At 44.1% G+C, this 50891-nt stretch carries 39 protein-coding genes and 1 tRNA gene (1 of these 40 only partly in view); 27 read left to right on the forward strand and 13 right to left on the reverse strand.

The annotated features are described in order from the left end of the window. Positions 1-270, forward strand: the 3' portion of a protein-coding gene (locus GKS34_RS21695) for a DUF4202 domain-containing protein (protein ID WP_163387094.1). The gene continues 339 nt to the left of window position 1, outside the view; 270 of the gene's 609 nt are visible here — the last part of the coding sequence; its start codon lies beyond the left edge, outside the window; the stop codon is at positions 268-270. A gap of 242 nt (positions 271-512) precedes the next feature. Here GKS34_RS21695 and GKS34_RS21700 read toward each other — a convergent pair whose 3' ends face one another. The 3 genes from GKS34_RS21700 to GKS34_RS21710 all read right to left on the reverse strand — a co-directional run bounded on the left by GKS34_RS21700 (position 513) and on the right by GKS34_RS21710 (position 3622). Further along, positions 513-1454, reverse strand: a complete 942-nt coding sequence (locus GKS34_RS21700) for a sugar phosphate isomerase/epimerase family protein (protein ID WP_163387095.1) — start codon at positions 1452-1454, stop codon at positions 513-515. 180 nt (positions 1455-1634) lie between these two features. Next, a complete protein-coding gene (locus GKS34_RS21705; protein WP_163387096.1) occupies positions 1635-1922 on the reverse strand; it encodes a hypothetical protein in 288 nt (95 codons plus the stop codon). After that, a complete protein-coding gene (locus GKS34_RS21710; RefSeq protein WP_163387097.1) occupies positions 1919-3622 on the reverse strand; it encodes a helix-hairpin-helix domain-containing protein in 1704 nt (567 codons plus the stop codon). Before GKS34_RS21710 ends, GKS34_RS21705 begins: the two co-directional genes overlap by 4 nt. A 322-nt stretch (positions 3623-3944) precedes the next feature. Here GKS34_RS21710 and GKS34_RS21715 point away from each other — a divergent pair, with 322 nt between their 5' ends. The 6 genes from GKS34_RS21715 to GKS34_RS21740 all read left to right on the forward strand — a co-directional run bounded on the left by GKS34_RS21715 (position 3945) and on the right by GKS34_RS21740 (position 11908). After that, positions 3945-5534 carry a transcriptional regulator gene (locus GKS34_RS21715; protein ID WP_240459413.1) on the forward strand — a complete coding sequence of 530 codons (1590 nt, stop codon included), beginning with the start codon at positions 3945-3947 and terminating at the stop codon, positions 5532-5534. A gap of 50 nt (positions 5535-5584) precedes the next feature. Further along, entirely contained in the window at positions 5585-6133 is a 549-nt protein-coding gene (gene pyrR / locus GKS34_RS21720) for a bifunctional pyr operon transcriptional regulator/uracil phosphoribosyltransferase PyrR (protein WP_163387098.1), read from the forward strand. A gap of 4 nt (positions 6134-6137) precedes the next feature. Continuing rightward, positions 6138-7061, forward strand: a complete 924-nt coding sequence (locus GKS34_RS21725; protein ID WP_163387099.1) for an aspartate carbamoyltransferase catalytic subunit — start codon at positions 6138-6140, stop codon at positions 7059-7061. Positions 7062-7151: 90 nt separating this feature from the next. Beyond that, positions 7152-8519 (forward strand): cystathionine beta-synthase, encoded by a 1368-nt coding sequence (locus GKS34_RS21730; RefSeq protein ID WP_163387100.1) that lies wholly within the window; start codon positions 7152-7154, stop codon positions 8517-8519. A 34-nt stretch (positions 8520-8553) separates the two neighbouring features. Continuing rightward, positions 8554-9213, forward strand: coding sequence for a DUF2189 domain-containing protein (locus GKS34_RS21735; RefSeq protein ID WP_163387101.1), 660 nt, complete (start codon positions 8554-8556; stop codon positions 9211-9213). A gap of 145 nt (positions 9214-9358) precedes the next feature. Next, on the forward strand, positions 9359-11908 hold the full coding sequence (locus tag GKS34_RS21740; RefSeq protein WP_163387102.1) for an ATP-binding protein: 2550 nt from the start codon (positions 9359-9361) through the stop codon (positions 11906-11908). Here the strand turns inward: GKS34_RS21740 and GKS34_RS21745 are convergent. Together GKS34_RS21745 and GKS34_RS21750 are read right to left on the reverse strand one after the other, a co-directional pair. Next, positions 11905-13269: a sigma-54-dependent transcriptional regulator gene (locus GKS34_RS21745; protein ID WP_163387103.1), complete on the reverse strand. Its 1365-nt coding sequence runs from the start codon at positions 13267-13269 to the stop codon at positions 11905-11907. The two genes, GKS34_RS21740 and GKS34_RS21745, sit on opposite strands and share 4 nt — an antisense overlap. Before the next feature lie 84 nt (positions 13270-13353). Next, complete coding sequence (locus GKS34_RS21750; RefSeq protein ID WP_163387104.1) at positions 13354-13731, reverse strand: hypothetical protein; 378 nt, start codon at positions 13729-13731, stop codon at positions 13354-13356. A 426-nt stretch (positions 13732-14157) separates the two neighbouring features. Between GKS34_RS21750 and murI the strand changes: the two genes are divergently transcribed. From murI to GKS34_RS21765, 3 genes are all read left to right on the forward strand, one after another. Further along, positions 14158-14973: a glutamate racemase gene (gene murI / locus GKS34_RS21755; protein ID WP_163387105.1), complete on the forward strand. Its 816-nt coding sequence runs from the start codon at positions 14158-14160 to the stop codon at positions 14971-14973. Between the two features lie 141 nt (positions 14974-15114). Further along, positions 15115-16998 carry an amidophosphoribosyltransferase gene (locus tag GKS34_RS21760; RefSeq protein ID WP_163387106.1) on the forward strand — a complete coding sequence of 628 codons (1884 nt, stop codon included), beginning with the start codon at positions 15115-15117 and terminating at the stop codon, positions 16996-16998. 17 nt (positions 16999-17015) lie between these two features. After that, positions 17016-18065, forward strand: coding sequence for a M42 family metallopeptidase (locus tag GKS34_RS21765; protein ID WP_163387107.1), 1050 nt, complete (start codon positions 17016-17018; stop codon positions 18063-18065). A 20-nt stretch (positions 18066-18085) separates the two neighbouring features. Here the strand turns inward: GKS34_RS21765 and GKS34_RS21770 are convergent, their stop codons facing one another. Together GKS34_RS21770 and GKS34_RS21775 are read right to left on the reverse strand one after the other, a co-directional pair. Beyond that, entirely contained in the window at positions 18086-18535 is a 450-nt protein-coding gene (locus tag GKS34_RS21770) for a hypothetical protein (protein WP_163387108.1), read from the reverse strand. Next, complete coding sequence (locus GKS34_RS21775) at positions 18522-19127, reverse strand: acyl carrier protein phosphodiesterase (RefSeq protein WP_163387109.1); 606 nt, start codon at positions 19125-19127, stop codon at positions 18522-18524. The genes GKS34_RS21770 and GKS34_RS21775 overlap by 14 nt, the downstream gene beginning before the upstream one ends. A gap of 75 nt (positions 19128-19202) precedes the next feature. On the opposite strand from GKS34_RS21775, the gene GKS34_RS21780 reads away from it, so the two are divergent. Next, entirely contained in the window at positions 19203-21137 is a 1935-nt protein-coding gene (locus GKS34_RS21780; protein ID WP_163387110.1) for an IGHMBP2 family helicase, read from the forward strand. Positions 21138-21145: 8 nt separating this feature from the next. On the opposite strand, the gene GKS34_RS21785 is transcribed toward GKS34_RS21780, so the two are convergent. Next, positions 21146-21676 (reverse strand): DUF4924 family protein, encoded by a 531-nt coding sequence (locus GKS34_RS21785; RefSeq protein WP_163387111.1) that lies wholly within the window; start codon positions 21674-21676, stop codon positions 21146-21148. A gap of 3 nt (positions 21677-21679) precedes the next feature. Then, entirely contained in the window at positions 21680-22369 is a 690-nt protein-coding gene (locus tag GKS34_RS21790) for a hypothetical protein (protein WP_240459415.1), read from the reverse strand. 271 nt (positions 22370-22640) lie between these two features. Between GKS34_RS21790 and lepA the strand changes: the two genes are divergently transcribed. The 10 genes from lepA (at position 22641) to lpxB (ending at position 38752) form a co-directional block, all read left to right on the forward strand. After that, entirely contained in the window at positions 22641-24434 is a 1794-nt protein-coding gene (gene lepA, locus GKS34_RS21795) for a translation elongation factor 4 (RefSeq protein WP_163387112.1), read from the forward strand. Positions 24435-24542: 108 nt separating this feature from the next. Then, the gene (locus GKS34_RS21800) at positions 24543-25442 is read left to right on the forward strand and encodes a bifunctional 5,10-methylenetetrahydrofolate dehydrogenase/5,10-methenyltetrahydrofolate cyclohydrolase (RefSeq protein ID WP_163387113.1); all 900 of its coding nucleotides are present in this window, start codon (positions 24543-24545) and stop codon (positions 25440-25442) included. Positions 25443-25503: 61 nt separating this feature from the next. Continuing rightward, positions 25504-26130 (forward strand): 7-carboxy-7-deazaguanine synthase QueE, encoded by a 627-nt coding sequence (locus GKS34_RS21805; RefSeq protein WP_163387132.1) that lies wholly within the window; start codon positions 25504-25506, stop codon positions 26128-26130. Between the two features lie 7 nt (positions 26131-26137). Then, positions 26138-28060: an OmpA family protein gene (locus GKS34_RS21810; protein ID WP_317167999.1), complete on the forward strand. Its 1923-nt coding sequence runs from the start codon at positions 26138-26140 to the stop codon at positions 28058-28060. A 156-nt stretch (positions 28061-28216) separates the two neighbouring features. After that, positions 28217-31192 carry a SusC/RagA family TonB-linked outer membrane protein gene (locus tag GKS34_RS21815; protein WP_163387114.1) on the forward strand — a complete coding sequence of 992 codons (2976 nt, stop codon included), beginning with the start codon at positions 28217-28219 and terminating at the stop codon, positions 31190-31192. A gap of 5 nt (positions 31193-31197) precedes the next feature. After that, positions 31198-32640: a RagB/SusD family nutrient uptake outer membrane protein gene (locus GKS34_RS21820; RefSeq protein WP_163387115.1), complete on the forward strand. Its 1443-nt coding sequence runs from the start codon at positions 31198-31200 to the stop codon at positions 32638-32640. Between the two features lie 3 nt (positions 32641-32643). After that, positions 32644-33462, forward strand: a complete 819-nt coding sequence (locus GKS34_RS21825) for a BT_2262 family domain-containing protein (RefSeq protein ID WP_163387116.1) — start codon at positions 32644-32646, stop codon at positions 33460-33462. 166 nt (positions 33463-33628) lie between these two features. Beyond that, positions 33629-37075: a S8 family serine peptidase gene (locus GKS34_RS21830; RefSeq protein WP_163387117.1), complete on the forward strand. Its 3447-nt coding sequence runs from the start codon at positions 33629-33631 to the stop codon at positions 37073-37075. Between the two features lie 105 nt (positions 37076-37180). Beyond that, entirely contained in the window at positions 37181-37600 is a 420-nt protein-coding gene (locus GKS34_RS21835) for a 6-pyruvoyl trahydropterin synthase family protein (protein WP_163387118.1), read from the forward strand. A gap of 30 nt (positions 37601-37630) precedes the next feature. Continuing rightward, positions 37631-38752, forward strand: coding sequence for a lipid-A-disaccharide synthase (lpxB, locus tag GKS34_RS21840; protein WP_163387119.1), 1122 nt, complete (start codon positions 37631-37633; stop codon positions 38750-38752). 119 nt (positions 38753-38871) lie between these two features. Here the strand turns inward: lpxB and clpX are convergent, their stop codons facing one another. The 4 genes from clpX to GKS34_RS21860 form a co-directional block, all read right to left on the reverse strand. Beyond that, entirely contained in the window at positions 38872-40101 is a 1230-nt protein-coding gene (gene clpX, locus GKS34_RS21845) for an ATP-dependent Clp protease ATP-binding subunit ClpX (RefSeq protein ID WP_163387120.1), read from the reverse strand. 4 nt (positions 40102-40105) lie between these two features. Beyond that, positions 40106-40780, reverse strand: coding sequence for a ClpP family protease (locus GKS34_RS21850; RefSeq protein WP_240459416.1), 675 nt, complete (start codon positions 40778-40780; stop codon positions 40106-40108). A gap of 81 nt (positions 40781-40861) precedes the next feature. Continuing rightward, positions 40862-42190 carry a trigger factor gene (gene tig, locus GKS34_RS21855; protein WP_163387121.1) on the reverse strand — a complete coding sequence of 443 codons (1329 nt, stop codon included), beginning with the start codon at positions 42188-42190 and terminating at the stop codon, positions 40862-40864. An 85-nt stretch (positions 42191-42275) separates the two neighbouring features. Beyond that, a tRNA-Leu gene (locus GKS34_RS21860) sits at positions 42276-42357 on the reverse strand. A 238-nt stretch (positions 42358-42595) separates the two neighbouring features. Between GKS34_RS21860 and GKS34_RS21865 the strand changes: the two genes are divergently transcribed. The 6 genes from GKS34_RS21865 (at position 42596) to GKS34_RS21890 (ending at position 50702) form a co-directional block, all read left to right on the forward strand. Beyond that, entirely contained in the window at positions 42596-44815 is a 2220-nt protein-coding gene (locus tag GKS34_RS21865; protein ID WP_163387122.1) for a RelA/SpoT family protein, read from the forward strand. 58 nt (positions 44816-44873) lie between these two features. Continuing rightward, positions 44874-45368 (forward strand): Fur family transcriptional regulator, encoded by a 495-nt coding sequence (locus GKS34_RS21870; RefSeq protein WP_163387123.1) that lies wholly within the window; start codon positions 44874-44876, stop codon positions 45366-45368. Between the two features lie 3 nt (positions 45369-45371). Beyond that, the gene (locus tag GKS34_RS21875) at positions 45372-45716 is read left to right on the forward strand and encodes an STAS domain-containing protein (protein ID WP_163387124.1); all 345 of its coding nucleotides are present in this window, start codon (positions 45372-45374) and stop codon (positions 45714-45716) included. Positions 45717-45832: 116 nt separating this feature from the next. After that, on the forward strand, positions 45833-47104 hold the full coding sequence (locus GKS34_RS21880; RefSeq protein ID WP_163387125.1) for an adenylosuccinate synthase: 1272 nt from the start codon (positions 45833-45835) through the stop codon (positions 47102-47104). Positions 47105-47349: 245 nt separating this feature from the next. Further along, entirely contained in the window at positions 47350-49677 is a 2328-nt protein-coding gene (locus GKS34_RS21885) for a PKD domain-containing protein (RefSeq protein ID WP_163387126.1), read from the forward strand. Next, positions 49674-50702, forward strand: coding sequence for a PorP/SprF family type IX secretion system membrane protein (locus GKS34_RS21890; protein WP_163387127.1), 1029 nt, complete (start codon positions 49674-49676; stop codon positions 50700-50702). Before GKS34_RS21885 ends, GKS34_RS21890 begins: the two co-directional genes overlap by 4 nt. Positions 50703-50891 lie beyond the last annotated feature (189 nt).

Raw genomic sequence — 50891 nt, forward strand, 5'->3', positions numbered from 1 at the left:
ATTCGCAGAGTAGACGACTATCTGAATAAAAGAAGGCTGAAAACAGACCCCGGCGTTCAGGCGCTGGAAGATGTGATCTGTCTGGTGTTTCTGAAATATTATTTTGAAGAGTTTTACCAAAAACACCAGCATGAAGAATCCAAGCTGATAGGAATTATTCAGAAAACCTGGAATAAAATGTCTGAGAAAGGCCGGCAAAAAGCCCTTACCCTGTCCCATTCCGCTGCCGCCACCAAGGTGCTTTCAAAAGCCCTGGCCGACGAAGCATAAAATTGAGCCTGCCTAAAGGATGGCAGGGAGGTATTACGAGAACGTCACACACCGGGATGAATATCAACCATGCGAGATTCTCCCGAAAAAATTCGGGACAGGCTATGTGGCCTTTGAAAAGCAAATTATAAACAGATGAAATCGAGCATGACGTACCCGTCACACATTGGGATGATTATAAGCCATGCGAGATTCCATCTGACTGCTGAAAAAAAAATATAAACAGATGAAACAATACCGGATCAAGGCATCATTTGCCGATAAGCAATTACATCTTTTTCTATAGCGGATAAAATTTCTTTTTTACCCATGGTAGGGGAAGCATCGCCGTGTTCTGCACCTCCCAGATCGTATTCTACATGGAGTATTTTAGGCAGCTTACCCGTAAACCCTTTGTGTTCCAAAAGTAGCTGGAAGTCTACTTGTCCTTTACCCAACGGTACATTGACGGGTTGGTCTTTTTTGTTTGTTGGATTACCCCAAACAAAGTCTTTGAGGTCAAAACTTCTGATTTGATCGCTAATCAGATGAAACACGTTTTCGTAAGACTGGTACCCCTCTACCTGGGAATGCCTCAAGTCAAACTGCACGCCGATGTGATCGGGATTAATACCCTCTAACAGGTGGTAAATTTCCCAGACCGACCCCCCGATTCTTTTCCCGGCGTGGTTTTGATAGTGTCCGGTCACACCATGTTTGGCATGAAGTTCTGCTAACTTCCTCATCTCCCCGTTTAGTCTTTTTAGCTCCTCTATGATATCTTTTGAGGCAAAAGAGAGGTAACCCATCCGGTAGTCTTTTATTCCTTCCCCAGCCAGGATTCGGAGAAACTCGTCCATTTGGTCCATTTGCCCTACATTCATGTCTGTAGTGAGAACAGGTCTGCTCAGCCCCAGTCTATCACTTGCTGAGACTATGGCCGGTAATTTTTTTGATAATTCATCCTTGTCAAAAAACCCGTTTTTTCTTACCGGAAGGTCTATCCCCTCAAATCCCAGGGTCTTCACGGTTTCCGGCACCTCGCTGAGAGAGAGCCATTGAAGAACTTTGGTGAACAGGTAAAACGGGCCCGGTGCCCTCATGTTGGAAATAGGCAATGAGAAAGCATTGGCATTAATTCCGGGCAAAATCAAACCAGTGCCTGCGGCTAATAGGATTTTTTTTAGAGAGGATCTTCTTTGCATGATGGGTTATTTGGCTGGAATAAATTTCAAGGTAGGATTTTGGGGGAATTACCGCAAGAATTTTTTTGTAAAAAGGCACTGCATACTTGGGTGAGCAAGTATAAATCAAAAAATCTAAAACCTGCGGTAAGTTTTTTGTTGTTCATTCCGGAGACAAAAGTCAGACTGGCCGGATTGCGATCACACTAAAACGAAAAAAAGAAAGGCGACCCCCAATACCAGAACCATTTTTTTTGCTTTTTCCTTTTGGGTGGCGTCCAGATTTCTCGCCCTCAGGACCAAAACTGCCAGGCTAATTCCTAATAACTGAAGGGCCAACCCAATCCCCGTAAAATAACTTCCGTAGGCAGTTCCGGGTAATTGCCAGGCCAGAAGTACCAAGGGCACCATACAAAAAAGAATACCAGCCAGTCCTGCTAAAAAAGAGCGGCTCAAAGATTTTTCAGCCTTGTTTGTTGATCCCATCATAACTTGTTTTTTTTGCGCTCTTGAAAGTATTGGTTCAGATCTTCAGCCGATTTGGTATTAAGGGTCATGTCTTTGGTTAAGCCACCCTTTCTTCCCACGATTACCCCGTATTTCATGTCATTGATCCCCTCATTTTCATGTGCATCCGGATTAATACTCAGGGTCACTCCCTGCTCCATCGCGTACCTGACCCAATGCCAATCTAGGTCAAGACGCCAGGGGTTGGCGTTGATCTCGATAACCACCTGATAGTGGGCACAAGCGTCGATTACTGCCCGATGATCAATCGGATACCCTTCTCTTCGAAGAAGTAATCTTCCGGTAGGGTGGCCGAGAATGGTGGTGTGAGGATTTTGAATAGCCCTTATCAATCGCTCCGTTGCCTTTTTGGAGTCCATACTTAGACCGGAATGGATGGAGGCCACGATGTAATCAAAGCTGGCCAGTACTTCTGCTGAATAATCCAGACTGCCATCTGTAAGGATGTCACTTTCTATGCCCTTAAAAATACGAAAGGGAGCGAGGGACTCGTTCAGACGGTCTATTTCTTCGTGCTGAATTCGAATCCTGTCCTCGTCCAGCCCATTGGCATAGAAGGCAGAGCGGCTATGATCGGCTATCCCCAGGTATTCGTATCCAGCCGATTTGCAATATGCTGCCAGGTCCTCCAGCTTATTCTTACCATCACTGTAGGTCGAATGGTTGTGTAGGGGGCCTTTTAAGTCCTTAAGCGTTAATAATTCGTCCAGGGAATGATCTTGAGCCCATTCCAGTTCTCCGTTTCCTTCTCGCAAGTCTGCCGGAATGTATGGCATTCCGGCACTGGTGTAGGCTTCTTCTTCCGAAGTAAAGTTTTTCCGGTAAAAATATTCCCCCAGCGTACTGGTTCCTTCTACTGGGTGTAACAAGTGGGAGGGACTGGAAGTCAGAAGAAGTTTTTTCCTGATAAATTTATCTTTTTCGGCCAAAAGCAAGATAACCTGCAGTCCCATTTCTTTCCATTCGCCCTGCCAGCGAAACGGGCTACATAGGCGGTCGTTCCGGTGAAGCTCCTCAATTTTACCGATCTTTTTGAGGGTGTCTTTTGGGTTATCTGTTCCGATTAAAAAGGTAAGATCGTCAACGATTTCAGCCATTTTACCGTAAGACCCCACAGGAGCTAAAACGTCATTCCCCAGCACCTTTTTCAATGTAGTCATTAACAAAGCTCCTTCATCATCAATGTCTGCGAACAGCCATTTACCCTTGTTGGAAGCATTAAATTCCAGTTTCTGAATAATGCTTTCCTGAGTTTTCTCACCAAATCCCTTGATTTTTGCTACCTGACCTGATTGGCATGCTTCCATCAGTTCGTGGGTTGAGGTGATTTCTAATTCTTTCCAAAGCGTTTTGATCTTCTTTGGACCCAAGCCCTTTATTTTAAGTAATTCGAGAATTCCCTGCGGTGTTTTTTCCAGTAGGCCTTCAAGAAAGGGATGCGTCCCGCTTTCCCGGATTTGGATGATGGCTTCGGCAATGCTTTTCCCAATTCCCGGTAATTCCTGCAACTGAGCTGAATCCAGTTTATCCAAGGATACACCTCCCCTTTCAATGGCGGTGATAGCCGATTGGTACCCCTTGATTTTGAAGGCGTTATCTTCATGCAATTCCATCAACTGCATGGTAAGCTGCAAGGTTTTTACGATTTCTTTGTTATTCAATGCTCGATTGGTTCAGATGGCTTCTCTACAAATGTCCACAATATTTGTTTTAAAATAAAATCAATAGTCTTAACTTAAGAGGGATTTTAATAATCCAGAGGGGAGGTGTTAGTAAGTGGAAGGTTTAATAATAAACCAGTTTCTATCCTTACCTAATTGGCTTTCTCTGGTATAACGAATCAGTTTGATCCGGCTAGAGGAAAACATCAAATTAGTGAATTCAGACGATTGGGTTTTTGTTTACCTCGGTAAATAGGTAGTTGAACCCAGAAAAAAATCACTAATCCCCGAACTTGCCGAAATGCAGAATAAACCTTCAGATATGAATACTATTTTCCTCTTTGCTTTCCTTTCTTTCCTGTCCTTGAGTACATCCACGTTGGCTCAGGTACAGTTTACCCAACGTTTGGAAGTGGAGACCGAATGGTCGGATGATGATTTCTTTGTATTGCCCAGGGAAAATGGAATGGTGGCTTTCCGGATGAAATCAGAGACCTCCTATGGGAGTAAAAATATTTTCCAATATGTGGTAGGTGACTTTCAATTACGGGCAGATTCGCCCAGGCAGATTAAACTTGACGGTTTTTATGAACTGGAAGGATTTGACCTGGATGAGGATCTTCTGTACGTTTTGTTTAATAAGGGCTCGCAATACGATTCTGAAAAAGCCATTTTCGAAATTAATTTGGAGAATCAAACGATGCAGGAATTAGAACTCAACAGTATTTTGGAAATGGAGTTGCAGGATTTTCTGGTGTTTAACAAGCATGCTGTTTTCATGGGGAAATACGACTACCGCCCGGTTATTCAAATTTTTGATATATTGAGTAAAGAGGTAATTACGGTACCGGGGCTCTTTGAAAAGGATGCGAAAATTCTACAAATGAGAAAAGACCCGGAATTAAATGTGTTTGACGTGGTCATTAGCAGCCGTGATTTTTATAAAAAGAAGATCGTATCGATAGTTACATTTGATACCAAAGGTAACAAACTCCGAGAGGTGAAAATAGACGATTTGGGAGATCCTTCTATGGAAATTGTGGAGGGATTGCTTACTTCCTCTCATCAGTACAAGCAAGCGCTGATAGGTCCCTACGGTTTAAGGAAAAAGGAAGCCTATCAGGGATTGTATTTCACCAAAATCAATGAATTTGGAGAATATGAAAACAAATTTTATACCGTTTCTGATTTTGAAAATTTTTTCAATTATTTGCCGGATAAGGCCAGGGAACGCAAACTAAGGAGAGTAGAAAGAAACTTGAATCGAGGGAAACAAATACCCATACGGAACGTGGTAGTTACCCGGGAAATTAATGCCTCGGACGGGTATTATCTGGTATACAATGACCATTTTATTTCCTCTTCTTCCAGGTACATTCCCAGAGATGGCATGTACGCCAGTAATTTTTACCGTTTAAATCCCATGATGGGAGGATATGGTGGATTATACAATCCTCTTTGGATCGATCCTCGATTTAGAAGCAGTCAGGTGAGTAACCAGTACAAATACCTTGCGGCTCAGTTTATATTATTTGATGAGGAGGGGAATATCATATGGGACAATACCCTTAATCTGGATAATGACAGCAAAACCAGGCCGGTTAAGTATGGTGAAATCAGTTTTAATGGGCGAAACCTGTTTTATATGTATTTGGATGAGGAGATGTTGATGTTAAGCCAGATAAAAGATGGTGAGGTTGTGATTGAAAATGAACCCTTTGAGTTGGAATTGATCGATGAAAATGAACGCATTGCCGATACCAAAGAGAGTACCCTGCAGTTGCTCTGGTGGTATGACGATTATTATTTACTAAGTGGTAAGCAAAGGATCCGTTATCAGGGAGAAGATGGGCAAGCAAAGAGCAGGGAAGTAAATTTTTTTACTAAAATTAAAGTGGATGATTTCATTTAAGGCGGGCATGCTCAAGCAAATAATTCCTATATTTGCTCCAAATTTCAATCATGCAAAAAAGACTCGTTCTTGACCAAACCCAGCTATCCATTACCATCAGTAGGTTTTGTCATCAATTGATAGAAAACCATGATGATTTTGAAAACACAGTGCTTCTGGGGCTTCAGCCGAGGGGAGCATTAGTGTTGGACAGAATCATACAGCGCATGCAGGAAATCCAACAGGTATCTCTGAAATTTGGTTACCTGGACGCGACTTTTCACAGGGATGACTTCAGGAGAAGGGATCTTCCATTGAAAGCTAACGAGACGAAGATCGATTTTTTAATAGAGAATAAGAAAGTAATCTTGGTAGACGATGTACTCTACAAGGGAAGATCCGTCAGAGCAGCCATGGACGCCATGATTGCCTTTGGGCGACCTCAGAAAGTAGAATTGATGGTTTTGATTGACAGGAAATATACACGGGATTTTCCCATTAAGCCCGATTATTATGGAAGGCAGGTAAATACACTTGAAAGCCAATATGTGAGTGTCGAGTGGCAGTCTCAGGGGTATCCTGAAGATGCCATTTGGATCACTGAAAAGGAACAAAAATAGCCCTATGCAGCAGCTCAGTACCAGACATTTACTAGGGATTAAAAATCTCAGCGAGGAGGATATTCAGTTGATTTTTGAAACGGCAGATAGTTTTAAAGAAGTGTTGAACCGACCTATCAAAAAAGTACCCTCACTTCGGGACATCACTATCGCCAATGTTTTTTTTGAAAATTCTACGCGTACAAAGCTATCTTTTGAACTGGCCGAAAAAAGGCTTTCTGCCGATGTGGTAAATTTTGCTTCCGGGAGTAGTTCGGTGAAAAAAGGAGAAACCCTCATTGATACCGTGAATAATATTCTGGCTATGAAAGTAGACATGGTGGTCATGCGGCACTCCAGTCCAGGGGCTCCCCATTTCTTGTCCAGGCATATTCGGGCGAATATTGTGAATGCAGGAGACGGTACACACGAGCACCCAACACAGGCTTTGTTGGATGCCTTTTCTATCCGGGAAAAATTGGGAGATGTGGCCGGAAAAAAAGTAGCTATTATCGGTGATGTTCTTCATTCCAGAGTAGCTTTGTCCAATATTTTCTGTTTGCAAAAGCTCGGGGCAGAAGTGATGGTTTGCGGCCCTGCAACCCTGCTACCGAAATACATTCGGGATCTTGGCGTTCAGGTAGAGCAGGAAGTTTTTAAAGCCCTTCAGTGGTGTGATGTGGCCAATGTTCTAAGAATTCAGTTGGAAAGACAACAAATAAAATATTTCCCTTCCTTACGAGAGTATTCGCTGTACTACGGAGTCAACAAGAAACTCCTGAATCGGCTTAACAAAGAAATAGTCATCATGCATCCCGGACCTATCAACAGGGGAGTGGAACTGAATTCCGACGTAGCAGACTCAGACCATTCCATTATCCTCCAACAGGTTGAAAATGGAGTAGCGATAAGAATGGCGGTGCTGTATCTTTTGGCAGGTCTAAAATAGCTGGTTTCATCAAATACTTATCCATTAATTACCTTTGAGCCCATATGGCTGGCTCTTTTTTATTAAATTGCTCCTAAAAAATAGAAGTGTATGATTTATAACTCCATCATAGATACTATCGGAAATACCCCCTTGATCCGTCTGAATAAACTCAATAAGGGAATAGCAGGGGAGATATTGGTAAAAGTGGAATATTTTAATCCCGGGAATTCGATGAAAGACCGGATGGCGATAAAAATGGTGGAAGATGCAGAAAAGGAAGGTATTCTGAAACCCGGGGGAACCATCATTGAAGGAACAAGTGGAAATACGGGGATGGGGCTGGCATTGGCAGGCATAGCCAAAGGATACAAATGCATTTTCACCATGGCTGATAAGCAATCCAAGGAAAAAATTGATATTTTAAGGGCAGTTGGCGCAGAGGTGATTGTTTGTCCGACCAATGTAGCTCCGGACGATCCGAGATCCTACTATGCTGTTGCCAGGAAATTGAATGAGGACATTCCCAATTCCTTTTATCCCAACCAGTACGATAACCTTTCTAACTGGAGGGCCCATTACGAAACCACCGGTCCGGAAATTTGGAAAGATACGGAAGGAAGTATCACCCATTTCGTGGCTGGAGTGGGAACGGGTGGTTCCATGTCGGGATCTTCCAAATTCCTTAAAGAACAAAACAAGGAAATGGTTTCTATTGGAATTGATACCTACGGTTCGGTTTTTAAGAAATACAAAGAGACAGGGGAGTTTGACGAAAATGAAGTTTATCCATATCTAACCGAAGGGATTGGAGAAGATATACTGCCCAAAAACGTTGATTTTTCAGTTATTGATCAATTTATTAAAGTTACAGATAAGGATGCTGCTGTAATGACCCGGCGGCTTTCCAGAGAGGAGGGCTTGTTTGTGGGCTGGTCCTGCGGATCAGCCGTTCATGGAGCCTTAGAATATGCCAAAGAGAACCTCAAAAAGGGGGATGTAATGGTGATATTGCTTCCGGATCACGGAACGCGGTATTTGGGGAAAGTCTATAATGATGACTGGATGAGGAATCATGGGTTTTTGGAGGATAAAGCCTACGGGACTGCCAGAGATATCGTGGCTGCCAGAAATGAGGCCTATCAGCTGGTGGTAGTCCGGAAAGAGGATAAAATCAGGGATGCGATTGCTCTTATGAACGAAAAAAGTGTTTCTCAGATTCCGGTAATGGAGGATGGGCAGGTAATAGGAAGCCTGACAGATAATAAATTACTCTTAAAAATTATTGAAAATCCGGAGATCAAGGATGCCTCGGTGGAACAAGTGATGGAAGATTCCATGCATTTTGTAGCCTTGGATAGCACGCTGGACGTGCTCTCTTCCATGGTGGAAAAGGAAAAGGCCGTACTGGTTAGGGATGAGGCTCACCGGGTACATATCATTACGAAACACGATATACTTGAAGCAATCACGAGATAATACCACACTAAATACCGAAGTAGGATAAAAAAAAATGGACAAAAACCACCTGGAATCAATCATCGCAAAACCTTACGAATTTGACATAAAAGAAGCTTTCATTCAGGGTTGGGAAACCTTTAAAAAAGTAAAAGTCTATTCCATCTTGTTTACTTTGCTTATTCTATCCCTTCAGTTTTTCTTCATGGTATATGCCAGTGATTTTTTATTCGTTTTTTCCTTATTTCTAGCCGGACCTCTTTTTGCGGGATTTTATTTGGTGGCGAATAAAGTTAGTTTGAATGAACCGGTGCTTTATCCGGATTTTTTCAAAGGCTTTGGGTATTATATTCCGGTAATTTTGGTCTGGATCGTTGGTCAATTTTTGACGGTGTTGGGCATATTCGCCCTTTTGGTACCTGGAGTTTACCTGATGGTAGCTTACATGTTTGGGGTATTGATCAGTATTTTTGCGGGAATGGACTTCTGGAATTCCTTGGAATACAGTAGAAAAATAATCCACAAGCAATGGACGAAATTTTTTGTTTTTGGATTGATTTTGGCAATTGGAAATATCGCTGGAGCATTTCTTTTTGGCATAGGATTAGTGGTGACGGTGCCGGTAACCTATTACGCCATTTACCATGTGTTTGAGTCTATCACGCAACAATCGGTTTCTGAGGAAGTAACGGAAGAAAACCTGATTTCTCCATAATAGGAATTAATCGGAAAAATGGAGAGAGCGTATAAAAACAACTTCATTTTCAACCTGTTAAATACAAAATTCAGCATTTTATGGTTACATTTAAGCCCTTCTGTACGACAAAGGTCATTGGTGCTTCGTTTAAATAGCCATGTCTATGAGATTTAATACAAGAATTAAAGTAATTTCCGGGTTTTTTCTGGTCTCTTTCCTGATAGTGGGAGCCGGGGTGATTACCTTTTACAGTGTTGACCAACTACTCGAATCAGTAGAATCCCTTTCTGAACCCAATCAAAAACTAAGAAACTTAAATAAATTACTGGCGGATATTTATCAATTGGATAAATCCAGAAGTGTTATTTCGGAGGAAGATTCCAGTGAAAATGTTAATTATTACCGTCAAATTCAACAGGAAATACGAAAATTGGAAGCCATGGTGGCCGATTCTGCCGAAATGAATCAGGTAAAGCGAATCGACTACAGCGTTAACGAACTCATGGTGGTTTACAAAGGGTTGGAGGATGTGAAAAACAACCTTTACAACCGGAATTTCAGTAAAGAAGCCTTGAATAACATCGAAAGAAAAATAAAGAGAAAAGAAGAGTTAAGCAGACTGCAGAGCCTTGGAAAAATCCGGATAGGTATTAATCCAGGTTCCGGGTTGAATTCCGCTGCTGCGGAAGAAAAATCGGAAAATATAGAGAAAGAGGGGATCTCTAGTGAGTCATTGGCGGCGGGTGGCAAACAGGACATGGAAAAAATACTGGCCATGTTACGTTTGAATTTGAATAGGGTAAACCCAGAAAATGCACAACCCCTTTTCGGATCGGATTCCATTATCTATACAATACGTCAGATGGTTCTCGATATCAATAATGAAGAACAGTTTCTGCGATCTAGACTAAGAGAACTGGAACAGGATCTCAATGAAAAAAACAGGGCACTTATAATCAATATTCAAGATATCATTACCTCATTACAAAACGAGGCATTGCTCAAGTCTAAAGCAGAAAATGAATCGGCATACGAACTTACCTATAACTTCTCCTTCCTTTTAGGTGTATTAATTGTAGTAGGAGTGATCGGCTCATCCGGATTTATTTTTAGCATTGTAGGGGAGATTAAGAAATCGGAAACCTATCAGGAGAAATTGACAGAGGCAAAAAAACGGTCGGATAATCTAGCCAGAACGAAACAGGATTTTTTGGCCAGCATGAGTCATGAAATACGGAATCCGTTGCATGTTATTCAGGGATACAATGACGCCATGTCCAAAACCTCGCTGGATCAACAGCAACAGGAGTATGTAAAAATGATTCATTTTGCTTCCGGAACTCTTTTGGGGATTGTCAATGATATTTTAGATTTTTCCAAACTCGAAGCGGGCAAAATTAAAATTGAAAAGGGAATCATTGAACCCCAACCTTTTTTTAAAAACTTACATTCCTTTTTTCGTCAAAAAGCATTAGAAAAAGGCCTAACACTGGACTTTTCCATTTTATTGCCAAAAGGAAAGATTTTTCTGGGCGATGAATTAAGACTCAACCAGGTCATGACGAACCTTCTGTCAAATGCCGTAAAATTTACGGAGAAAGGGAAGGTGCAGGTTCGTGTATCTTGTGATAAAAAAGGAAACCTGATAGTAGAAGTGAACGATACGGGCTTGGGTATGTCCCCTGAATTGCAACGAAACCTGTTTAGGGAGTTTAATCAAGGGGATGGAAGTATTTCGAGAAAATACGGGGGTACCGGCCTGGGCCTGGCAATAGCAAAAAAACTAGTAGATTTACAGGGAGGAAAAATTAAGGTAGTCAGTGAGCCAAACGTTGGAAGTCGTTTCATTGTTTTTCTTCCCACCACTTTACTGGATAAAAAAGAAGAGTCAGAGGTTCCGAAAATCCGGCTGGAACGAATCGAAGGACTCCGGGTTTTGTTGGTAGACGACGATCCTTTGGGTCTCCAATTAGCGGGTCTGTTGTTGAAGGAACTGGGGGCTGAAGTAATTTCTTTCCTTGGTGGAATAGAGTTCGAAAAGAACTTTAAGGAAGAAGATTTTGACCTGGCATTAGTAGATATTCAAATGCCTGAAATAGATGGTTATCAGGTATTGGCTAACCTTAAAAGTCGTGAAAGATACAGGCAAACGCCGATTTTGGCGATAACTGCAAATGTCTTTGCCAGAGAAAAAGAAGACTTGTTGAAAGAAGGATTTGATCGGATTATACTCAAGCCTTTTACGGAGAGAGAGCTGATCGAAAAAATAACGGCCAGCCTCCGACCTGCCACCAAAAAAGCTACCCTACCCGTTACAGAACCCATTCCTTCTCCTACGAATGGGCTGAAGGTGGTAGGTGATGAAACAAAAAGCTACGACCTTTCTGAAATCAAAAAGTTTTGTATGGGCGACGAGGAATTATTTAAAGATATCCTGGAAGGCTTTTACACTCAAACGGGATTAGACCTCATTCGGATTAACAAGGCATCGGATGAAAAGGACTATCAGAAAGTACAGGCGATTGCCCATCAGCTCTCTAGTAGACTGGGGCAACTAAAATTTAAAGAAAGAGGGGTAGCGAAAACCATTGAGTCCAAGCTTAAATTGGGGTTAACCGATGGGATTCAGGAATTGGTATGGGAACTGACAGAAAAAATTAACGCGCTACTTGAGGACCTGGCTGAGCGGTTCGGATATGCAATGGCCGATTAGTCTAGTCCATATTTTTCGAGCTTGTTATATAGGGTTTTCCGATCCATATTCAACACTTTAGCCGCTTTGGATTTGTTGAATTTCGTCTCTTCCAGGGTTTTTAAAATCAATGATTTTTCCTGTTCTTCGAACGATGACTTTAAATCACTGGCAGAATGAATGTCCATGGCAGGAAAAGGCTCACTTTCCAACAATTCAGAAGGGATAACGTCAGGATGAACCAATCCCTCCCCGGTTAATAGAACAGCTCTTCGAATTATATTTTTTAGCTCCCGGAGATTTCCTGGCCAGTGGTATTCCATGAATATTTTTTCTACCTCAGGACTAAATCCGGTCACGTTTTTTTCAAGACTGTCATTGCTTTTTTCCAGAAAAAGCATGGCGAAAAAATGAAGGTCTTCTTTTCTTTCCCGCAAGGGCTGTGCTCTAAGACTGAATTCGTTTAGGCGATGAAAAAGGTCTTCTCGAAACTGTCCTGATTTAGCTAATTCCTGTAAATCTTCATTCGTGGCTGCAATTATTCGGACGTCTATGGGAATATCACTATTTCCACCAATTTTCCTGATTTGCCTTTCCTGAATGGCGCGCAAGAGTTTGATTTGGATTTCGTAGCTGAGGTTTCCTATTTCATCCAGGAAAATGGTACCTCCATTGGCACTTTCAAAATGACCTGTTTTGTGATCGATGGCTCCGGTAAAGGCACCTTTCACGTGTCCAAATAATTCACTGCCGGCAAGTTCTTTTGATAAGGCACCACAATCTACTGCTACAAAAGGCCCATTTGACCGTTTTGATTTTTGGTGTATCCTTTTGGAAATGTATTCTTTGCCTGTCCCGCTTTCTCCTAAAACAATAATGCTTAAGTCTGTCGGAGCAACCAATTCAATGTGCTTTTCAATCTGCAATGCCTGGCTACTTTGACCCACTTGGTAGGACAAATCAACTGACTCTGAGCGGGGAGGACTTGATTTGGTCTGTGAAGTAATGGCGGGTTTCCGGGGATCCTTTTTTAGGGCCTGCTTTACTGTAAGCAGCAATTCATCGGGGTTGATAGGTTTGGTAATGTATTCAAATGCACCCATCTTCATGGATTTTACGGCTGTCCGGATATCCGAATAGTTAGTGATCAGTATTACAGGCGTAGTTGGGAAATGTTGAGTTACTTGATCCAATACCTCCATTCCGGTACCATCAGGTAGCCGATAGTCAGTGATGACCAGGTTGGGTTTTGTTTTTTCTAAAGACTGCAAACCCTCAGTTACTTTTGTACTACACGAAACCTCGTACCCATTCTTTTCCAAAAAGTTTTTAATAATTTTTGAATAGGTAAGATCGTCTTCTATCAGAAGTATTTTTGCCATATGTTTCCATCCAGGTATCGTTAAATATAAAATAAAAGCACCGATTTTGCAATCAGTGCTTTTTGGTAAACGTTGGCTTAGCTGTTATTCGTATGCATGTAGTTGATTGATTACGCCGCCATCTTTATTGTACATCACCAGGATATTGAAATTATCGCTATCCAGGAAACAAACATCGTAATAATCACTATTTTTCTTCGAAATCTTTTTGACTGCTGTAATCTGTAACTTATTGATAAGGCTGTCGTTTCTAATCACATCCCGAACAGACGACGGAAGGTCACCAACAGAAATGGACGCCGTATCAGCTTGTATGAGTGCGTATACGTCTTCTGTAACGTACTGGTTGTCCCCGATTCGTCTAAAATTTTCATTTAGTTGCGCTTTCATGGAAATTAAGCCAATAAGGATTAATCCCGCAAATGCCAACCATATACCCCATATGGTTAAATTCCTATTCATAGCTGGTTTTCTTCTTTCCCTGGTTAATACACGAATTGTGCCATTTCAAATTTCGACAGGGGCTCCGTAAAAAATCGCACGCAGCTGGGTAGAAAATACCCATAATGGTGAAATTCGTTGACTATTGTGGCTAAAAAAATCTTTTGTATATTTGTTCAAGTTTAATATAGTTTAACCTCTTCGCTTGCAGATCCCCGGGTGCGTGAACCCGGGGATTTATTTTCTGACAGGATGATTTTTTAAGCCTGAAAGACGGGGCTGTTTTTTTACAAGAAGTCGGGAAACCCCTTCACTAATTCTGGTGATTTTCAAAAAATCTGTTAGATTAAGAAAGCCAGGATAGCAGAAGCGGGCAGAAAGCAAGGATTTTGGTTTTATAAGTACATTTAGTTTTAGAAACGTGTTTGAATTTTATAAGCTGAGTTGATGGGGATAAAGGCACAGGCACCGATAGGAATTTTTGATAGTGGAATTGGCGGATTAACGGTGGCCAAAGAGGTAAAAAAATTGTTGCCCGATGAGCAAATCATTTATTTTGGTGACACCGCCCATTTGCCCTATGGAGATAAAAGCACCGCTGCTATTCAGGCCTATTCAATAAAAATTGCGGATGTTCTTATGCAACAAAACTGCAAGTTGATATTGATCGCCTGTAATTCTGCCTCAGCAGCGGCCTACGAATTGGTAAAGGCCTACGTGGCCTCCAAAGCCCATGTGTTTAATGTCATAGATCCGGTAGTCGATTACCTAAGGGAAAACCATGCCGGCCAGAAAGTAGGGCTGATTGGGACGAAACAAACCGTCGGATCCGGGGTGTACCTGCAAAAAATCAATACGCTCAATGCGGGAATACAGCTTAAGTCACTCGCAACCCCCTTGCTGGCACCTATGATCGAAGAGGGGTTTCACCTAAAAAATATCAGCAACGAAATTGTAGCATCTTATCTTTCACAACCAATCCTGGCGGATATTCAGGCATTGGTACTTGGATGCACCCATTATCCATTGATAAAAAAGCAAATTATGGATTTCTATGGAGGAAATGTAGATCTCATCGATGCTTCCGAAACGGTGGCGCAATCCGTTGCCTCTTTTTTGGGGTACCATCAGCTTCTGGCGAAAAAAGGTTATGGGAATGAAGATCGGTTTTTGGTATCCGATTACACAGTGTCATTTGAGGAAACCACCAAATTATTCTTTGGTAAACAAATCCGATTGCAGAAATATCCTTTATGGGAATGAGTTTTACCAAAGGGTACCGTTTTAGGCCGGCAATCGGTTTACAGGCTTTTTTAATTTTATTAGTTAGGTTTGGTGGGGTTCAGGATTTTATTCCTAAAAAAAGGATTAACTTTGTGCCTTCATTCACCCTGCCATTAGACTATGAGTGACGAGATCAAACATGAATGTGGGATTGCGCTGATCCGGCTGAGGAAACCATTACAGTATTACATTGACAAGTACAAAACCCCTTTTTACGCTGCAAACAGGCTGTATGTACTGATGCAGAAGCAGATCAACAGGGGTCAGGATGGTGCGGGTTTGGCGAATATTAAGATCAATACCCGGCCCGGAACCCGATACATCAGCCGGTACCGTTCGGTGGAATCTGAAGCAGTTACCAAGATTTTTCAAAAAATCAACAAGAAATATAAAAAGGCTAAAAAGGCGGGAAATGAAGCCGATCTGATGGATGCCAGCTGGATAAAAGAAAATACCGCTTTTTCAGGAGAGGTCTGGCTGGGACATCTCCGCTACGGCACCCATGGTCAAAACAGCATTGAAACCTGCCACCCCTTTCTAAAGCAAAATAACTGGCGAAGCCGGAATTTGGTGATGGCCGGGAATTTTAACATGACCAATGTGGAGGAATTGTTTGACAACCTGGTGAAGTTGGGGCAACACCCTAAAGAAAAAACGGATACGGTCACTGTAATGGAAAAAATTGGCCATTTTTTGGATGAAGAAAACCAGCGAATTTTTGATAAATACAAAGGGCAGTTTTCCAACCGGGAAATCACGGAGGTAATTGAACAGGAATTGGATGTGGCCAGGATATTGAGAAGAAGTTGCCGGGACTTTGACGGAGGGTATGCCATGGCAGGCCTGATAGGTAATGGAGCTGGATTTGTCGTCAGAGATCCAAGTGGCATTCGTCCCGCTTACTATTATGCCGACGATGAGATCATTGTGGTGGCTTCCGAAAAACCTCCTATCAAAACAGCCTTTAATATTGATTACAAACAGATTAAGGAGATCCAACCTGGCAACGCTTTGATTTTTAACAAGGATGGCTCTTATGCGGAGCACGAAATAATCCCCCCAAGGGAGAAAAAAAGTTGCAGCTTCGAGCGGATCTATTTTTCCAGGGGCACCGATCCGGATATATATAGGGAGCGAAAAAACCTGGGCCGGGCACTGGTACCCCAAATCCTCAAAGCCATCGATTTTGATTTAAAGAACACCGTATTTTCTTACATACCCAATACCGCAGAAACGGCCTATTATGGCATGATTGAGGGTCTGGAGGATTACCTGAGTGCTAAAAGACGCGAGATTCTTATTGAAGGAAAACCTCATCTGGAAGACCTGGAGGACCTTTTGAATTTCAGGCCGAGGGTGGAAAAGCTAGTGAGCAAAGATGTTAAATTGAGAACATTTATAACCAACGATTCCGATCGGGATGTGATGGTTTCCAATGTGTACGATACGACCTATGAAGTCATCCGCTCAGGGGTGGACACGATCGTTGTGATTGATGACAGCATTGTCAGGGGCACGACTATTGAAAAAAGTATCCTGACCACGTTGGATAAGCTAAAGCCTAAGCGCATCATTATTGTTTCCTCAGCTCCCCAAATCCGGTTTCCGGATTGCTATGGCATTGACATGTCCAGAATGAAAGACTTTATCGCCTTCCGGGCGGCAGTTGCCCTGTTAAAAGAACGCGGTATGGACAGTACATTGGATCGCGTATATGAAAAGTGCACCACTGATCCGGATGAGCAAGTGAATTTTGTAAAGGAAATATACGATCCCTTTACGGATCAGGAGATTTCTGATAAAATTGCCCAGATTATTACTTCAGAAAGCATTGAGGCGGAGGTTCATGTGATCTACCAAACCGTGCAAAATCTACACCTTTCTTGTCCTGCCCATACTGGTGATTGGTATTTTACAGGTGATTTTCCGACAGAAGGAGGCATGCGCGTAGTCAATAAGGCCTTCGTCAACTACATGGAGGGAAAAGTCATCAGGGCCTATTAACTGAAAAATCAGATTCAATGATCAACGTAAATTTACTAAAACAAATTTGTGAGTTACCAGGTGCGCCTGGTTTTGAAAAAAGAATCAGGGATTTTGTCTTTCAGCATGCCAAAGGTTTGGTAGATGAAATCGATATCGACAACCTGGGAAATGTAATTGCTATCAAAAGGGGTAAAAGAAATCCTGATAATAAAAGGGTAATGGTTGCCGCTCATATGGATGAAATTGGATTCATCGTCACCCATATAGATGAAAATGGCTTTTTGAGATTTCATCCATTGGGAGGCTTCGATCCTAAAACCTTAACCGCCCAACGGGTAATCATACACGGGAAAAAAGACCTGATCGGGGTGATGGGTAGCAAGCCCATCCATGTGATGACCCAGGAAGAGAAAACCAAGCTACCCAAGCTTACCGACTATTTCATCGATCTGGGAATGGAAAAATCGGAAGTAGAGCAATGGGTGCAGGTAGGCGATCCCATCACGCGTGAACGCGAATTGGTAGAAATGGGGAATTGTGTGAACTGCAAATCCATAGACAACCGTATTGCCGTTTTCATTTTACTCGAAACCTTGCGGGAACTGGAAACTCCCGCCTTTGATGTGTATGCTACCTTTACCGTTCAGGAAGAGGTAGGGCTACGTGGAGCTCAGGTGTCGGCTCATCAAATAGATCCTGATTTTGGAATTGCCCTGGATACTACCATTGCTTTTGACCTTCCCGGAGCGGACGCCCATGAGAAAATCACGGAATTGGGCAAGGGTACCGCCATTAAAATCATGGATTCATCTGCTATTTGTGATTACCGTATGGTGAACTTTATGAAAGAAACGGCTTCCAAAAACAACATTACCTATCAGACGGAGATACTTACCGCAGGAGGCACGGATACGGCAGGAGTGCAGCGAATGGGCAAACAGGGGGCCATCGCAGGAGCGATTTCCATTCCTACCCGCCATTTGCATCAGGTCATAGAAATGGCTAACAAAGCCGATGTGGCCGCGAGTATTCAGCTACTTAAGGCATGTCTGGAGGGAATGGACACCTTTGACTGGAAACCATAGGTCGAGAATGGTTTTGGAATTTAATTTTTGACCCGTTTTTTGGCTACTTTTCGGGCTAAATATTTTTTGAGATCGTCGTATCCATGGTGTTCGTGGTTACTGATAGTAAAGGAGTATTTGTCCGAAAACACCAAAATCAATTGCCTAAAAACGCGTTGATTGGCTTTTACTTCTTCCTCCTGCCAGGCGAGGATTTCTTCCAGTGAGTAGGTTTTTCGCCATCCCTTGAGCGGCATCCACAGGGAAATCCGGTCCTTTCCTGCGGCCAGAAATTTATAACTTGCCATCATTTTCACCAGCAATAGGAGTATCACCACTGTTATAATGGAAGTGCCCGCCAAATAAAACAGAAGTGGAAACTCCCGACTCCTGTAAAAATCGTTTAGCAAATAGGCCAGTCCTGCAATCAATGCAAGAACGATCAGACTTAGGCTTAGGTAGGTATTTCTTTTGGGCTTACAAGTTACCATTGTTTTGTTCTATTTGGTCCAACTTTTCTTTTGAAAATAGAATCAAATCCTGGAAAAAGTGTTTGAAGTTATCTTCAAAAAAATCGTAGTGCCGTTCGAGAAACTCAGGGGCCTTCTCCATCCCAGATTCAAAAGAAGTCCGATAGGAAAGTCCGGTAAAGGAACGTTGCAATCCCTCCATATTTCCGTAAGCTTCCAACCAATTTTCTCTTCGCATGTATTTAAAAGGATGTAGAAACCTTTTAGGTAAGATGGGCTTGTGGGAGGCGATCACCTGGTACACCCACTGGGTGTATTCTTTTATACTTTTGTCATTATAAGCGCTCCAGTTTTTTGACAGAAAGTGATCGTAGTACATATCCGTTATCACCAGGGAATATCGGTGAAATTCAGGCTTCAACAACTCCTGGGCTTGTTTTACAAGGGGATGACTGTCGGTATAGGAATCGATTTCCCGGTGTAGAAGAATCCCAATAACAATTTCTTTTTCAAATTGCTTATTTAATTCCCCCCTGACAAAATCTCCGATAAAATTGCCCACCAGGACCTTCGGCCGTTCAAATGATAAATATGCATGAGCAAGAAAATTCACCGTGTCTTCAACTGTTAATTTCTGGTAAATAGAAATGTTTTCCTTAATCTTGGGCTCTCACCTGGAAAAATTCAAATGACAAATATAAAGGAAGAATTAGCATATACTACTAAACTTTTACTGCAAGAATGGCAGGAAGATCGGGATCAATTCCGAAACCTTACGTATCGAAAGTCCATTAAAGATAAAGTAATGGCCGGAATGTGTTGGTATCCAGTAGATTTAGTCAAAGTAAAATGGGCATTTTCAGATCAGTTGGTAGTCGAGATTTCTACCACAGAAATTTCTGAAGGTCATGGTTTCCAGTCGGGTAAATCTATTTGCTTCTTTTCAAATTCAGGTGAAAACGACCTTCGGTCGGAATACGTGAACGGAGTGATCAATTATGTGAAGCAAAATCGGATGACGGTTAGTCTTCATACGGGACATTTACCCGATTGGATTAACGATGGAAAACTTGGTGTTGAGTTGTTGTTTGATGAAACTTCGTATAAAGTGATGGAAAAGGCCATTAAAAAGGTCATGCAGGCAGAAAATAACCGACTTGCACACCTGCGGGATATTTTATTAGGCAATGGGAAACCGGCTTTTTCGGATATTCCAGGGAAAACGGATGAAACCCTAAACATAAGTCAAAATGAAGCGCTGGACCTAATATTCCGCGCCCAAGATATGGCCGTCGTGCATGGACCTCCGGGCACAGGAAAGACTACCAGTCTGGTTAGGGCCGTAGTAGCTGCGGTTACGTCCACTCCCCAGGTCATGGTTTGTGCCCCCAGCAATACCGCCGTGGACCTATTGGTAGAAAAACTAACGGAGGCAGGGCTGAATGTGCTCCGATTAGGACATCCTTCTCGCGTGGAAGAAAACCTGATACAGCAAACGGTGGATGCAAAAGTGCTGGCTCACCCCTCCTTTAAAGACTACAAAAAGCTTAAAAAATCCGGTGAAGAATTTAAAAGAAATGCCCAAAAGTTTAAGAGGAGCTTCGGCTCAGCCGAAAGGGAAAAAAGAAGTCTTCAACAGAAGGAGGCGCGTCGCTGTTTTGACGAAGCCAGACTGCTTTATGACTACATGGTGCAGTCCGTGCTGGATTCATCTCAAGTGATCGCTTGCACGCTGGTAGGTTCTGCCGGCTCCATATTAAAAGGAAGGCAGTTCCCGGTGGTGTTTTTGGATGAGGCGGCGCAGGCGTTGGAACCCGCTTCCTGGATTCCCTTATTACAGGCCGATAAAGTGGTCATGGCAGGAGATCATTGCCAGCTACCTCCCACCATCAAGTCCCGGAAAGCTGCGGAAGGATTGCAACACACTCTTTTTGAAAAAGCCATTTCCAGGCAGCCAGGCGCATCCAGTATGCTATCTATCCAATACCGCATGCCGCAGAAAATCATGGCTTTTCCCAATGAGCTGTTCTATGGGGGAGCATTAGCTGCTGCTCCCAATACTTCTTTTCATTACTTGAGTGCATCCGAACCGGTAATGGAATTTATCGATACCGCCGGAAGCGGATTTTTGGAACACCAGGATCGGGAAACAGTAAGTATCGCCAATAAAGAAGAAGCCCTGATGGCACTTCGGCTGCTCCAGTCCCTGATCCGGAGAATCGGTTGGATGCAAGATGAAAACCAGGCCTGGCAGGTCGGCCTTATTGCCCCCTATCGTGCCCAGGTCCGTTTGATTAGGCAGTATTTGGATGAAAGCGAGGAATGGCTATTTTTAAAACAAAAGATGGAGAACATCTCCATTAATACCGTGGATGGCTTTCAGGGACAGGAAAAAGACATTATCCTGATCAGCCTTACCCGATCCAATCCGCAGGGAGAAATTGGTTTCTTAAGCGATACCCGTAGAATGAATGTGGCACTCACCCGGGCTAAGCGAAAACTCATCGTAATTGGAGATAGCGCAACCATCGGCTGTCATCCATTTTACCAGGCCTTCCTGGATCACGTGCAGGTAAACGACTGCTACCACAGTGTGTACGAGTACTGGGATGGCGGGCAGTAAGCCTGGTATCAGCCCGGTTTGGAAGTTCTAAACCGCGCATCCAGGTAGGAAAGCACTTCCCCAAACCGAGCTGCGGCATCTTCAATGGATTCGGGGGCTTTTTTACCGTTTAATTTGCTCAACAACAATCCGTAGAGGGTGTGTATAAAAATCTGAATTTCGTGTCCTGGATTTTCATCGTTTAGGTCGGAAAGCAACGTGAGTAGGTGAGGCTGGGCTTTGCGGTGGAGGGCCAGGTAGTCCGGGTCCGTTTTGAGTAATTTCCAGTGGAATTTTGCCAGCCGATCGACCAGGGCCTGCACTTCGGGTAAGTGACCTTTTTCTTCAACCCCGGCATGTTTCATGGATTCCGCCAAATCGGCCAGCCAGGCTTTGCTTTCGACCCGGTCATGCTGGCTAACGTTTTTGTGCGCCAATACATACTGCTCCAGATCTTCCATGTTAAATTGATACGCACGGATAAGGTCCTCCATGCGGTACAGGTACAGGATGTATTCGACAAGGTGCTCTTTTTTCTTTTTTTCTGCGATGGATTTCATGGCTTAGGGATAAATTTCCTGCCGTAGTCCCAGCAGCTCCGATGTGAAAAATTCATCCCAGCGTTTTTGTGCGTCGGCATTTCTTGGTTTGGTAGTTTGGGCATCGTATTGGGAGTCCAGTCTTTTCCAATTTTTGAAATTTTCCCGGATGATTCCGTTCAGTTGGTTTTTGTACTGGTTGGGATCAAATGAATAGCCATTCACATCCCGTACGATTCGGTAGCCAATGATCTGAGCAATGAAAAAGTGACCATTTTCATGATGCAATACCTGCTTTTTCGTGCCCTCGTCTGATCGGATCAGAAAATCCCGGTTCACCTGAGACAGGTCTTTCTGAAGGTGAATTTTGGCATTGATTTCCAGTTTTACGTGGTCAGGAAAGGGGTGCACCTTAAGGATCTCCACCTCGCAGGTGCTGAGGCAAATGGCGTTGATGCTACTTGTTCCGCGGATGACTTCTACCTGTTTAAAATCCTCCCAATTGAGTGAGCGGTTTGGAGACACCGTTACTTTCCCCCTTTTGGGTGGTTCTTTGGGAATCGACCCCGAAAGCAGGCTGCCACAAAATAACAGAGCGGCTGCCACACACAGAAAAGCATTTCTATTCATTAAATTCCCGTATTTCTTCTTAATAATAGCCAGTGATTTCTCTGTCCTGCGCTGAATGGATGCGGAGCCAGATGCCCGGTCCAAAATGGTTCATTTTCACCGACCAGCTTTCAATATATCCCAAATATCTGCGATTCTGTAAACAAATCCAACCTGCAAGATGGTCCCACTATAGATTACGCAGATTACCACAGATTAATTACAGAAAATGAGTTAATCCTCGCAGCTTAAAAATTTCAGAAAAAGTCTGTGAAAATCAGTGTAAATCTGCGGTGAACCAACAGAAAGGCCTACTTCTAATTAAAATCAGCAAAACCTATAAAAACGCCGGGGATTTACTAATTTTGCACTCAGTATGAACATGCAAAAAATAAGAAATTTCTGTATAATAGCCCATATCGACCATGGCAAAAGTACCCTTGCTGACCGGCTCTTGCAATTTACCAATACGGTGACCGAGCGGGAGATGCAAGACCAGCTTCTGGACAGTATGGACTTGGAACGAGAGCGGGGCATCACCATAAAATCCCATGCTATCCAAATGAAGTACCCCTACCAGGGGGATGAATACACGCTGAATCTAATCGATACTCCGGGTCATGTGGATTTTTCCTACGAGGTGTCACGCTCCATCGCCGCCTGCGAAGGAGCCTTGTTGATAGTAGATGCCTCTCAGGGAATTGAAGCCCAGACCATTTCCAACCTTTACCTGGCCATTGGTCATGATCTGGAAATCATACCGGTGCTGAATAAAATTGACCTTCCTGGCGCCCAACCCGAGGTGGTGGCAGAAGAAGTCATGGAAATGATTGGCTGCAACCGGGAGGACATCATCCTGGCTTCGGGCAAAGAAGGGATAGGCATAGAAGATATCCTGAATGCGGTGGTGGAAAAAATACCCGCTCCAAAAGGGGACGAAGAAGGACCATTGCAAGCCATGATTTTTGACTCCGTTTACAATCCCTTCCGTGGAGTGGAGGTGTTGTTTCGCATATTTAACGGCACCATTAATAAAGGAGACCGGATCAAGTTTGTGAACACTGGCAAAGAGTACGAAGCCGATGAGATTGGTATTTTAGGTATTCAGCAAAAACCACAGCAACAGCTAAGAGCAGGCAATGTGGGCTACCTTGTCTCCGGTATTAAAGTGGCCAAAGAGGTAAAAGTAGGGGATACCATTACTCATGTAAAACGACCCTGCAGCAATACCGTACAGGGATTTGAAAATGTGAAACCCATGGTATTTGCGGGGATTTATCCGGTAGAAACCACCGATTTCGAAGAACTGCGTGCCTCCATGGAAAAGTTGCAGCTGAACGACGCCTCCCTGGTCTGGGAACCGGAGACTTCAGCAGCTCTGGGATTCGGATTTAGGTGTGGCTTTCTGGGAATGCTTCATATGGAAATTATCCAGGAGCGATTGGAGAGGGAGTTTGACATGACGGTGATTACCACCGTACCCTCGGTGCAGTTTCGGGCATTGATGAACAATAATGAATACCGGATAGTCAACGCACCCTCCGACATGCCCGAACCCAATTTGTTTAAACATATAGAAGAACCCTTTGTAAAGGTAGCCATCATCACGGCAGCCGACTACGTAGGCCCTGTAATCCAGCTTTGCATGGACAAGCGGGGGCAAATAAAAAATCAGGTCTACCTGACTTCCGACCGGGTGGAACTTTCTTTCGATATGCCTCTAGTGGAAATTGTCTTTGACTTTTTTGACAAATTGAAAACCATTTCCAGAGGTTATGCCTCCCTGGATTACGAACTGATCGGTTTCCGGCAATCGCACATGGTAAGACTGGATGTGATGCTAAATGGAGAGCCAGTAGATGCCCTTTCCGCCATTGTTCACCGGGACAAAGCCTACGAATGGGGAAAACGGCTGTGTGAAAAGCTCAAAGAGCTGGTGCCCCGTCAAATGTTTGAAATTGCCATACAGGCTGCCATCGGTACCAAGGTAATTGCTCGAGAGACCGTAAAAGCCTTGCGAAAAAATGTGTTGGCTAAATGTTATGGTGGCGATATATCCAGAAAAAGAAAATTGTTGGACAAACAGAAAAAGGGGAAGAAGCGCATGCGCCAAGTAGGTAATGTGGAAGTTCCTCAGGAAGCCTTTATGGCGGTACTCAAATTGGATTAAAAGTTATCTTGGAAGGAGAGGATTGGAGATTTCCCGTACTGCGCTATTATCACATGCAAACGAAACGAATTTGAAATACCCGGCGGGTATCGGATAAAGTGAGCACAAATGGAACAAAAAGAAGGATTTACTAAAATCGACGGAAAAAAAATTTCAAGTACCATTAAGGAGGAGATTGCCGCAAAAGTTGCCGAAATGAAAGGGGAAGGGAAGCGTTCTCCACATCTGGCAGCTATTTTGGTAGGCAATGACGGAGCCAGTCAAACCTATGTAGCGGCCAAGGTTAAGGCTTGTGAGCAGGTAGGCTTTGAATCGACGCTCGTCCGAATGGAAGAAACTGTTTCCGAAGAACAATTGCTGCATGAAGTGGATAAAATTAACGCAAACCCGGAAATTGACGGGCTGATTGTGCAGCTACCCTTACCTAAACATATTTCCGTAGAAAAGGTCACGGCCAAAATCCGACCGGAAAAAGACGTGGATGGCTTTACCCCTGCCAACGTAGGGCGCATGACTTTGGGCTGGCCGGCTTATATTTCTGCCACTCCTAATGGCATTGTGGAGTTACTGAAGCGGTATGAGATAGAAACCTCCGGTAAACATTGTGTGGTAATCGGAAGAAGCCATATTGTGGGGTCTCCCATGAGTATCTTAATGGCCAGGAATGCTTATCCGGGCAACTGCACGGTCACCTTAACCCACAGCCGGACCCAAAACCTTCGCGAGATTGTTCAGTCGGCCGATATTCTGATCGTAGCCATTGGCAAAGTGGGTTTTGTGACAGGGGAGATGGTGAAAGAAGGGGCTGTCGTCATTGATGTAGGGATTCACAGGATTCCGGACGAGAGTAAAAAAAGTGGATTTAGGCTGGTTGGAGACGTGAAGTACGATGAGGTGGTATCCAAGGCAGCTGCCATCACGCCCGTACCGGGAGGGGTAGGTCCCATGACCATTGCCTCGCTGCTATACAATACCCTTCTTGCCGCTCAGGGTAAAATATACCAGTAAAAAAGACGTTTTTTAGTAATCACCAGCGGTTCAATTACCCGCTTAATCAAAAATTATGAAAATAGAAGCAGAAAGCAGGGTCAGGGAAGGATTCGTATTGCCATTAATGGAGGCATTTTATACCATACAGGGAGAAGGAGTTTATTCCGGTCAACCAGCGTACTTTATACGTTTGGGCGGATGTGATGTGGGTTGTGTCTGGTGTGATGTAAAGGATTCCTGGGAAGCCGGTAGGTGGCCTTTGGTGGAAATAGATCAAATCGTAGCCCAGGCGGCAGCCTATCCGGGGAGATTGGCCGTGATCACCGGCGGGGAACCGCTAATGTACGAACTGGGGCCATTGACAAGTAGATTAAAAGACCATGGATTTAAAATAAATCTGGAAACCTCCGGGGCTCATCCTTTTTCCGGAGCACTGGATTGGATCTGTCTTTCACCCAAAAAATTTAAATCCCCGGTGCCGGAAATGTATGCGAAGGCCGATGAATTGAAGGTAGTGGTATTCAATAAAAGTGATTTTGATTTTGCTCGAAAAGAATCCGCTAAGGTTGCTGCTTCCTGCAATTTACTTTTGCAGCCGGAGTGGTCGAAAGCGACAAAGATGATGCCGCTGATCGTTGATTTTGTCAAAGAAAATCCCTCCTGGCGGATTTCGCTTCAAACACACAAATTCATGGAAATCCCCTAGTTTATATATGATGCGGCAAGTCCTCCTTTTCTTCTTGTTTTTGCTGGCTACCTGCATTCAGGTTTCCGGTCAGGAGTATTCCATTATTGACAAACGGGCAATAAAATATTTCGAAGAAGGGGAAGTCTTTCTCAGCAGAAAGCAATTTCCCGAAGCCATGGAAAAATTTCAGGAAGCTTATCAAAGGAGTAAGGATTTCTACGAAGCTTATATCCGCCATGCCCAAACCCTCCTAAGCAGCGGAAGACCTGAGGAAGCATTGGAAGTGGTGAACTTGGGCCAAAGCAGACTTTCTATTAAGGACAGTGATTTTTTCCGCGGTCAATTGGGCTGGTTAAATGGGCAGATTTTATTGGAAATGGGGCAGTTTACGGAGGCTTTACAGGTAATTCAGGAAAGCCGAGCATTTTTCACAACGGAATTTCTGGAATCCGATCACTACCAGCAAAAAAAACAGCAACTTGAAATTATTGAAGAAGGCATCCAAAACCCACTGAACCTTCGGAAAGAAAAGCTGCCGGCACCTTTGAATCGATTCCAATTACAGTATTTCCCGGTTTTAACGGCTGACGGCAGGCGAATTTTTTTTACGAAACGGGATGGTACATCGGTTCGGGATCATGAGGACATTTTTTTTTCCAATTTCGAAAATGGGGAATGGACTGTTCCGGAACCCATCTCGCTGGCTATAAATACGCGTTACAACGAAGGAACCTGTACCATTTCTGCCGATGGTAACCTGTTGATTTTTACTTCCTGCGATACGCCGGACTCCTTTGGGAGTTGTGATTTGTACCTGACCGAGCGAGTCAATGGCTCTTGGCAAAGACCGCTGAATATGGGTAGAAGCGTTAATTCACGTTTTTGGGATTCTCAGCCCTCACTGTCGGCGGATGGGAGTACCCTGTTCTTTTCTTCTAACAGGCCTGAGGGAGAAGGAGGGAATGATATTTGGTATTCCAGGAGATTGGAAGAGGGGCAATGGTCTGCTGCCACCAACCTGGGTAAGGAGGTAAATACTCCGGGAGATGAGGTTTCTCCGTTTGTTTTTTTTAACAATACCGTTCTTTTTTTCGCCTCTGATGGGCATGCGGGATTTGGTGGAAAAGATATATACATGAGTAAGCTCAAAGCGGGAGGTTTTGACTACCCCGAAAATTTGGGCTACCCCATAAACGACCAGAAAGATCAACTGGCTCTTTTCATCGCGGCTCAAAAGGATTACGCATACTATACTGAAAACAGTTTTCATCAAGGCAGGGTAGATAGTTCCTTTTTGTTTCGCTTTGATTTCCCGGAGTCGATTGATCTGGGGGAGAAGCTGATCGTGACAAAAGGTAGGGTGGTCAATGAGCAGACCGGCGAGCCGGTAGAAGCCATGCTCTCCCTGGTCAATCTTGACAACGACAGCACTTTGTACCGTTTCCGATCCGAGGGAGAGGAAGGTACCTTTACCATGATTTACCCGGATAGTGCTTTTTCAGGGTTGTATGTGGAAAAGCAAGGCTTTATGCCCAAAATATACAATGTGGAAAGGGATAGTTTGAAAAATAAAAACAACCTGGAAGTATTCCTGGAGCCGATTTCCTCCGGAAGTCATTTTGTGTTTGAAAATGTATTTTTTGATTTTGACGATACCAGTTTAAAGCCTGCTTCGGTAAGTTCATTGAATCGCCTGGTAAAATTTTTGAAAGCACATCCTTCCCTTGCTATTACTATCGCAGGGCACACGGACAATGTAGGTACTGAATCGTATAATCGAACCCTTAGTACCAAAAGAGCCGAAACGGTGAAGGATTTTTTGCTGGCTTCGGGTATTGTGGAATCACGACTGGGCACGGTGGGAAAAGGGGCTTCAGAGCCACTCAGGCCTAATGATACCGAGGAAAATCGGGCCCTGAACCGAAGAATAGAAGTGATAATTCAATAAGTTGGTCTTTAAAAAGCGCAATTTGATAAACCGAATGGTACTTTCAGCGTTTATATTTTCATAAAACGAACCGATCATCCGTTTACTTTCCTGCATTGATTGGAATATCCATGGAATTTGTATAAAATTGATTGATTGTTCACTTCAATTAATATCATGAAGAAAGCTTTACCACTCATTTTATTGTTCCTTTTTCTGGCCTCCCTGGCACAAGCGCAAAGCAGAACCGTTCGAGGAACGGTGACGGACGCTGAGGAACAGTTACCGATTCCTGGAGTGACGGTAATGGTAAGAGGTACCAATACCGGTACTGTTACCGATATTGATGGAAACTACCAGATTGACGTGTTTGAAGGGGACAATGCATTGGTTTTTCGATTTGTGGGAATGCAATCCCAAACCGTTAGCATAGGAAACCGGGATCGGGTAGACGTGGTGTTAAGTCCCGAAGTGACCTCCTTGGATGAAGTGGTGGTGACATCCTATGGGGATCAGACCCGGCGGGAAGTGACCGGTTCCATTGCTTCGGTAAAAGGGGAAATATTTCAGGACTTGCCCATGCAATCCTTCGACAGGGCCATGCAGGGCAGAGTGGCAGGTGTTCAGGTAACTGCCGGGTCCGGTCAGCCTGGAGGAACCTTAAATGTACAAATCCGGGGTGTAGGTTCGATCAATGCCGGTACGCAGCCCTTATATATCGTTGATGGGGTTCAGGTAGCTTCTGGTGGCCTTTCCGGCCAGGGACCCCAAAATGCGCTTGCTTCCATTAATCCCAATGATATAGAATCCATTGAAGTGTTCAAGGATGCGGCAGCCGCTTCCATCTATGGGGCGCAAGCAGCCAACGGGGTGGTGTTGATTACTACGAAACGGGGGAAACAGGGAAAAACGAAAGTCCGGGTTTCTGCGCAGGAAGGTCTTGTTCAGCCCCTCGGTTTTTACGATGTGATGAATTCCAATCAACTGGCATCTATCAAACGGCAAGCGTATATCAATGCCGGTCTAAACCCCGGTGATGCCGAAAACATCTTCGGGAGCCCTAGTGATACCGATATTCAGAATTCCAATTGGGTAGATGCTCTTTTCAGAGATGGCAGGTTAAGCGTTTACGATGTTTCCTTGTCAGGAGGGGATGAACGTTCCCAGTTTTTTATCTCCGGATCCCATACCTTCCATCAGGGACAGATCATCGAATCTGACTATTCGCGTACTACCGGAAGGATGAATCTCTCACATAATATAAATGATAAATTCAGTATCAACGCAAACCTTTCCCTTTCCAGGCAGATTACCAATGGCACCATCGACCGGGGAAACTTTGTCAATAGTCCCTTTGTGGCCGGCTATGTTTCCAGACCCAATGTGCCCATTTATAATGAGGACGGGAGTTTTGCGGAATATCCTTCCGAACACCTATTTGGTTACAATATTGTACAGGGGGTGCGGCAGGAATTGAGAACCGGAACCAGTTATCAATCCGTTTCCAATTTACAATTTACCTATAAGATACTTCCCTGGCTAGGATTTACCGCTTTTGGCGGGATTGACTTTTCCGACAATAGAGATGAAAATAACCGGCCTTCTACCATTCCTGCCTTTGCCAGCTACGGGGGATCCTCCACCTTTGTTGACCGAAGAATTGTTAACTCAAACGGCAATGCCAATTTTAATATCAACAGAAAATTTGATGAGGTACATACGCTTTCCGGAATTTTGGGTTACGAATACAAGATGGAAACCCAGGAAAACACCTCAGCAACAGGCAGGGGCTTTCCCAACCCTGTTCTGCGGTACCTTCAAAATGCGGCGCAGCCGTTTGAAGTAGGCGGGTTTTATACCGAGTATGCACGGTCTGGATTTTTTGGCCAGGCCAAGTATGATTTTGACGATAAATATACGTTTGACCTGACCATCCGGCGGGATGGATCTTCCCGTTTTGGAACCAATACCCGTTGGGGGAATTTTGGGGCGGTTTCGGCGGGGTGGAGAATTTCCTCTGAGAGGTTCATGGAAAATGCATTATGGGTGGATAATTTGAGGGTAAGGGCTTCCTATGGCGTTACCGGTAACTCCAATATCGGCAATTTTGAATCCAGAACGCTGGTAGGATCGGCCGGGCAGTATTTAGGAGGTGGAGCGCTTCGCTTTGTACAACTGGGGAACGATCAACTTACATGGGAGGAATCGGTCTCTACCAATTTTGGAGTGGATGCTACCCTTTTTAATGGTCGCATTATCGCTACCGTAGATGTTTGGAGAAAAGACTCCAGAAAATTATTGTTTGAAACACAATTGCCCATCGATTCCGGATTTGGATCCATCACCCGTAATACCGGAAAGGTCCGAAATGAAGGAATAGATTTTGATTTGCAAACCACCAATGTAATTTGGGGCAAGTTCCGCTGGTCAACGGCGTTCAATACCTCCATTTTTTCCAACGAATTGCTTGAGCTTTATGAAGGGCTAGACCGTATTGGGAATGACCTGATCGTAGGGAAACCAATTAATTTTTATTACGGCTACGATTATGCAGGTGTCAATCCAGCCAACGGCTCTCCGATGTATTTTGATGAAAACGGAGAATATACCTATCTGGTAGCCGATGACGACCAGAAATACATAGGAAGTGCCCTGCCCTGGACTTACGGTGGTCTTTCCAATACCCTGGCCTATGGGCCGGTAAGCCTTGAAATCTTCTTCCAATACCAATACGGAAACCTGGCCTTCAATCAGGATCTTTACAACCTGGCGCAGGCAGGCTCAATCGGACAGGATAACCAGACCGTGGACCAGTTGTATTTTTGGAGAACACCCGGACAAATTACCAATGTGCCCCGGCCCTATGAAGGGGGACGAATCCCAGGTCATTCGGGTTACCAGCAGTTTTCAACCAAGCAAGTTTCGGACGGCAGTTACATACGCCTCAAGCAAATAACGCTGAACTATAATTTGCCCCAAAGCCTGTTGTCCAAAGCACGTATTGAAGAAATGAACGTGTTTGTTCAGGGGCTTAACCTTTGGACCCTGACCAAATACAACGGACTAGATCCGGAGGTAAATTCCATCGGAGATACCTATGGAACGTATCCTACTGCCAGGCAGATTACCGCAGGTATTAACCTTACCTTTTGATAGTGATGATAAAAAAGATCGAAAATAGTTTCTATTATTCCATTTTGGTCCTATTTCCCATGATGGCCTGTACCGACCTGAACACTACCCCCAGGCAAAGTCTGACACCCGAGGTGGCATTTAACGATGTGTCCGGGTACCAGTCGGTAGCGAATTCGATGTACAGCAGGGCGAATAGCTTCAGTTATTATGGTCAAACCATGATGATTGCTCCGGAAATTTTAGCAGACAATCTACGATTGGTAGCGAATACAGGCAGGTATCAGGGGGAAGAAGCGAATGGAGACAGGGACCACATTGCCATTTGGAATGGAGTGGTTTATGGAGGGATAAACGATGCCAACCTGATTATCGAAACCATAGATGACGAAAGTGTGGAGGGGGATGAGGATCAAAAATCATTCATTAAAGGGGATGCCTATTTTATGAGGGCCTTGTTTTATTTTGACTTGTGCAGGGTTTATGGATACGAGCCTGGCAGAGAGGTGAATGGCTTTGATTTGGGGCCAATTTTACGATTGACTCCGACACTTGTCGCTTCGGATGCCGATTTCAGAACCAGATCGACGGTTGAGGAGGTATATGCACAAATTGAAAGCGATCTGATCGCCGCCATTCCATTAGTGGGGGCTGTTCCCATTGGCTCAGAAGGGGTCTACTATGCAAATGCCGGCGCTGCGCTTACCTTATTGGCGCGGCTTTACCTCTATTGGGGGCGCATGGAAGATGCAGAGGCGGCAGCCACATCAGCCATGAACCTGCTAGGATTACGTACCAATGGTGATGGATTATCCGAAGCCGAGCAATACGTGCAGGGTTTCTCTCGGGCACCTCACCCGGAATCTCTTTTTGAACTCGAACTCCGGCAGGTGGATTGGAGCAGTGTGGATGGAGTAAACAATAGTTTGAATTCCCTGGTTTCGGACAACGAACCAGCGGCCCAGTTCATCATAGGCGCTTCTAACGACCTCATTGCCGCTTATGAAGAAGAGGACGTTCGCCGGGATTGCTGGAGAGAAACGACGCGGGAAGGGATCGAAGGTCCGGTATATGCCAGCAGAAAATGGACCGGATACAAAGGGGACTTTTTGGAAAACCTCCCAGTCATTCGGGCAGCAGAGCTCTATTTGATTCGGGCCGAGGCCAGGTATCAAAACAATCCCCAGGGAGCAAGGGAAGACATCAATGCACTGCGCTCCAAACGTGGGCTGGGACCAGTAGATAACCTGCTGTCTGGAGAGGCTTTGCTAAACCGTATTTTGCTGGAAAGAAGGCTGGAATTTGCGTTAGAGGGCCACCGTTTCTTTGATCTAAAAAGAAATGGAAGAGATATAAGCAAACACGGAGATTTTCTGGAGGTACCTTATACCGATTACCGGATTCTGGCAAATATTCCACTTGAACAAATTCAATTAAATGAAGACCTTGAGCAAAACCCAGGATATTGATATATGGCTACTAAACTAAAAACCGTTGGATTTTTCCTGTTGCTGGGCATGGCTTTCTGGATCTCATCTTGTATGGATGAATCCGGGTTTAACATCGTTTGGGAAGGCAGGGAGGTGGAATTTGATGATGCCTCCCGACCTAATAATTCCATTCAGAAAATCATGACTAAAACAAATGATAATCAGGTAGACCAGGAGTTTGTTCGGGTAAACCTGGTAGGAGCTCAGGTAGATCAACCGGTCCCCGTACTATTAGGGGTAGACCCTACCTCAACAGCAGTGGAAGGGGTGCATTACCGCTTGGAAGATAGAGAGGTAACCATCCCCGCCAATAGTAGTTTCGTGGACGTACCTCTGGAAATTTTGACAGGAAACCTGGCTACCGACGAAATGCCTGATTTAACCTTAACCATTCTGGATGCTGGCGAAACCAAAATAAGCACCAATTACTTTCAACTAACCATCGAAATCAGGTTATCCTGTCCGTCAGATTTAGAGGGCGTATACAATACGGTAACCGTAGGCACTGGTGGTACAGTGAATTACGAGGTCACAATAACCGAGTTGGAACCCTTCACGTACCGAATTTCAGATATTACGGGAGGAGTTTATTCGCAGGTATTTGGTGCAGAGGACAATCCTGCGGTCTTCACCGAGCTATGTGGTGAAATTACCATTACCGACCAACCCGACCTGGTTTTTGGGGAAGATACCTTCAACGGCACCGGAAGTGTCAATGAGGATGGCACCATACGTATTAGCTGGAGAACCGAGGAATCGGAGGAAAGCGGCGTGACCACCTTGACCCGGGTGGTGGAATAGGACGGCCTAGGTCCCAGTTTCAAGAAGAAAAGAAAAAAGCCTGGTAAATTATCAGAGACTTACGGAGAAATTCAGATGAAATCGAGTATGACGCAAGCGACACACAGAGGGATGATTAAAAATCATGCGAGATTTCATATGGTTCCTGAAAAACAATTATAATCGTATGAAAAAAACGCTCATATTGATTGCCTTTCTGCTTACCGGAGGATTGAGTTTTGCTCAAATTTCTGGTGATTCGGAAGGAGGAATGCGAAAAGTTAGGGCGGAACTGTTCCAAAACCTGCAGGAAAACCTGCAACGCTATCGCCTTCAACCCGCCGAAAAAGAAAGCATTGCAGCGCAATTAGGCATACCGGTTCGGATGCGACTCGCCGATGAACGGATAGCTGTTTTTCAGTACCTGGATGATGAAAATCATCCGGTTTATTATACGACTCATAATGTAGCGGCGGCCCAGGCAACGGGTACCAGGGCATTGCAGCAGGGAGGCGGTTTGAACCTGGACTTGTCTGGGGCTGGCATGGTCATCGGAATCTATGACCAAACCCGTCCCAAGGCTACGCACAACGAATTTGGTAACAGGGTTACTCAAATCGATGGATCTACTGAGGAAATCAGTAACCACGCCACCCACGTGACGGGGACTATTCTGGCATCCGGAAACAACGGCAATGCCCGGGGAATGGCCAATCAGGCCACCGGCTGGGCGTTCAACTGGGATGCCGATATTTCCAAAATGAGTCAGAACAGTTACGATCCCGATCTCAATCCTCAGGGACATCTGGTGTCGAATCATTCCTATGGATTTTTGATGGGGTGGTTTCGGGATAGTAACAATAATTGGTCCTGGGCAGGAAATGAAGGTGTAAGTGCGGATGAAGATTACCGTTTCGGTTTTTATACCACCAAAGCCCGAGAGATCGATCAACTTGCTTATAGCAAACCCTATTACACCATCGTGTGGGCTGCAGGTAATGACCGCTCGGATGTGGGAGACGGATCCCGGGATGCGGACGGTCCGGATGATTCCATTGGCCCGGAAGGCGTCTCAAAAAACAGCCTGACCATTGGAGCAATCAATATGTTAAATGATTATGCCGGTCCATCCGATGTAATCATGAGCTCCTTCTCCAGTTGGGGCCCGGTGGATGATGGCAGAATAAAACCTGATTTGGTAGGAAAGGGTGTGAACGTGTTTAGTACTGCCATTTTGGAATCCAATGGGGCGGACAGTTATGCCAATCTCAGTGGTACTTCCATGGCCACACCCAATGTGTCCGGCTCTCTTTTGCTCTTACAAGAGCTCTATAACAATCGGAATGCAGGCAGGTACATGCACTCAGCTACTGTCAAAGCACTGGCCATACAAACGGCGAAAGAAGCAGGGATGAATCCTGGTCCCGACTACATGTTTGGGTGGGGGCTATTGGATACGGAGCAAGCCGCCAGGATGATCATTGATGAGGATGGCAGTTCTCGAATAATCCGCGAACAAGACCTTCAGCAAAACAGCGTATATGAGTTTGAATTTATTTCGAATGGTATCGAACCCATCAAAGCCACCATTGCCTGGACTGACCCAGCAGGTACGCCTCCATCGCCGCGGTTAAATCCGGTGGACTTGATGCTGGTAAATGACCTCGACCTACGGATAATTGCAGAAAATGGAACTACCTACTTCCCCTGGTCTTTGAATCCCCTCGACGGTTCTACTGCTATAGCGAACAATCAAAACGATAATTTTAGGGATAATGTAGAGCAAATACAGATAAACAACCCATCTCCCCAGCGGTATACCCTGCGGGTAAGTCATAAAGGGACGCTGACAAACGGGCAACAACCTTTCAGTTTGGTGTTTTCAGCAGGGGTATCGGATGGTCAAACAAGTACCTTGTATTGGATAGGAGAGGACGGCAATTGGGACAATCCCCAAAACTGGTCCTTGAGCAGCGATGGGCTGGCGGCAAACCAAATTCCCGATGAAGGTACCCGCGTGGTTATTGACCGAACGATTTCTCAGGAAACGATTTCATTGTCCCAAAATACCGATGTTTTCAGTTTGAATATTTTTGGAGATAACCCCTGGGTATTGGATTTGAATCAAAATGAGCTGTTGATCAGAAACGGGTTCCGATCCAGCAATAACCTTACGGAGATTCGTGAAGGAAGGATCCATTTTGAGGGCGCGGAACAAAATGAAAATATATTGGATTTTGGCCGACTAAATTTGGCCAATACAGATCTGATATTTGACGTGGGAAGGTGGAGGGTGCTTTCCCTACCCGAAGTTAACCGTTTGCAAATAGCAGAAGCGCAGGTTGAATTTGCCATGGATTCACTCGCTGTAAATGAATTTGAAATGACTGGGAATGCGACACTAAGGGGTAATCTGGGAACCCTGGAATACGCTGAAAGCTTTCGTATTTTAAGTACGGCTACGCTGGAGTCAGAAATGGCGATCGTTTTTACGGGAGAAGCCGGCGTATATGAAGATTTTGCTGCCAATACGGTGGCTAGTTTAAGAAATTTGGGAGGACAATTGGAAATTGCGGCCTCGGGATTAATTCGGCGCCTGGAACTCAATGGGAAAACCCTGATTAGTCAAAATGATACGGAGGTTGACGCCCTCGAGCTGCAAGGAGGAGCCCAATTAGAACTTACAAATGGCCAATCATTTATCGTCCGCGAGACAGTAAGCCATTCTGCTGGGAATAACGTGCAGACTTTGATTCGTTCTTCCGGAAAAGCTACCTTCGTTCACGAACCTTATAAGAAATATTGTTTTGAAAGGCTGAGTGTAGAAAATGTGGATTTAATGGGAGCATCGCTTATCAATCTTGATCCCCAATCCTCCGTCACCAATTCCGCTAATTGGAGCAATATCGATTGTGATAACGTGCTGTTTGCCAATTTTGAAGTGCAATTTAACTGTGCCGGTGGTCTTACCGAGTTTATTAACTTATCGGAGGGAACCATTACGACTTACCGCTGGAATTTCGGAAACGTTGGAAGTTCCACGGATAGCCAGCCAACATTTGTTTTTGCTAATTCCAGAACGTACAATGTGAACCTGGAAATATCCGGTCCAGGCGGTACCGCTGATTTTAGCCAAGAGGTCACCATTAATTCCAATTCCTTGAGAAAACCGGAAATTGTAGCCAATGGATCCCAGCTCACGTCAGCTTTACCCGCCTCCTCCTACCAATGGTATAATAACGGCGAATTAATTGAAGGAGCTACCGGCAGGTCCCTTCAGGTTCTGGATGGAGGAGCCTATCAGGTTGCGGTGGTCGATGACCAATGCAACCGTATCTCCGATATGGTCGTGGTGTCGAGTACAAGTGACGGGACTTTTGCAGGCAGAGCCGGATATTCCATAGGTCCCAATCCGGTTGGGGACCGGCTTTCCCTTTTTATCAATAACGATTACCGCGGGGAAGTCTCCGTGAGGATTTACGATGCAATGGGAAGGGAAAAGCAACACAACTTTTTTTCCAAGAAAGCAGCTGGTGCGGAATTTATTATGGAATTTAACCATTCTCCAGGCTTGTATCTGGTGCATGTAGAGGCGGCAAAGGAAATACATACCTTCAAAGTGACTAAAGAGTAGTAAGCCTATTTAGTCGGAATGGAGGCGCTTAGTTAGTTTCCCCGGGCTGGCGGATGGTTTTGCTTCATTTTTATGTAACTTTGTGGCTTCAATTGAATAGAAGCAATGGTACACGTTTGTCGGAAAGAACACTTTAATGCAGCCCATAAATTATGGAATCCGAAATGGTCCGAAGAGAAAAATAAATCTGTTTTTGGGCCCTGCGCTAATGAAAACTGGCACGGTCATAATTTTGACCTGATTGTCACCATCAAGGGAAGGCCGGATGAGGAAACCGGCTTTGTGGTTGATTTGAAGCAGTTGAGTACGCTGATCCGTAGGGAGGTAATCGACAAGGTCGACCACAAGAACCTCAACGTGGACGTGCCGTTTATGACCGGGAAAATGGCCAGTTGTGAAAACCTGGTGATGGAATTCTGGAAAATACTCCAGCCGCTGGTGGATGAACTGGTCAAAGAAGGGGGCTTGTACAAGCTTACCCTGTATGAAACCCCCCGAAACTTTGTGGAATATTATGGTGAGTAATCCTTACCTTAACCAACAAACCCAAGACAGTTGAATTACTACATCATCGCAGGGGAACGATCCGGTGACCTGCATGCTTCCAACCTGCTGCATTGCCTAAAACAAGTGGACTCCAAGGCGGAATTCCGAGGCATGGGTGGGGATTACATGGAGGGAGAGGGTTGTATCCTGGTGGCACATTATCGGGAAATGGCCCTGATGGGATTCTTGGAGGTATTGCTTCATTTTCGGCGGGTAGTTAAGTACCTGGATAAAATCAAAGCAGACCTTCTGAAACACCGCCCGGACGCATTGATCCTGGTTGATTTTGGCGGATTTAATATGAAGATGGCTGCTTTTGCCAGCAAAAACGGGATACCTGTTCATTATTACATCGCTCCTAAAGTGTGGGCCTGGAACCAAAATCGGGCTTTTAAGCTTAAGAAATACGTCGATCATCTGTATTGCATTTTGCCGTTTGAACCGGAATTTTTCAAGAGATTTGATTGGCAGGTAGCATACGTGGGTAATCCCCTTTTGGACGAGAAGAGGAAATTCAAGCCCGATCCTGATTTTTTGCAAAAGCACCAGATCCACGCCGAAAAGCTGGTGGCGCTGCTGCCGGGAAGCAGGAAGCAGGAAATCAGGCAAATGCTGCAAACCATGATTGCCTTGAAATCCGAATTCAAAGAAGTGGATTGGGTGGTGGCTGGGGTAAAAAACCTTCCCGGGGAAGTTTACGACGAAGCGAAGGCAGCCGGGCTGAAGGTTGTCTTTGACCAAACCTACGATGTCTTGTATCATGCCCGGGCAGCGATCGTTACTTCCGGAACGGCGACCTTGGAAACGGCCTTGTTTGGGGTACCTCAAGTAGTGGTTTACAAAACCAGTGGGATCACCTATGCGATTGCAAAAAGATTGGTTCGGGTACCTTTTGCTTCCTTGGTCAATTTAATTACAGGAAAGGAAGTGGTAAAAGAGCTTATCCAGACGGATTATTCGCCAGCAACCGTGAAACGGGAATTGGAGGTTTTGCTTCCCGATGGACTCAAACGACAGGCCCAATTGGAAGGATATGGATCCGTAATGGAAAAGATTGGGACAAAAAAGGCCTCCAGGGAAACGGCCAGCTTGATTTACGGATCACTGCTGGGACCTCAGAAAATTAACTAAGAATTACTGCAATAAATCGTAGTTATAACTAACATCACCTCGTCAATTATTAATCCGATAAAAAAAGCCCCTCGTGCTGACGAGGGGCTTGAATACATTAGGGAAGAATATTCCTGGTATCAGGCTACCTGAAGTTTCTTAAATTTCGATTTCTCAAATTGGGAACTAGCATATTCCAGGTCGACGACCAGCGTTTGCTTCCCTTCTTCAGAAGGCAATTCGTACATGGCATCGGTAATGATGGCCTCACAAATGGATCGAAGCCCTCTGGCTCCCAAATTAAATTCCACTGCTTTTTCCACGATAAAATCGATTCCCGATTCCTCAAAGGTAAGAGTGACATCCTCCATGGCCAGCAATTTCTCATACTGTTTGGTTAATGCATTTTTAGGTTCCGTCAGTATTCGCTTAAGCGTTTCTTTGTCCAGCGGGTCCAAGTGGGTAATTACTGGAAGCCTGCCGATCAGTTCCGGGATTAGCCCGTACGCTTTGAGATCCTGAGCGGTCACGTATTGCAGTAGGTTATTCCTGTCAATTACTTCGGTTCCCGTTGATTTCTTACTGAATCCCATGGGTTGAGTATTTAATCTGCCAGCAATATGCCTTCCGATCCCATCGAATGCGCCACCACAAATAAACAGAATATTTTCGGTGTTGACCGAGATCATTTTTTGATCCGGATGCTTTCTACCTCCCTGTGGGGGCACATTGACCACCGTACCCTCCAACAACTTCAACATGGCCTGCTGAACACCTTCTCCACTGACATCACGGGTGATGGAAGGATTGTCCGATTTTCTAGCGATTTTATCCAGCTCATCTATGTAGACAATGCCTCTTTCCGCTGCTTCCACATTGTAATCGGCTGCCTGAAGCAAACGGGTAAGGATGCTTTCTACATCTTCCCCTACGTAACCAGCTTCAGTAAGAACGGTTGCGTCGGCGATACAGAATGGAACTTCCAGCGTTTTAGCGAGGGTTTTGGCCAGGTAGGTTTTGCCAGTACCTGTATCTCCCACCATGATGATGTTGGATTTTTCGATCTTCACATCATCGTCTTTTTCTTCTTTTTGTCCCAGTCTTTTGTAATGATTGTAAACCGCCACCGTAAGCACTTTTTTAGCCTCCTGCTGTCCTATCACGTATTCGCCCAGGTAAGCAGTAAGTTCTTTTGGCTTTTTCAGCTTGAATTTTGGTTTTTTGGACTGTTTTTTAGTTTTGTCCTCTTCTCCCAAAATCTGGAAAGCCTGTTCGATGCAATAGTTACAAATATGTGCAGAAATGCCGGAGACCATCAGGTCTACGTCTTTTTTATTTCTGCCACAAAAGGAACACGTTACTTGAGCCATGCAGTTATTCTTTTTCTTTTCGCGTCAATACTTCGTCAATCAAGCCATATTCTTTGGCTGCAGAAGCCCTCATCCAGTAATCTCTGTCTGAGTCCCTCTCAATTTCTTCTATGGTTTTACCACTGTGCTTTGCCAAAATTTCGTACAATTCAGTTCTTAGTTCCAATATTTGCTTGACGGTAATTTCCATATCCTTAGACTGCCCCTGCATTCCTCCGGATGGTTGGTGGATCATAATACGTGAATGCGGCAAAGCTGCCCGCTTGCCGGCGGCGCCTCCTGCCAATAAAACGGCGCCCATGGATGCTGCCAAACCCGTACAAATGGTACCCACCTCTGGGTTGATATAGTGCATGGTATCGTAAATACCAAGACCTGCATATACCGATCCTCCAGGGCTATTGATGTACAATAAAATGTCCTTTTTGGAGTCAACCGATTCTAAAAACAAAAGCTGTGCCGTGATGATATTGGCAACATGATCATCTACTCCCGTTCCCAAAAATATGATCCTGTCCATAATCAATCGGGAAAAAACATCTATTTCCCTGAAATTCGTAGGGCGCTCTTCGATCACCGCGCGGGTCATGTTTTCTACAGACTCGGTGTATTGGTCAAAGGTGTTTCCGCTAATGCCTTGTCCTTTTACCGCAAATTTTCTGAATTCTTCTTTATTCATCGTTTATTTTTTTATTGCACAGATACAAAAATAAAAAAAGCCCTTACAAAAGGACTTTTTATGAACAAATAATTTTTACAATTAGTTTTCGAGTAGTTCTTTAAACTTTTCCACACCGATCTTTTCTTCCTTTGGCTTAACCTGTTCCCGGACAAAATTCAGAACCTTTTCATTTTGAACAGCTGTTAACATTTGCATGTAATTTTTGCCTTCGTTACCCTGCAGGTAGTTCTGCAAAAACATGTCCATGTTTTCCTCCATCTGAGAACCCATCCCGGAAGAGGCAAGTTGTTCACGGATCATCGCTTTTGTTTTTTCAAGAACATCCTCGTGTTCCGCTTTGATTTCATTTTCTTTGGCAATCTGATTGGACAGCAAAGACCAGCTCAATTGATTAGCATAAGCTGGAAATTCTTTTTCTACGTCTTCTTTGCTGAACTTTCCTTCGTTCGCTCGAACCAACCATTCTTTTAAAAAGTCTTCTGGAAGATCCAGAGGATGGTTTTTAATAAGGCTTTCCTTAAGTTGCTCTTCGTTATAAACCGTTACCTCTTTTTGGTAATTTTCCGTTAGAATGGTTTTAATCTTTTTCAAAAACTCGGCTTCAGTGCTTACCTGATTTGGACCGAACACCTTGTCAAAAAGCTCCTGATCTAAGGTAGCCTCTTCCGTACGATTGATATTCTGTACGGTAAACGTGAAGTTGCCCTGCAGTTTTTCGGCATCTTCTTTTGCGATATTCAGTGCTTCAGCCAAATCACCTTTGATTGCCTTGGAGGGGTCGAAGGAAATGCTGTCTCCTTTTTTCACGCCCAGGAATTTTTTAACAGAGCGTCCGTCCATATCTTTTAGGGGGAGTGAAAGCGTTTCTTCGTAACTTCCGTCATCTGCCTTCAGGTCGCCATACAGGAAATCATTTTCCCCGCTCTCTTCTGGGTTGGTCATTTTCCCATATTGTTTTTTGATATTGTCCAACGCCACATCTACCTCTTTATCGGAAAGCTCAACCGTATAATTTTTTGCGTCAAACTTCTGGTCAAGGTTCACATTGATTTTATCAACAAAACCAATTTTATATTCGAATTCGAATTCTTTTTGCTTTTTCCAATCGATCGATTGGGAATCTTCTTCAAGGGGGAGTGGATCTCCCAATACCTCAAACTCCTGTTCTTTCAAGTAATCGTTCAGGGATTTGGACAATATGCCATTGATTTCCTCCAACAAAACAGAAGTGCCGTAGAGGTTTTTAACCATTCCAAATGGGGCTTTACCAGGGCGAAAACCCTTGATGGTGGCCTTTTTGGCGTAATCTTTTATTTTGGCATCAACTTTTGATTGATAGTCAGCTTCCTCCAGTTTTATTTTGACGGAGGCTTCGTTGGCCGCATGTTTGTCTAATGTAATTTCCAAGGGATCTGTATTTTGTGTTTACCAATAACAAAAACCCTCCATCCTGATTCACCAAAAAATCAAGATCGAGGGATTTTAAAGGTTGTGCGGATGGAGGGACTCGAACCCCCATGCCTCGCGGCGCTAGATCCTAAGTCTAGTGCGTCTACCAATTTCGCCACATCCGCAATAAATAAATAATAAGTATTTTACTTATATCACCTTAAAATATAAAACCGTTACAATTGGTAATCTTTGGTCTTATCTTCCGGTAGATTGTTTTTTGATGATATACCGGTGTTTTTTTAATGTGGATGCAAAGGTAATCATCAATTTTAAAGTTTCAATATCTTAGTCTAAAAAAATTTAAAATATTACTTTAAGATTTGATTCCATCGACGGGATTAATTTTATAACTTGTATCGTATGATCAAAGTTGATGTAGACGAAGAAAGGAAGGAAATACTCAAAAGGTATCGCAAACTGCTGAAAGTCGCCAAGCCCTTGTTAAAAGCCGGCGATGCCAAATTGATCAAAAAAGCGTTCAATGTGGCCAGTGAAGCTCATAAAGAGATGAGGCGAAAATCCGGAGAGCCTTATATTTATCATCCCCTGGAAGTAGCCTTGATTTGTGTGGAGGAAATTGGTTTGGGAACTACGAGTATTATCTCCGCCTTACTTCACGACGTGGTAGAGGATACGGATCTTGAGCTTGAAGATATTGAGCGCGAATTTGGTATTAAGGTAGCCCAAATCATCGACGGTCTGACGAAGATAGCAGGAGTCTTTGATTATGGTACCTCCCAGCAGGCGGAAAATTTCCGAAAAATGCTGATTACCCTCTCGGATGACGTGCGGGTAATTCTTATTAAATTAGCAGATAGGCTAAATAACATGCGGACCCTGGAATCGATGCCCAGGCACAAGCAGTTAAAAATTGCCTCCGAAACAAAATTTCTTTATGCCCCGCTCGCACACAGGTTGGGTTTGTATTCCATCAAGTCGGAATTAGAGGATTTACATTTAAAATTCGTTGACAGGGATGCCTATGAGTTTATTATCAAGAAAATAAGTGACTCCAGGCTTTCCAGGAATAAGTTTATTAAAAACTTTATCGCACCCATAGAGAATGAATTAGAAGATCAGGGGTTTAAGTTCTTGATAAAAGGGCGGCCAAAATCCGTGTACTCCATTTACAATAAAATGAAGTCTCAGAACATACCCTTCGAGGAGGTTTTTGACTTGTTTGCGATTCGAATCATCATTGATACTCCCTATGAAAACGAAAAGGCGGATTGCTGGCAGGCATATTCTATTGTGACGGACTTCTACCGTCCTAACCCCGACAGACTGAGAGATTGGATCAGTACTCCACGGGCTAATGGTTACGAATCCTTACATACGACAGTGATGAGCCAGACCGGGCAGTGGGTCGAGGTGCAGATTCGGACCCAACGGATGGACGATATTGCCGAACGAGGGTATGCCGCCCATTGGAAATATAAGGAAAAGGAAAATGCTCCCGAAAAAGCCGCCGGAAGTCTGGACGAATGGATCACCCAGGTGCGGACCCTGTTGGAGAATAACGATGGCTCCGCCATCGAATTCATGGATGATTTCAGGGGGAATTTGTTCCAGGATGAGGTATTTGTTTTTACGCCAAAAGGGGATTTGAAAGTAATGCCTTTTGGGGCCACCGCCCTTGATTTTGCGTTTGAGATCCATTCGGAAGTGGGGGCCAAATGCATTGGAGCGAAAGTGAACCAAAAACTGGTGTCCATTGGGCATAAATTAAAAAATGGAGATCAGGTAGAAATCCTTACATCGAATAAGCAGAAGCCTACAGAGGATTGGCTGAAATCCGTTGTGACCTCCAGAGCAAAGGCAAAAATTAAAGATGCCCTCAAGGAGGAGAAAAAGGGATACATGCTCGACGGAAAAGAGATCGTTCAAAGAAAGCTAAAGCAGATGAAGATAAATTTCTCCTCTGAAATCGTAGAGCAACTGAGAGCCTTTTTCGAGACTAAGACCACCTCGGAGTTTTATTATAAAGTAGGCCGCGGAATCATTGATCCGACGGCCATAAAAAGCTTCAAGGACTTTAAGCAAAAGAAAAAATCCAGAAAGAATCCCTTACTTCACGTAACGGACGAAAAATCATTTACAAAAGAGATCAAAAACCTGAAAGGGCCCGATCACGACCAGCTACTCATTGGAGAGGACATGGATGTGGTGGATTATATCCTGGCAAAATGTTGTAATCCCATTCCCGGCGATGATGTTTTCGGCTTTGTGACCGTTAATGAAGGAATAAAAATTCATAGAACAGCCTGCCCGAATGCGCTGGAGCTTTTATCCAATCATGGTAACCGGGTAATTAAAGCTCGATGGACCAGCCAGCAGCAAATTGCCTTTTTAGCAGGACTCAAAATAGTGGGAACCGATAGGGTGGGGTTGATTAGCGATCTCACGAAAGTAATCTCCAATGAACTGAAAGTAAACATGCGCTCTATAACCGTAGATTCTGACAGCGGAATTTTTGAAGGAAGTATCAAGCTGTACGTTCACAGTACCCACCACCTCGAAAAACTCATCGACAACCTTTCCAGGGTACCTGGCGTTCTGAAAGTGGCGCGATTCGATTAGCCAGAGGAAAGCCGCCTTTTTAAAATAAGAACTGTATATTTGTAAAAAAAAGTAACGTATGGCTTCAAATGAAAGTCTTTACGAGAAAGTAAAGAAAATATTTACTGCCTACCTGGAAAACAAGAAGCTGAGGAAAACACCAGAGAGGTATGCAATATTGGAGGAGATTTACAGCCGTGGAGGACATTTTGATGTGGAAGGGTTGTATATCAGCATGAAAAATAAAAATTACCGGGTAAGTCGCGCTACGGTATACAATACCTTGGATTTATTGGTAGAATGTGATTTGGTCACCAAGCATCAGTTTGGGCAGAATCTCGCCCAGTATGAAAAGTCTTATGGATACAAGCAGCACGATCACCTTATCTGTACAGAATGCCATCAGGTGAAGGAATTTTGTGATCCCCGCATACAGAATATTCAAAATACGGTTGGAGAAGTATTGCACTTCAACATCATTCATCATTCTTTATTATTGTACGGTAATTGCACAGATGACAATTGCGAATACAAGCAAGGAGCAAAATCGGTAAAAACACAAAATAAAATGTAAGCTATGAAAGCAGCATTTGAATCTTATGTGCAGGACGAAACCCTGATATTGAAGATCAAAGGGGATTTGATTGGTGACGAGTCAGGACCTCAATTGGTGGGTATTGTTTCAGATGGGCTTCAGGAGGGTATAAAAAAATGTATCGTTGATCTTAGTCAGGTTAGGTACATCAGTTCTAGTGGAATAGGTGTGTTAATTACCATTCTCACCAAGATGAGAAATGCTGATGGAGAAGTTTACCTGACATCTCCTTCCGAACATGTCAAGAAGCTACTGATCATCACAAAACTTAATAATATTTTTACAGTATTTGACACGCTCGAAGACGCTTTAAATCAATCCAGGTAATTCTCAGATTTATTTTTAATTCGAATAAAACGGTGCAGTAAGTTGTAATATTTTACAATACTGGCAATCTTCACGGCAAATTTTGATTAAAGACTTTATATTATTTTATACATACAATGAAAATGGACGTTCTTTTAGGTCTCCAATGGGGTGACGAAGGCAAGGGAAAAGTAGTGGACTACCTGGCACCAGATTATGAAATGGTTGCTAGATTTCAGGGAGGCCCAAATGCCGGTCATACCTTAGAGTTTGATGGTATTAAACATGTATTGCACCAGATTCCCAGTGGTATTTTCAGATCAAACATTAAGAATATTATAGGAAACGGAGTGGTATTGGATCCGGTGGTACTCAGAAAGGAAATTGAAGCACTGAAGAAATTTAACATTAATTTCAAAGAGAACCTGGCGATTTCCAAGAAAGCAACCATCATTCTGCCTACGCACAAATTACTCGATGCCGCCTATGAAAAATCTAAAGGGGATAAAAAAATTGGTTCTACCTTAAAAGGAATTGGCCCTACCTATCAGGATAAAATTGGCAGAGTGGCCCTTCGGGTAGGAGACATGCTCGCTCCCGATTTTGAGGAAAAATATAATGACTTGGTAAAGCGGCACCAATCCATTTTGGATTATTATCAATATAGTCTAAAAAACCTTCCAGCACTTGAGGAGGATTTTTTCGAAGCGGTTGCATTTTTCAAGTCTCTTCAATTGGTTGAAACAGAGTTTGAAGTAAATGCAGCTATTAAATCGGGAAAAAGAGTACTGGCTGAAGGAGCACAAGGGTCTCTTTTGGATATTGACTTTGGAAGTTACCCCTTTGTCACGAGCAGTAGCACCATGACCGCCGGGGCCTGCACCGGCCTGGGTGTACCTCCTTCTTCCATTGGAGAGGTTTTTGGGATTTTTAAGGCCTACTGCACCCGGGTGGGCAGTGGTCCGTTTCCAACGGAACTTTTTGATGCTGATGGCGAAAAAATGAGAAGGGAAGGCAATGAATTTGGTTCCACCACCGGTAGGGCCAGGCGATGCGGATGGCTTGATATCCCAGCACTTAAATATTCCATTATGATCAATGGCGTTACCCAGCTATTTATGATGAAGGCGGATGTGCTCAATAATTTCGAGGAAATTAAGATTTGTACGGGATACGAACTCTCCGATGGATCCATCACCGACCAGTTGGCGTTGAGCGGGACAGGTCAGGAGTTGCGACCGGTATATCAGAATATGAAGGGATGGAATTGCAGCCTGGATACGGTTCAGAAATACGATGATTTCCCCAAACCTCTAAAGGATTATGTGGTGTACCTCGAGAGCTTATTAGAAGTACCTATCAGAATGGTATCCGTAGGACCCGACAGAAAAAAGACTATCTTGAAATAAGTTTACCTAAATTTTACACACAAAAAAAGGCTTCTTTTTACCATAAAAAAGAAGCCTTTTTTGATTTGGAATTTATTTACCTATCTTAATACCGGATCTTGAATTACCCATGGTTTCTTGCTGGTAGCGGATAGGGTTAGCAAGGGTATCGGATGTAAAACCTATTGGTAGCCGTATTGCTTATCTGATTGCAAAGGATAATTTGGTTGAATTAAAGGTTCTTCTTTACTTTCTTTCAATTTGACATGCCCAAACCAGTCGCTCTTCTAATCCTGATTTGTTTGCTTCATTCGTCCTCCTGGGTGTATGGACAGCAGGGGTTTCCTTATTGCGAATCGTTTCAGGGGCAAATACAACGGGGACACACCGTTCTGGGCGGAAATGCAAAGCTTTTTGGTAGCACCTTACGGCTTACAGAAGCGGTAATGGATCAAAAAGGATACGTGTACATCGATATTCCATTTTCCTCTAATTTTGGAGTAAAAGCCTCCTTTGAATATTTCAGTTACGGTGGAGACGGGGCAGATGGGCTGACGGTTTTTTTATTTGATGGAGCCAGCAACGGATTTTCCCCCGGAGGGTTTGGCGGCTCCCTGGGCTACGCTCCCCGGTTGGGTGGGAATGGGCTGACCCGGGCCTACATGGGAATCGGTTTTGATAGTTTTGGAAATTTTGGAAATACATCAGAAGGAAAAAAGGGTAGTTTTCCCGGCCCATCGTCCGCATTGCATCCAAACAGCATCGTCGTCCGGGGCCCTGGACAGGGAAGCAATGGCTACGAATTTATTGCGGGTGTTAAAACCAATGAAGGGGGCATTTTTGGTTTGCCCGCCGACCAACGTTTTACAATTAGTTCGGGAGGTATAGGCACGGGCAGGATTGCTGACCCTGACACTCCAGGTTACCGGAAAGTGCTGGTGAAGTTAAGACCAGATGATACAGGAGTCGGATACCGATTGGATGTTGAAATGATTTTCACTACTGCTCGTGGAAACCCCAGGCAAATATCCTTATTGGAAAACGTGAGGTATCCGTTTCCGGCTCCCGAAACCCTAAAAATTGGGTTTGCAGCCGCAACAGGTGGTGAAACAAATATTCATGAAATACGAAATCTTCTGATAGAGGTCGCGGATGAAGACGACCTTGCCTTTCCAGCTACCGAGCCCGTGGAAGATTTAACGGTGTGTCTGGGGCAGGAAAATTTTCTCGAGTTGCCTGCAGAAAAAGTCAATTTACCGAATGAAAATTCACGAATATCCTGTATACGATTTTTCGAGTCTCAGGAATCCATACCCGAGCAAAATGCGGATCCATGTTTGGCAGGAGATTGTGAAGGTACCGGTGGTATATTGAAGCTCCAGGAAGGAACCTTTAAGTATTCGGGACAGGGGGGGCAATTTTCTTTCACTCCCAATGAAGGGTTCAATGGGTCGGAAGTGCAGGCCTATTTTACCGTTACGGATAACTATGGGAAAACATCATCAGGATCTGTCATAAATTTGCAGGTGTATGAAGCCCCTGAACCCATCACCCTAATGATAAACGACCTTCCTCTTCAATCTATAGAAGCTTGTCCGGAGGAAGAACTGGTTCTGAGTGTGTATTCATTGGATCCCATTCTTTCTTATGCATGGTTTAAGGATGGAAACGTAATGGAAGGAGAGACAGGTCCCGAATTAGTGATATCCGAAGCTGGGAATTATTTTGGCATGGTACAATCCTTCCAGGGCTGCCCGTTGCGAACGGATACGATCCAAATAAATTTTCCTGAATTTCCGGATCTGGAAATAGCACCGTCTGTTTTCGCTTGCCAGCCAGATGTTTTTCCCGATGTGAGGGATTACATTGTAGACTTCGATGAGGAACTATACGATTATCAGGTAGAATCGGAAGTGGGAGCAATTTTTGAAAATCAAGCCATTACAGGTATTTCAGAGGAGGGACTTTACTACCTTCGTGTGAAACCCAGAGAAATTGATTGCTGGTCGGATCCGGTTACCTTTAGGGTAAGTGTACCTGATGAACCGCTGGAGGCTTATTTTGACTATGTATTAAATGCTACCGGCCTTAAAGAGGAATCAGCAGATGGCATCCTTGCGGATGACCGAATTCGCTTTTTGGATCAATCTGCCGGTCTTCCTCAAAGTTGGTCCTGGGATTTTGGAGACGGCACCGTAAGCAATCAACGATCACCTTCCCATGTATTCGGAGAGAAGGGGGAATTTATGGTAACCCTCACCGTCAAGACCGGTATGGATTGTGAGTCTTCGTATCAGATGCCGATCCTAATCAGAAGAACGTATAGGGTTATGTTTCCTACCGGATTTACCCCTACGCGTTCGGAAGACATGTTTTTCATGCCTAAAATGAAAGGCATCGCTTCAATGGACCTTAAGGTATTTAGCGGGTGGGGAGAATTTTTGTTCCATACCACAGACATGAACGGTGATGGCTGGGACGGTACGTTGAATGGCAGCCCCTTACCTCCCGGAACCTACGCTTACCGGGCTGATTTTGAGACAACCAGAGGGGAAAAGGTATCCCGATCTGGAAAATTCCTGTTAATCAGATGAGGAAACTACTTCAGCTATCGGTCTATATGATTTTAGCCCTGTCTAATCAACAGCTTGAGGCGCAGGACATGCAGTTTTCTCAATTTTACGCTGCTCCTATTTATTTAAACCCGGCCTTTACCGGAAGCACGGAATGGACCAGGGTAGGGATGAATTACCGAAACCAATGGCCGGGTCTGGATCATAGCTTCAATACGTTTTCTGCCTACTTTGACCATTTCATTGCCCACAGGAATAGCGGTGTAGGGGTGATTGTAAATGGAACCCGGGATACCTTTGCGCAGCTTCAAAACATCGACCTGGGGCTTACCTATTCCTACCGGGTCCGGTTGGGGGAAGAGCGCTATTTACACGCGGGTTTTCAGGCCAGTTTTGTGAATAGGAATGTGAACGTAGAAGGAATTATCCTAGGAACTCAGCTAGATATAGACCGGGGAATAGTAGTCGGAGAGGGGGTCAATTGGGTCACGGATGTTAGCCAAAGGTCGCATGAGGATATTAATGCGGGCCTGTACTATTACGATGACAAGTTTTGGTTGGGTATCGCTGCGCATCATTTAACCCAGCCCTACACTTCTTTTCTTCAAATGCAGGAAAACAGGCTACCGATCCGGTATTCGGTTCATGGCGGGGTTACGTTTGATCTGTTTAGCCCTGGGATCGGAGATGTTATTAATAACACGCTACAGGAGAGAACCCTGTCTTTGGCCTTCAATTACAAAAGGCAGGGTGTATTTGATCAATTGGATTTTGGCGCAGAATTGTTTTATGCCCCGGTGATCGTCGGTTTGTGGTATAGAGGTTTACCCACAAAACATGCACTTCCTAATAACGAAGCCTTGATTGCCCTTATGGGGTTTTCCCTACCCAATGATTTGCAAATTGGATACAGCTATGATTTCACCATTTCCAGACTTGGGTGGAGAAATTCCGGTGGGGCGCACGAGGTATCGGTGAGGTACACGTTTCGGAATTATAAATTAGGTAAAAGGCATGATAGGGCCATTCCGGGCTTCAAATACTGAGTCCTCGATAAGGGTGAAAATTTTTACTAACTTTTTTTAGCTGATTGTCAGGTACATTGAACTTTTCTTTTACTTTTCTTTGTTTTCCTTATTGCCGGGTCAAAAAAACGGGTCATCTTTGTGATCCCAAACGGGGGTTAGCGGTGAAGAAGCGAGTGGATAGGTTGGAAGTTGCTAAAAAAAGATAAA

It is taken from the genome of Cyclobacterium jeungdonense (assembly GCF_010994275.1).
GTDB lineage: Bacteria > Bacteroidota > Bacteroidia > Cytophagales > Cyclobacteriaceae > Cyclobacterium > Cyclobacterium jeungdonense.

Coding starts and splice junctions, on each gene's coding strand:
- GKS34_RS21700 (WP_163387095.1), bottom strand. CDS start 1,454: ATGCAAAGAAGATCCTCTCTAAAAAAAATCCTATTAGCCGCAGGCACT.
- GKS34_RS21705 (WP_163387096.1), bottom strand. CDS start 1,922: ATGATGGGATCAACAAACAAGGCTGAAAAATCTTTGAGCCGCTCTTTT.
- GKS34_RS21715 (WP_240459413.1), top strand. CDS start 3,945: ATGAATACTATTTTCCTCTTTGCTTTCCTTTCTTTCCTGTCCTTGAGT.
- pyrR (WP_163387098.1), top strand. CDS start 5,585: ATGCAAAAAAGACTCGTTCTTGACCAAACCCAGCTATCCATTACCATC.
- GKS34_RS21725 (WP_163387099.1), top strand. CDS start 6,138: ATGCAGCAGCTCAGTACCAGACATTTACTAGGGATTAAAAATCTCAGC.
- GKS34_RS21730 (WP_163387100.1), top strand. CDS start 7,152: ATGATTTATAACTCCATCATAGATACTATCGGAAATACCCCCTTGATC.
- GKS34_RS21735 (WP_163387101.1), top strand. CDS start 8,554: ATGGACAAAAACCACCTGGAATCAATCATCGCAAAACCTTACGAATTT.
- GKS34_RS21740 (WP_163387102.1), top strand. CDS start 9,359: ATGAGATTTAATACAAGAATTAAAGTAATTTCCGGGTTTTTTCTGGTC.
- GKS34_RS21745 (WP_163387103.1), bottom strand. CDS start 13,269: ATGGCAAAAATACTTCTGATAGAAGACGATCTTACCTATTCAAAAATT.
- GKS34_RS21750 (WP_163387104.1), bottom strand. CDS start 13,731: ATGAATAGGAATTTAACCATATGGGGTATATGGTTGGCATTTGCGGGA.
- murI (WP_163387105.1), top strand. CDS start 14,158: ATGGGGATAAAGGCACAGGCACCGATAGGAATTTTTGATAGTGGAATT.
- GKS34_RS21760 (WP_163387106.1), top strand. CDS start 15,115: ATGAGTGACGAGATCAAACATGAATGTGGGATTGCGCTGATCCGGCTG.
- GKS34_RS21765 (WP_163387107.1), top strand. CDS start 17,016: ATGATCAACGTAAATTTACTAAAACAAATTTGTGAGTTACCAGGTGCG.
- GKS34_RS21770 (WP_163387108.1), bottom strand. CDS start 18,535: ATGGTAACTTGTAAGCCCAAAAGAAATACCTACCTAAGCCTAAGTCTG.
- GKS34_RS21780 (WP_163387110.1), top strand. CDS start 19,203: ATGACAAATATAAAGGAAGAATTAGCATATACTACTAAACTTTTACTG.
- GKS34_RS21785 (WP_163387111.1), bottom strand. CDS start 21,676: ATGAAATCCATCGCAGAAAAAAAGAAAAAAGAGCACCTTGTCGAATAC.
- lepA (WP_163387112.1), top strand. CDS start 22,641: ATGAACATGCAAAAAATAAGAAATTTCTGTATAATAGCCCATATCGAC.
- GKS34_RS21800 (WP_163387113.1), top strand. CDS start 24,543: ATGGAACAAAAAGAAGGATTTACTAAAATCGACGGAAAAAAAATTTCA.
- GKS34_RS21810 (WP_317167999.1), top strand. CDS start 26,138: ATGATGCGGCAAGTCCTCCTTTTCTTCTTGTTTTTGCTGGCTACCTGC.
- GKS34_RS21815 (WP_163387114.1), top strand. CDS start 28,217: ATGAAGAAAGCTTTACCACTCATTTTATTGTTCCTTTTTCTGGCCTCC.
- GKS34_RS21820 (WP_163387115.1), top strand. CDS start 31,198: ATGATAAAAAAGATCGAAAATAGTTTCTATTATTCCATTTTGGTCCTA.
- GKS34_RS21825 (WP_163387116.1), top strand. CDS start 32,644: ATGGCTACTAAACTAAAAACCGTTGGATTTTTCCTGTTGCTGGGCATG.
- GKS34_RS21830 (WP_163387117.1), top strand. CDS start 33,629: ATGAAAAAAACGCTCATATTGATTGCCTTTCTGCTTACCGGAGGATTG.
- GKS34_RS21835 (WP_163387118.1), top strand. CDS start 37,181: ATGGTACACGTTTGTCGGAAAGAACACTTTAATGCAGCCCATAAATTA.
- clpX (WP_163387120.1), bottom strand. CDS start 40,101: ATGGCTCAAGTAACGTGTTCCTTTTGTGGCAGAAATAAAAAAGACGTA.
- GKS34_RS21850 (WP_240459416.1), bottom strand. CDS start 40,780: ATGAATAAAGAAGAATTCAGAAAATTTGCGGTAAAAGGACAAGGCATT.
- GKS34_RS21865 (WP_163387122.1), top strand. CDS start 42,596: ATGATCAAAGTTGATGTAGACGAAGAAAGGAAGGAAATACTCAAAAGG.
- GKS34_RS21870 (WP_163387123.1), top strand. CDS start 44,874: ATGGCTTCAAATGAAAGTCTTTACGAGAAAGTAAAGAAAATATTTACT.
- GKS34_RS21875 (WP_163387124.1), top strand. CDS start 45,372: ATGAAAGCAGCATTTGAATCTTATGTGCAGGACGAAACCCTGATATTG.
- GKS34_RS21880 (WP_163387125.1), top strand. CDS start 45,833: ATGAAAATGGACGTTCTTTTAGGTCTCCAATGGGGTGACGAAGGCAAG.
- GKS34_RS21885 (WP_163387126.1), top strand. CDS start 47,350: ATGCCCAAACCAGTCGCTCTTCTAATCCTGATTTGTTTGCTTCATTCG.
- GKS34_RS21890 (WP_163387127.1), top strand. CDS start 49,674: ATGAGGAAACTACTTCAGCTATCGGTCTATATGATTTTAGCCCTGTCT.